Source organism: Sporosarcina sp. SAFN-015 (genome assembly GCF_051966875.1).
Classification (GTDB): Bacteria; Bacillota; Bacilli; order Bacillales_A; family Planococcaceae; genus Sporosarcina.
On sequence record NZ_JBQCKP010000010.1, the window covers coordinates 115343 to 157683 of the forward strand.

The 42341-nt window shown below is 42.9% G+C and carries 45 protein-coding genes (1 of these 45 cut by a window edge); 37 read left to right on the forward strand and 8 right to left on the reverse strand.

Features of this window, described 5'->3' with window-relative positions; all coding sequences use genetic code 11:
- From dnaK to recO, 19 genes are all read left to right on the forward strand, one after another.
- Positions 1-1191 carry the 3' portion of a molecular chaperone DnaK gene (gene dnaK / locus ACTHPA_RS16280; RefSeq protein ID WP_440501700.1) on the forward strand. The gene continues 648 nt to the left of window position 1, outside the view, so the window shows 1191 of its 1839 coding nt (coding positions 649-1839); its start codon lies off the left edge, out of view; its stop codon occupies positions 1189-1191.
- 207 nt (positions 1192-1398) lie between these two features.
- Positions 1399-2529, forward strand: coding sequence for a molecular chaperone DnaJ (dnaJ, locus tag ACTHPA_RS16285; RefSeq protein ID WP_440501701.1), 1131 nt, complete (start codon positions 1399-1401; stop codon positions 2527-2529).
- A gap of 15 nt (positions 2530-2544) precedes the next feature.
- A complete protein-coding gene (gene prmA, locus ACTHPA_RS16290) occupies positions 2545-3489 on the forward strand; it encodes a 50S ribosomal protein L11 methyltransferase (RefSeq protein ID WP_440501703.1) in 945 nt (314 codons plus the stop codon).
- A gap of 3 nt (positions 3490-3492) precedes the next feature.
- Complete coding sequence (locus ACTHPA_RS16295) at positions 3493-4233, forward strand: 16S rRNA (uracil(1498)-N(3))-methyltransferase (RefSeq protein ID WP_440501704.1); 741 nt, start codon at positions 3493-3495, stop codon at positions 4231-4233.
- A gap of 16 nt (positions 4234-4249) precedes the next feature.
- The gene (gene mtaB, locus ACTHPA_RS16300) at positions 4250-5590 is read left to right on the forward strand and encodes a tRNA (N(6)-L-threonylcarbamoyladenosine(37)-C(2))-methylthiotransferase MtaB (RefSeq protein ID WP_440501706.1); all 1341 of its coding nucleotides are present in this window, start codon (positions 4250-4252) and stop codon (positions 5588-5590) included.
- Positions 5591-5700: 110 nt separating this feature from the next.
- Positions 5701-6372 carry a deoxyribose-phosphate aldolase gene (deoC, locus tag ACTHPA_RS16305; protein ID WP_440501708.1) on the forward strand — a complete coding sequence of 224 codons (672 nt, stop codon included), beginning with the start codon at positions 5701-5703 and terminating at the stop codon, positions 6370-6372.
- A gap of 152 nt (positions 6373-6524) precedes the next feature.
- Entirely contained in the window at positions 6525-6698 is a 174-nt protein-coding gene (gene rpsU, locus ACTHPA_RS16310; RefSeq protein WP_009496905.1) for a 30S ribosomal protein S21, read from the forward strand.
- A 158-nt stretch (positions 6699-6856) separates the two neighbouring features.
- Positions 6857-8191: an NfeD family protein gene (locus ACTHPA_RS16315; RefSeq protein WP_440501710.1), complete on the forward strand. Its 1335-nt coding sequence runs from the start codon at positions 6857-6859 to the stop codon at positions 8189-8191.
- 23 nt (positions 8192-8214) lie between these two features.
- On the forward strand, positions 8215-9201 hold the full coding sequence (gene floA / locus ACTHPA_RS16320; RefSeq protein ID WP_440501770.1) for a flotillin-like protein FloA: 987 nt from the start codon (positions 8215-8217) through the stop codon (positions 9199-9201).
- 37 nt (positions 9202-9238) lie between these two features.
- Positions 9239-9745, forward strand: coding sequence for a hypothetical protein (locus ACTHPA_RS16325; RefSeq protein ID WP_440501712.1), 507 nt, complete (start codon positions 9239-9241; stop codon positions 9743-9745).
- 47 nt (positions 9746-9792) lie between these two features.
- Positions 9793-10050, forward strand: a complete 258-nt coding sequence (locus ACTHPA_RS16330) for a hypothetical protein (protein WP_440501714.1) — start codon at positions 9793-9795, stop codon at positions 10048-10050.
- Positions 10025-11128: a sporulation protein YqfD gene (locus ACTHPA_RS16335; protein ID WP_440501715.1), complete on the forward strand. Its 1104-nt coding sequence runs from the start codon at positions 10025-10027 to the stop codon at positions 11126-11128. Before ACTHPA_RS16330 ends, ACTHPA_RS16335 begins: the two co-directional genes overlap by 26 nt.
- Positions 11129-11133: 5 nt before the next feature.
- On the forward strand, positions 11134-12093 hold the full coding sequence (locus ACTHPA_RS16340) for a PhoH family protein (RefSeq protein WP_440501716.1): 960 nt from the start codon (positions 11134-11136) through the stop codon (positions 12091-12093).
- A 119-nt stretch (positions 12094-12212) separates the two neighbouring features.
- Positions 12213-14285: an HD family phosphohydrolase gene (locus ACTHPA_RS16345; protein ID WP_440501771.1), complete on the forward strand. Its 2073-nt coding sequence runs from the start codon at positions 12213-12215 to the stop codon at positions 14283-14285.
- A 19-nt stretch (positions 14286-14304) separates the two neighbouring features.
- Positions 14305-14775 carry an rRNA maturation RNase YbeY gene (gene ybeY, locus ACTHPA_RS16350; RefSeq protein ID WP_440501718.1) on the forward strand — a complete coding sequence of 157 codons (471 nt, stop codon included), beginning with the start codon at positions 14305-14307 and terminating at the stop codon, positions 14773-14775.
- 7 nt (positions 14776-14782) lie between these two features.
- Entirely contained in the window at positions 14783-15130 is a 348-nt protein-coding gene (locus ACTHPA_RS16355) for a diacylglycerol kinase family protein (protein WP_440501720.1), read from the forward strand.
- A 24-nt stretch (positions 15131-15154) separates the two neighbouring features.
- Positions 15155-15568 (forward strand): cytidine deaminase, encoded by a 414-nt coding sequence (locus ACTHPA_RS16360; protein ID WP_440501722.1) that lies wholly within the window; start codon positions 15155-15157, stop codon positions 15566-15568.
- Entirely contained in the window at positions 15549-16463 is a 915-nt protein-coding gene (era, locus tag ACTHPA_RS16365; RefSeq protein ID WP_440501723.1) for a GTPase Era, read from the forward strand. The genes ACTHPA_RS16360 and era overlap by 20 nt, the downstream gene beginning before the upstream one ends.
- Before the next feature lie 24 nt (positions 16464-16487).
- Positions 16488-17273, forward strand: coding sequence for a DNA repair protein RecO (gene recO / locus ACTHPA_RS16370; RefSeq protein ID WP_440501725.1), 786 nt, complete (start codon positions 16488-16490; stop codon positions 17271-17273).
- Between the two features lie 24 nt (positions 17274-17297).
- On the opposite strand, the gene ACTHPA_RS16375 is transcribed toward recO, so the two are convergent.
- Positions 17298-18677 carry a glycine--tRNA ligase gene (locus tag ACTHPA_RS16375; RefSeq protein ID WP_440501727.1) on the reverse strand — a complete coding sequence of 460 codons (1380 nt, stop codon included), beginning with the start codon at positions 18675-18677 and terminating at the stop codon, positions 17298-17300.
- A gap of 373 nt (positions 18678-19050) precedes the next feature.
- Here ACTHPA_RS16375 and ACTHPA_RS16380 point away from each other — a divergent pair, with 373 nt between their 5' ends.
- From ACTHPA_RS16380 to ACTHPA_RS16420, 9 genes are all read left to right on the forward strand, one after another.
- Positions 19051-19680, forward strand: coding sequence for a helix-turn-helix transcriptional regulator (locus ACTHPA_RS16380; protein WP_440501728.1), 630 nt, complete (start codon positions 19051-19053; stop codon positions 19678-19680).
- Between the two features lie 38 nt (positions 19681-19718).
- On the forward strand, positions 19719-20534 hold the full coding sequence (locus ACTHPA_RS16385) for a pyruvate, water dikinase regulatory protein (RefSeq protein WP_440501730.1): 816 nt from the start codon (positions 19719-19721) through the stop codon (positions 20532-20534).
- 190 nt (positions 20535-20724) lie between these two features.
- Positions 20725-22533 (forward strand): DNA primase, encoded by a 1809-nt coding sequence (dnaG, locus tag ACTHPA_RS16390; RefSeq protein WP_440501732.1) that lies wholly within the window; start codon positions 20725-20727, stop codon positions 22531-22533.
- A gap of 35 nt (positions 22534-22568) precedes the next feature.
- Positions 22569-23741 (forward strand): RNA polymerase sigma factor RpoD, encoded by a 1173-nt coding sequence (rpoD, locus tag ACTHPA_RS16395; protein WP_440501734.1) that lies wholly within the window; start codon positions 22569-22571, stop codon positions 23739-23741.
- A 70-nt stretch (positions 23742-23811) separates the two neighbouring features.
- Complete coding sequence (locus ACTHPA_RS16400) at positions 23812-24228, forward strand: hypothetical protein (RefSeq protein ID WP_440501735.1); 417 nt, start codon at positions 23812-23814, stop codon at positions 24226-24228.
- Between the two features lie 85 nt (positions 24229-24313).
- Entirely contained in the window at positions 24314-25456 is a 1143-nt protein-coding gene (locus tag ACTHPA_RS16405) for an acyl-CoA dehydrogenase (RefSeq protein ID WP_440501736.1), read from the forward strand.
- Positions 25457-25592: 136 nt separating this feature from the next.
- Positions 25593-25973: a cytochrome c550 gene (gene cccA / locus ACTHPA_RS16410; protein ID WP_440501738.1), complete on the forward strand. Its 381-nt coding sequence runs from the start codon at positions 25593-25595 to the stop codon at positions 25971-25973.
- 109 nt (positions 25974-26082) lie between these two features.
- Positions 26083-26781: a tRNA (adenine(22)-N(1))-methyltransferase gene (locus ACTHPA_RS16415; protein ID WP_440501739.1), complete on the forward strand. Its 699-nt coding sequence runs from the start codon at positions 26083-26085 to the stop codon at positions 26779-26781.
- Positions 26778-27896 carry a Nif3-like dinuclear metal center hexameric protein gene (locus tag ACTHPA_RS16420; RefSeq protein WP_440501741.1) on the forward strand — a complete coding sequence of 373 codons (1119 nt, stop codon included), beginning with the start codon at positions 26778-26780 and terminating at the stop codon, positions 27894-27896. The genes ACTHPA_RS16415 and ACTHPA_RS16420 overlap by 4 nt, the downstream gene beginning before the upstream one ends.
- A gap of 55 nt (positions 27897-27951) precedes the next feature.
- Here ACTHPA_RS16420 and ACTHPA_RS16425 read toward each other — a convergent pair whose 3' ends face one another.
- Both ACTHPA_RS16425 and vrrA read right to left on the reverse strand, forming a co-directional pair.
- Positions 27952-28932: a 4-hydroxy-3-methylbut-2-enyl diphosphate reductase gene (locus tag ACTHPA_RS16425; protein ID WP_440501743.1), complete on the reverse strand. Its 981-nt coding sequence runs from the start codon at positions 28930-28932 to the stop codon at positions 27952-27954.
- A 64-nt stretch (positions 28933-28996) separates the two neighbouring features.
- A complete protein-coding gene (gene vrrA, locus ACTHPA_RS16430; RefSeq protein WP_440501745.1) occupies positions 28997-29428 on the reverse strand; it encodes a VrrA/YqfQ family protein in 432 nt (143 codons plus the stop codon).
- A 112-nt stretch (positions 29429-29540) separates the two neighbouring features.
- Here vrrA and ACTHPA_RS16435 point away from each other — a divergent pair, with 112 nt between their 5' ends.
- Complete coding sequence (locus ACTHPA_RS16435; RefSeq protein ID WP_440501746.1) at positions 29541-30842, forward strand: DEAD/DEAH box helicase; 1302 nt, start codon at positions 29541-29543, stop codon at positions 30840-30842.
- Positions 30843-30849: 7 nt separating this feature from the next.
- Positions 30850-31737 carry a deoxyribonuclease IV gene (locus tag ACTHPA_RS16440; RefSeq protein WP_440501773.1) on the forward strand — a complete coding sequence of 296 codons (888 nt, stop codon included), beginning with the start codon at positions 30850-30852 and terminating at the stop codon, positions 31735-31737.
- A 55-nt stretch (positions 31738-31792) separates the two neighbouring features.
- Here the strand turns inward: ACTHPA_RS16440 and ACTHPA_RS16445 are convergent, their stop codons facing one another.
- Positions 31793-32038 (reverse strand): hypothetical protein, encoded by a 246-nt coding sequence (locus tag ACTHPA_RS16445; protein ID WP_440501748.1) that lies wholly within the window; start codon positions 32036-32038, stop codon positions 31793-31795.
- 119 nt (positions 32039-32157) lie between these two features.
- On the opposite strand from ACTHPA_RS16445, the gene ACTHPA_RS16450 reads away from it, so the two are divergent.
- Genes ACTHPA_RS16450 through ACTHPA_RS16460 form a run of 3 tightly spaced genes read left to right on the forward strand, consistent with a single transcriptional unit; the run spans position 32158 to position 34204 of the window.
- Positions 32158-32922, forward strand: a complete 765-nt coding sequence (locus tag ACTHPA_RS16450) for a metal ABC transporter ATP-binding protein (RefSeq protein ID WP_440501749.1) — start codon at positions 32158-32160, stop codon at positions 32920-32922.
- Positions 32923-32924: 2 nt separating this feature from the next.
- Positions 32925-33791, forward strand: a complete 867-nt coding sequence (locus ACTHPA_RS16455; RefSeq protein WP_440501751.1) for a metal ABC transporter permease — start codon at positions 32925-32927, stop codon at positions 33789-33791.
- Positions 33788-34204, forward strand: a complete 417-nt coding sequence (locus ACTHPA_RS16460) for a Fur family transcriptional regulator (RefSeq protein WP_440501752.1) — start codon at positions 33788-33790, stop codon at positions 34202-34204. Before ACTHPA_RS16455 ends, ACTHPA_RS16460 begins: the two co-directional genes overlap by 4 nt.
- 28 nt (positions 34205-34232) lie before the next feature.
- Here the strand turns inward: ACTHPA_RS16460 and ACTHPA_RS16465 are convergent, their stop codons facing one another.
- From ACTHPA_RS16465 to ACTHPA_RS16480, 4 genes are all read right to left on the reverse strand, one after another.
- Entirely contained in the window at positions 34233-34817 is a 585-nt protein-coding gene (locus ACTHPA_RS16465) for a 5' nucleotidase, NT5C type (protein ID WP_440501754.1), read from the reverse strand.
- On the reverse strand, positions 34814-35938 hold the full coding sequence (ispG, locus tag ACTHPA_RS16470) for a flavodoxin-dependent (E)-4-hydroxy-3-methylbut-2-enyl-diphosphate synthase (protein ID WP_440501756.1): 1125 nt from the start codon (positions 35936-35938) through the stop codon (positions 34814-34816). The genes ACTHPA_RS16465 and ispG overlap by 4 nt, the downstream gene beginning before the upstream one ends.
- A gap of 89 nt (positions 35939-36027) precedes the next feature.
- On the reverse strand, positions 36028-36354 hold the full coding sequence (locus ACTHPA_RS16475) for a hypothetical protein (RefSeq protein ID WP_440501758.1): 327 nt from the start codon (positions 36352-36354) through the stop codon (positions 36028-36030).
- Positions 36355-36399: 45 nt separating this feature from the next.
- Positions 36400-36903 carry a DUF1189 family protein gene (locus tag ACTHPA_RS16480; RefSeq protein ID WP_440501760.1) on the reverse strand — a complete coding sequence of 168 codons (504 nt, stop codon included), beginning with the start codon at positions 36901-36903 and terminating at the stop codon, positions 36400-36402.
- Positions 36904-37105: 202 nt separating this feature from the next.
- Here ACTHPA_RS16480 and ACTHPA_RS16485 point away from each other — a divergent pair, with 202 nt between their 5' ends.
- The 4 genes from ACTHPA_RS16485 to ACTHPA_RS16500 all read left to right on the forward strand — a co-directional run bounded on the left by ACTHPA_RS16485 (position 37106) and on the right by ACTHPA_RS16500 (position 42247).
- Positions 37106-38737, forward strand: coding sequence for a Na/Pi cotransporter family protein (locus tag ACTHPA_RS16485; RefSeq protein WP_440501761.1), 1632 nt, complete (start codon positions 37106-37108; stop codon positions 38735-38737).
- A 25-nt stretch (positions 38738-38762) separates the two neighbouring features.
- Positions 38763-39248: a DUF456 domain-containing protein gene (locus ACTHPA_RS16490; protein WP_440501763.1), complete on the forward strand. Its 486-nt coding sequence runs from the start codon at positions 38763-38765 to the stop codon at positions 39246-39248.
- Between the two features lie 85 nt (positions 39249-39333).
- Complete coding sequence (gene sodA / locus ACTHPA_RS16495; RefSeq protein ID WP_440501765.1) at positions 39334-39936, forward strand: superoxide dismutase SodA; 603 nt, start codon at positions 39334-39336, stop codon at positions 39934-39936.
- 103 nt (positions 39937-40039) lie between these two features.
- Entirely contained in the window at positions 40040-42247 is a 2208-nt protein-coding gene (locus tag ACTHPA_RS16500; RefSeq protein WP_440501767.1) for a peptidoglycan D,D-transpeptidase FtsI family protein, read from the forward strand.
- The last annotated feature ends 94 nt before the right edge of the window (positions 42248-42341 follow it).

Genomic DNA, 42341 nt, shown 5'->3' on the forward strand with positions numbered 1-42341 from the left:
GAAAATGCTATCGACCTTTCGAAAGACAAAATGGCGATGCAACGCTTGAAAGACGCTGCTGAAAAAGCGAAGAAAGATCTTTCAGGTGTAACGTCAACTCAAATTTCATTGCCGTTCATCACTGCAGGAGAAGCAGGACCGCTTCACCTTGAAATTTCATTGTCTCGCGCTAAATTCGACGAATTGACTGCACATCTTGTTGAGCGCTCCATGGTGCCGACGCGCCAAGCGATGAAAGATGCAGATCTCTCTCCTTCCGATATCGATCGCGTCATCCTAGTTGGAGGATCTACTCGTATTCCTGCCGTACAGGAAGCGATTAAGAAAGAAACTGGCAAAGAGCCTTTCAAAGGAGTAAACCCTGACGAAGTAGTTGCAATGGGTGCGGCTGTTCAAGGTTCAATCCTTCGCGGAGACGTGAAAGATGTTGTTTTGCTTGACGTAACTCCACTTTCTCTTGGTATTGAAACAATGGGAAGCGTATTTACGAAATTAATTGAGAGAAATACAACTATCCCTACTAGCAAGTCCCAAGTGTTCTCAACTGCTGCAGACAACCAGCCTGCTGTTGATATCCATGTGTTGCAAGGTGAGCGTCCAATGGCTGCGGACAATAAAACACTCGGCCGTTTCCAATTAACAGATATCCCACCGGCTCCACGAGGAATTCCACAAATCGAAGTGACATTTGATATCGATAAAAACGGTATTGTTACTGTTAAAGCGAAAGACCTTGGAACTCAAAAAGAACAAAACATTACGATTCAATCAAGCTCTGGCCTTTCTGACGAAGAAATTGATCGAATGGTAAAAGATGCTGAAGCGAATGCGGAAGAAGATAAACGCCGTAAAGAAGAAGCGGACTTGAAAAATGATGCAGATCAGCTCGTATTCATGGCTGAAAAGACATTGAAAGACCTTGAAGGCAAAGTTTCTGAGGACGAAGTGAAAAAAGTCGAAGAAGCTAAAGAGGAATTGAAAAAAGCAGTCGAAGCTGGAAACTTAGACGAAATGCGTACGAAAAAACAATCGTTGGAAGAACTTGTCCAACAATTGTCGGTTAAATTGTATGAGCAGGCAGCTGCGGAAGCCCAAGCACAAGGCGGCTCAGCTGAAGCTGGCGATCAACCGAAAGGTGATGGTGTTGTCGATGCTGACTTCGAAGAAGTGGACGATGACAAGAAAAACTAATTGAACGAACGATTGACGGAAAAGTCAAAGTCCGATATTCCGGCTTTGGCTTTTTCTTTTGTTGAGCAATTGTGTTCTTGCCAACAGTAGTTTTGTCTCTTTTTTCTGAGCGTGTTACAATGAGTCGTAACTTTTAACTAGAACGGTTATAAGCTTGAATATGGTTCGTGAACTGCGAATGTCAAAGATTCATGGGAGAGTGGAATAATGAGTAAGCGAGATTATTACGAAGTGCTTGGCGTATCGAAAACGGCGAGCAAAGAGGAAATTAGAAAAGCCTACCGGAAATTGTCAAAACAATATCATCCCGATTTGAATAAAGAAGCGGGAGCAGAAGAGAAATTCAAGGAAGTAACAGAAGCATTTGAAACATTAAGCGATGAAAATAAACGTGCGAATTATGACCAATTCGGCCATGCCGATCCAAACCAAGGCTTTGGTGGATTTGGCGGCTTTAGTGGCGGTTCTGCTGACGGATTCGGTTTCGAAGACATATTCAGCACATTCTTCGGAGGAGGGTCGAGAAGACGGGACCCAAATGCGCCGAGGAAAGGTGATGACCTCCAGTATTCCATGACAATCGATTTTATGGAAGCTGTATTCGGAAAAGAGACCGAAATCGAGTTGCCTAGGGAAGAAAAGTGCGATACATGTGACGGAACCGGAGCTAAAAAAGGAACACCGGTAAATACATGTTCTCACTGCGGCGGTTCTGGACAAATTTCAGTCACCCAAAACACTCCGCTTGGTCAAATGGTGAATCGCCGAACATGTCCGCATTGTCAAGGGACAGGGAAAATCATTCCTGAAAAATGTGAAACTTGCCATGGCTCAGGCCGTGTGACGAAACGTAAAAAGATCAAAGTGACAATTCCTGCAGGTGTCGACGATGGGCAACAATTACGCGTGTCAGGCCAAGGTGAAGCCGGCATCAACGGCGGCCCGGCTGGAGACTTGTATATCGTCTTTAGAGTGAAGGATCATGACCGCTTTGTTCGTGAAGGCGATGATATTTACTTGGAGTTGCCTCTTACATTCCCGCAATTGGCGCTAGGTGATGAAATCGAAGTACCGACCGTATCCGGGACCGTAAAACTGAAAATACCAGCAGGAACGCAAACGGGAACAAATTTCCGCCTTCGTGGAAAAGGTGTAAAAAATGTTCACGGTCATGGAGTTGGTGATCAACACGTCATCGTCAAAGCAATTACCCCTAAAAAAATGACGGAAAAACAGAAAGAGCTTCTCCGTGAATTCGCTTCAATTGAAGGCAACTCGCCGGATGAGTATTCGAGCTCACTTTTTGATAAAATCAAAAGAACAATAAAAGGCGATTGAAAGGGATGAACGTAGTTGAAATGGTCCGAAATCTCCATCCATACGTCACATGAGGCGACAGAAGCAGTTGCAAACATTTTACATGAAGCAGGTGCGAGCGGAGTTATCATCGAAGATTCCGAAGAGCCTGATCGAATTCATGAAGATCGTTTCGGTGAAATATATGAACTGAAAAAAGAAGATTTCCCTATGGAAGGGGTCATTGTAAAAGCTTATTTGCCAGTCAATAGTTTTTTAATTGAGACGGTAAAGGAAATTGGTGAATCCGTCAATGAACTGGCTGAGTACGGATTGGATGTCGGACTCAATCAAGTGCAGACGAACGAGGTCGATGAAGAGGATTGGGCAACGGCTTGGAAAAAATACTACCATCCTGTCAAGATTTCTGGCAGATTCACGATTGTTCCAACGTGGGAAACATACGAGCCGGTCGATTCTGATGAGTTAATCATTGAACTCGATCCTGGTATGGCCTTCGGCACAGGGACGCACCCAACGACAGTCATGTGTCTCCAAGCGTTGGAGAAATACGTCAAGCGAGGCGACTCTGTCATAGATGTCGGAACAGGCTCGGGCGTTTTGTCGATCGGAGCGGCACTTCTTGGCGCATCCAAAGTGCAAGCTTTAGATCTGGACGAAGTTGCTGTGCAAGCGGCGAAAGAAAATATCGCTTTAAACAAGGTGGAAAATGTCGTTGACGTAACTCATGGCAACTTACTGGATTCCATTAAAGAGCCGGCATCCATCATTGTTGCGAATATCTTGGCAGAAGTAATTATGACGTTTTCTGAAGATGCTTATTCAATTCTGCCTCAAGATGGGTTATTCATCGTTTCAGGAATCATCGCTCAAAAACGTGACCTAGTGAAGGAAGACCTCCAAAGCAAAGGATTTGAAATTATTGAATCCGTCTTAATGGAAGAGTGGGTGGCAATTGTCGCAGTCAAAAGGGGCGTGTGAGGTTTGCAACGTTATTTCTTAGAGACATCATTTGATAACGATGGAAATGCTCATATTTCAGGTGATGACGGGAAGCACATCGTCAAAGTGATGAGGATGGAAGTTGGTGATTGCATCATTGCAGTTGATGAAGGAGAGGCTTTCATTTCTGAAATTACCGATATCCTCAATGACGGTGTAGCCGTAAAGAAAAAGGATGGTCCATTGCCTTCAAATGAGATGCAAGTGAATGTAACAATTGCATGCGGCTTGCCTAAAGGTGATAAATTGGATTTTATCGTCCAAAAAGGAACCGAGCTTGGAATGAGGTCAATTATCCCTTTTGAAGCAGAGCGATCCATCGTCAAATGGGATACGAAAAAAGGGAGTAAAAAGGTGGAGAGGCTTCAAAAGATTGCAAAGGAAGCAGCGGAACAATGTCATCGGACGATTATGCCCGAAGTATTGTCTCCGATGTCCTTCAAGCAGTTGCTGAAGGAGTCCAAAAACTACGATATCCGATTTTTTGCAGATGAAGAAGATGCAAAAGGCACTGATCCGAACAAGATTGCAGATAGATTGAAAAACGTGTATCATAAACAAACGGTGCTCGTTGTTTTCGGTCCTGAAGGCGGATTGTCCAGAAAAGAAGCTGAGGAAATGAGCGCTGCGGACTTCCTATCGGTTTCGTTAGGACCGCGCATACTTAGGACAGAAACCGCTCCACTTTATTTTTTGTCCGCCATGTCATACGAATTTGAATGAAAGAGGTGAGCAGCTAGTGTCTTCTGTCGCATTTCATACATTAGGCTGCAAAGTGAACCATTATGAAACGGAAGCGATCTGGCAGCTTTTCAAGGATGCCGGTTATGAACGCTCCGATTTCGAAAAAAACGCAGACGTTTACGTAATTAATACATGTACGGTCACGAATACTGGCGATAAGAAAAGTCGTCAAGTCATTCGGAGAGCCATTCGGCAAAATCCGGATGCGGTTATTTGTGTTACTGGTTGCTATGCACAGACTTCCCCGGCTGAAATTATGGCTATTCCGGGAGTCGATATTGTCGTCGGTACACAGGACCGTACGAAATTGCTTGGTCTAATAGATGAATACAAAATAGAACGGCAACCGATCAATGCTGTCCGGAACATTATGAAGAATCGTGTATATGAAGAACTCGATGTACCTGCATTCACAGATCGTACAAGAGCTTCTTTAAAAATTCAGGAAGGCTGCAATAACTTCTGCACATTTTGTATCATTCCATGGGCTCGTGGACTTATGCGCTCTAGGGATCCCGAAGAAGTTATCCGTCAAGCTCAGCAGCTCGTCGATGCAGGTTATCTAGAAATCGTTCTTACGGGAATCCATACAGGCGGATATGGCGAGGATTTGAAGGATTATAATCTAGCACGTCTACTGCGAGACCTTGAAACCCGAGTAAAAGGGTTGAAACGACTTCGGATCAGTTCCATTGAAGCTAGCCAATTGACTGACGAAGTGATCGATGTGCTGCGTGAGTCAACTAAAATCGTAAGGCATTTGCATATTCCAATTCAATCTGGATCCAACACGGTTCTCAAACGGATGAGAAGGAAATATACAATGGAATTTTTTGCGGAACGTCTAGATCGTCTGCGCGAAGCATTGCCACATCTTGCAATCACATCTGATGTCATCGTAGGTTTCCCTGGTGAGACGGAAGAAGAATTCATGGAAACGTATAATTTCATTAGAGATCATCGTTTTTCTGAGTTGCATGTCTTCCCTTATTCAAAACGGACGGGAACTCCGGCTGCGCGGATGGATGATCAGATCGATGAAGAAGTTAAGAATGAACGTGTACATCGACTGCTTGAGTTGAATGACCAATTGGCAAAACAATACGCTGCTGAATTTGAAGACGAAGTGCTTGAAGTGATTCCGGAAGAGAAATATAAGTTGGACCCGGAAAGTGGTTTGTATGAAGGTTATACGGACAACTACTTGAAAATCGTATTCCAGGCAGATGAGTCAATGGTCGGCAAAATCGTTAAAGTAAAAATAACGAAGGCTGGATATCCATATAACGAGGGTCAATTCGTCCGTGTTATTGAAGAGGAAGAAGCTTTTGTGTGAACAAATTTAGAAAACGGTTCATCCATTGTTGGGTGAACTGTTTTTTAATGCGAAGAATGTCCTTCTTTGCTATGATGAAAGAGGTACGTACAACTGGAGGAGGAATTATTTTGAATCAACAATACGCAGCATATATCGACCATACATTACTGAAAGCGGATGCGACAAAAGAGGAGATCATTCAACTTTGCGAAGAAGCAAAAACATATTCGTTTGCATCTGTATGTGTGAACCCTGCATGGGTCAAAACGGCAGCAGAGGTACTAAAAGGGTCATCTGTGAAAGTGTGTACAGTGATCGGTTTTCCTTTAGGTGCTTCTACAAGTGAAGTAAAAGCATTTGAAACGAAAGATGCGATTGAAAACGGCGCTGGTGAAATCGATATGGTCATTAATATCGGAGCGCTTCGAAGCGGCGATGATGAACTCGTTAAAAATGATATTGCTGCAGTCGTCGAATCGGCAAAAGGCAAAGCGATTGTGAAAGTGATCATTGAAACTTCATTGCTCACTGAACAAGAGAAAAGAAAAGCTTGTGAACTTTCACGAGCTGTTGGTGCTGATTTTGTCAAAACTTCAACTGGTTTCTCCACTGGAGGAGCTACTGAAGAAGATGTAAAGCTAATGCGCGGAGTCGTCGGTCCCGAAATGGGTGTAAAAGCATCCGGAGGGGTTCGCAGCTTTGATGATATGAAAAAGATGATTGAAGCAGGCGCTACAAGAATCGGTGCAAGTTCAGGCGTGCAAATCATGCAAGGACTAGAGGGGAATTCTGCATATTGATAGGGCATCTACTGTGAAACAGAAAATTTTCCTATTTAGCAAAGATATTTTGAAAGTTTTTTATTGACCACTCACAGATAGTGCGTTATAATTTTTTAGTACAAGGAGTAAAACCTTGTTTCGAAGTGTGCTCGGAGGGAGGGACAAGAGATATGACGAAAACTGTCGTTCGCAAAAATGAATCGCTTGAAGATGCTCTTCGCCGCTTCAAACGTACTGTATCAAAAAGTGGTACAATACAAGAGGTAAGAAAGCGTGAGTTCTATGAGAAGCCAAGTGTCAAACGTAAAAAGAAGTCTGAGGCTGCTCGTAAGCGTAAATTCTAATATCTGTCCATATTAACTAACAAAAATAAGTATGTTATGAATGAAACCGGAAGATCCTATTGGATTTTCCGGTTTTTGTATTGTTTTGAATGAAACTTTTTAACAAGTCCATACGTAAAGAAGGTATAATGGACATAAAGAAAGAGGTGAATGAACGAATGCGTAAAATGATAGGGACGTTTCTCCTGTTCATTTTATTCTTATCCGCGATTTCAATACCTTTTGCGCAAACGGATGCAGCCACCGAAAAAGTATACCACGTGAAATTAAACAAGGAAGTGGAGAAAGGCCTTCATGCTTATTTGAAACGGTCCTTTAAGGAAGCAGAAGAAGCCGGGGCAAAGATGGTCATCCTTGAAATTAATACAAATGGGGGTTTTGTTGACGCAGCAGGTGAAATTGGAAAACTCATGGATGAGACTAAGCCTGAAATCATTGCCTATATCAACTACAAAGCACTTTCCGCAGGAGCATACATCGCACTCCATGCTGAAAAGATCTACATGTCTCCGAATGGAAAGATTGGTGCTGCTCAAGTAATTGAAGGGGCTAGTGGAAATGCCGCGGAAGATAAAGCCCATAGTTTTTGGGTGGCTGAAATGAAAAGCGCTGCAGAATCACATGGCCGAAATCCAGATTATGCAATCGCCATGGCGGAGCCTTCCATCGAAATGCCTCAATATCGAGCGCCTGTAGGCAAGTTGCTTACGCTCACTGCAAGCGAAGCGGAAGAAGTCGGTTATAGTAAAGGCACCGTTTCGTCGATCCAGGAAATTCTGCAATTGAATGGATTGGAAAAAGCCGAAATCGTAGAGACGAATGTGACCTTCACTGAAGGAATTGCACGTTTTATTACACATCCAATCGTCGTACCAATTCTTCTATCCATTGCAGGCTTGGGCCTCGTTGTGGAGCTTTATTCACCAGGCTTCGGTGTTCCGGGGACGATGGCGCTTTCAGCATTGCTGCTCTTCTTTTTCGGACATCTTATTGCGGGGCTTGCCGGATATGAAACGCTCATTCTGTTCATAATCGGCATTGTGCTCATTGTGCTTGAATTTTTCTTGGCAGGTGGGATAGCAGGCCTCCTTGGAGCGGTCGCTATCGTTGTTAGTATCATTTTGGCGGGTGCCAATCCAGTGTTCATGGCGTATTCTGTCCTGATTGCGATTGCAGTAGCCGTCAGCGGGATGGTGATTATTATGAAGTTTTTTGGTAGGAAACTGCACTTGCTGAATAAAGTCATCTTGATGGATTCGACAGATACAGAAAGCGGTTATGTATCGAATGTAAATCGGGTCGAGCTTCTCGGCAAAAAAGCGATGACAATTACGCCTCTTCGTCCATCGGGAACGATTGATATGGAAGGCGAACGAATTGATGTCGTTTCACAAGGAAGCTATATCGATAGAGGAAAACATGTTATCATTGTGAAGGTTGAAGGATCCCGGATCGTTGTTCGGGAATTCGAAGAAAAGGGGGAAAATGAATAATGGGTATAGCAGTTGGAGGAAGTATGATTGTTACTATTGCAGTCATTATCGGAGCAATCATTATTTTGTCGGTATTTTTTACACTAGTTCCTGTAACACTATGGATTTCCGCGCTAGCGGCGGGTGTACGAGTAAGCATTTTCACATTGATCGGTATGCGTCTTCGCCGGGTTATCCCGAGCAGGGTTGTCAATCCGCTCATCAAAGCGCATAAAGCAGGTTTGAATGTTGCTATTAATCAGCTTGAGAGCCACTACTTGGCTGGGGGTAACGTAGACCGGGTCGTAAATGCATTAATTGCCGCGCATCGTGCGAATATCGAATTATCATTTGAACGTGCCGCAGCGATTGACTTGGCAGGTCGTGATGTTCTTGAAGCGGTTCAAATGTCCGTAAACCCTAAAGTTATCGAAACACCATTTATTGCTGGTGTGGCTATGAATGGTATCGAAGTTAAGGCGAAGGCACGAATTACTGTTCGTGCAAACATCGACCGACTAGTCGGTGGTGCAGGTGAAGAAACCGTAGTTGCACGTGTCGGGGAAGGTATCGTTTCGACAATCGGTTCTTCTGTTGACCATGCTAAAGTTTTGGAAAATCCGGATTTGATCTCCCAGACAGTTTTAGCTAAAGGTCTTGACTCTGGAACGGCCTTCGAAATCTTATCCATCGATATTGCAGACGTTGATATCGGTAAAAACATTGGAGCTGAACTTCAAACTGAACAGGCAATGGCTGATAAGAACATTGCGCAGGCGAAAGCGGAAGAGCGTCGTGCAATGGCTGTCGCGAATGAGCAGGAAATGAAAGCGAAAGTCCAAGAGATGCGTGCAAAAGTGGTCGGTGCTGAGGCGGAAGTTCCTTTAGCGATGGCTGAAGCTCTCCGGACAGGCAATATCGGCATTATGGATTATATGAACTATAAAAATATCCAAGCGGATACAGGTATGCGTGATTCCATTAGTAAAATTGGTGGGGAACAGCAAAAACCTGACACAACTAAAGAGTGACATTTGAGCTGAAAATTCCCGGAAAGGGGATGCACAGATGGAAACGTTAATTATAGCAATCGCCATGGGACTTATCAGCATGTTTTTTAAAGGGAAGAAGTCTGATGAGCCCGAGAAGAAGTCACAACCTAAACGACCACCTGCATCACAAGGCCCTTCTGAACAACCGGATCCAATACGGAAGTTGAAGGAAATGTCCCGAGAGATGTACAAGGAAATCCAGCGTGAATTTCAAACGGAAATCGATGAACCTCCAAGCAGGCAGCCATCTGAACGCCAACCCGCTCCGGCTGTTACAACGCCATTTAAAGCGAAAGTAGCTGAAAGCAGGGGACGCCTCATAGAAGCTCCGGTTCACGTGGATATGATACACGACAGGACATCGAAACGGGAACCGCATCGTGGTCGTTTATCGGCTCATCAGGGCACTCTCATCACAAAAGAGCCGGTCAAACATAATGAGATGATACCGAAAAATGAAAATGACTTGATCAAAGGCATAATATTCTCTGAAATTTTAGGGCCTCCTAAGTCAAAACAATAATCATTGACCCCCTATCCAAATCATAGGCTTGGATAGGGGGTTTTATCTTGAAAAAATTATTTAAAATGAACTCAACTGTAACGATTGAAGAATTTGTTTCGGTCAAAATTACAGGTCCTTATTCTTTAATGAAGCTTGGACCGGATTATGCAACGATTCGTTGCGGTGATCATGTTATCGAAGCTGCGGGGGAGGAGCTAATCGTCGAAACGCTGTCGGAAGAAATGGCTGTATTCTCATTTGAAGTATTAACATCCGTGATAGTTAAAGAGATGAAAGATGGACAGGGCGCATATGATTCATAAGCGATTTAACGTCATTCTTATTGGCAAAACTGACCCTTCTAGATTTTTGACATTTCTTGCAACATCTGGTGTGAAGGTTTCTGGAATTATGGAGTCCGGAAAAGGGATACGTTTCCGCACCGATAAAAAAGGTATTCAATTCATAAGGAAACATAGACGACGATATAAAATGAAAGTTTCAATCAAACCTGCAGATGATGGGGCGGTTGAAAAAAGGCTTTTCACATCCTTCCGATTTCTCATTGCTTGTCTTATCCCGCTCGTTGCATCGTTATTCCTTTGGAAAATCGAAATAGAAACGGATGTGCCAGAAGTATCGGAGAGGATCAGCAACAAGCTAGAGGACATTTCGATATCGATGTATCGCCCGCTATCGTTGATTCCCGATGAAGGGGAAATCCGCAGAGCGCTCATGTTGGAGGATCCATCGCTCTCTTGGGTACGTTTTAAGCGGTCAGGAAGTACATTGACCGTCATACCGATGCTCTCCCCGAAATTGAATGACAAAGTCGAAAAGGTGGGACCGCCTTCAGATCTCGTTGCACGAACAGGTGGCGTCATAACAAGTTTTCAGTTGAGCAGAGGCGAAAGGGTTGCTCGATTGCATCAAACGGTTAAAAAAGGTGATTTACTTGCTACCGGAATTTTGGAGCAAGGGAATAAGCGTGCAGTTGTCGGTGCTGAAGGATCTGTATATGCAGATTTTTGGATGGAGTATTCTTTTAAAATTCCGAAAACAGTTGATTATCATCTGCTTGGAGAAGAAAATGTCATTATCCATTGGCAATCTCCTGTTGTCTGGAAAAAGGGTGAAATGCCCGATTTTCGATCTTTTATTAGAACAGAAAGATACCGTGAAGACAGGCTTGATCAATTTGAGCTGACGGAAGGCATGGAGGAAGATGTAATCATTCCGTTACTAAAATATAAAATCATGACAGAAACACAAACCGATCTCATCATAAAAGATGAAAACATTTTACACTTGACGTTCGGAAATGATACAGTTGAGGGGACTATATTGTTTTTAATGAATGAGAATATAGCGATAAAAAGACCGTTATCCCAAGGAGACTGAAACTATTGAGCGAACAACTGATACAACTTCATATCGAGGAACCGAATGAGGCCGTCATGCTTCTCGGCATTTCCGATCAAAATATGAAATTGATTGAAGAATCCATGAATATTTCCATCCTTACCCGCGGAGATACGATTTCACTTGCCGGGGAAGAACAAGATATCATTGCCGGGAAGTATCTACTAGAGCAATTGTTAAAAGTGATCCGTAAAGGGATCAACATCAATTTACGCGATATTTCCACAGCGATAGAAATGGTGAAAAATGGCACGATTGAATATTTTGCCGAGTTATATGATGAAGAAATTGCTCGGACGGCAAAAGGGAAGGCAATCCGTGCGAAGACGATCGGCCAACGGGAGTACATTCATGCAATCCGGAAAAATGACTTAGTATTCTGTATCGGCCCAGCAGGTACCGGTAAGACGTACCTCGCAGTCGTTCTTGCTGTGCAGGCAATGAAGACAGGATCTGTAAAGCGAATTATATTGACAAGGCCGGCAGTAGAAGCCGGTGAAAGCCTAGGATTTCTTCCTGGAGATTTGAAAGAGAAGGTCGATCCTTATTTACGTCCTCTTTACGATGCTCTGCATGACGTTCTAGGGGCTGAACATACGGAAAGGCTCATAGAGCGGGGAGCGATCGAAATCGCGCCCTTGGCGTATATGAGGGGCCGTACGCTAGACGATGCTTTCGTCATTCTCGATGAGGCGCAGAACACGACAAAAGCGCAAATGAAAATGTTTTTGACTCGACTTGGATTTGGCTCCAAAATGGTCATAACAGGCGACAAGACACAAATCGATTTACCTCGAGGCGTTGACTCGGGACTGAATGCTTCTGAATCGATCTTGAAGAAAGTACCTGAAATTCATTTTCAATATCTGGAGCAAGGTGACGTCGTACGACATCCGATCGTCGCAAAAATCATCGAGGCGTATGAAAGTGAGCAGTCATCTTAACATGACTGCTCTTTCATCATTTCAACAACGAACGAAAAGATAAAGAGAGATAGGGGGAATTGTTTGTGTTCACACCCATCATTAAACTTTTCAAGTCCTTGAAATTTAAATATTTATCAATGTTCGTCATAGGATTAGCAGCTATCGCATTATTTTCCCTCATGTATGGAAATGTTAAGCAGGAAACGTATGAGCTTCATGAATTCAAAATCTCTCCAAAGACGATCCGTTCTTTGAAAACGGTTGAAGATACTGTCAAAACGGAGCAGGAAAAGAAAAGAATTGAATCGGAAGTAACACCGTTTTATCAGTTTTCGGAAGATATTGCGAAGAACAGGGCTGCCATCGCCATAAACTTATTCGATTTCATCATAGATGAAAAACAACAGAATGTCCCGGATACCGGAAATCCAGATAAAAAAGTGAAAACACGTTCCGAACAAATTAAAGATATTAGGGATAAATTTTTGAAGCTGGAAGAAGAGGAGCCGGGCCTTCGTTTGACCGATGATGCGATTTCAAGCTTGTTAACAAGAGATGTATCCGTTTTGCGCAAAATGCAAAATGAAATTTCAAGCATTATTACGGAAGAATTGTCCAAGCCTATCCGGAGCGGTGATTTGTCTACGGTCCGCTACGAAGTGGAAAGGAAATTACGATTATCAGAAGCAATTCCTCCTGCGGAATTACAAACGCTTATAACATTAGGGAGATCGCTCGTTGTAGAAACGGAAACAATAAACAAAGAATTGACAGACAAACGAATCGAAGAGGAAAAAAATGCAGTTGAGCCTACTAGGATTTTGCAAGGTCAAGTCATCGTTCGTGAAGGCCAATTCATAGATTCGGAAATTTACAGACAGTTGGAATTGACAGGCCTATTAACAAACCGGTCCTCTACGAAGCCGATGGCTGGACTCATACTGTATGTTGTTTTTGTCTCCTCTATTGTTGCGATGCATTTCACAACATGGCGGGAAGACAATAATAAGAAAAAGAAATCATTGCTGATCGTCTATTCCGTCTTCTTCATTCTAGTAATTATGATGAAGCTTATCAGTTTGATTGATAAAGAGTTTGATGTGCAGATTGCATTCCTGTTTCCGACGGCACTGGCACCTCTTCTTGTAAAGCTGCTAACGAATGAACGGTTAGCTTTCATGTTGACGATTATTACTGCCTCTACCGCTGGCATTATGCTTCAGGAAGGGTTCGCCGCAATCATGCAAATGGAAATTGCACTCTATATTTTGTTCAGTGGACTCATAAGCATCTATGTTTTAGGGAACAACGGACGAAGATCGAATATTTTACGGACGAGCCTCGTCGTGGCTGCGTCTAATATCCTATTTATAGGTTTCTATTTATTGATGACCCAGTCAACGTATGAGTTATCCGAGTTGGTATTTTACTTGATAGCCGCATTAGCTTCAGGAATATTGTCTGGAGCTTTGACGATTGGTCTAATGCCTTTTTTCGAGTCTGCTTTCGGGTTGCTTTCGGATATGAGGCTGATCGAATTATCAAACCCGAATCACCCTCTTTTGAAAAAAGTACTTACCGAAACACCAGGTACATATCATCATAGTGTAATGGTCGCCAACTTGGCAGACGCTGCATGTGAATCGGTCGGGGCGGATGGACTGCTGGCAAGAGTAGGTAGTTATTATCATGATATCGGGAAGACGATACGACCAGGTTTTTTTATCGAGAATCAGCATGGCACCGTCAATCCACATGATGAATTGCCACCAGAAAAAAGCCGTGATATTATTATTGCCCATGCAAATGACGGTGCAGACCTGCTTGCTAAGCATAAAATGCCGATAGAAATCATTAATATCGCAAGGCAGCACCATGGAACAAGCTTTTTGAAGTTTTTCTTTGTAAAGGCGAAGGAATTGGGACAGGATGTAGTAGAGGATGATTTTCGCTATCCAGGACCGAAGCCGCAGACGAAGGAAATCGCCATCATTTCAATTGCGGATAGTGTCGAAGCGGCAGTGCGTTCTTTAAAGGAGCCGACACCGGAAAAAATAGCGAAATTAGTCAAATCGATTATCGCCTCGAAATTGAATGACGGGCAATTCGATGAATGTGATTTATCGATGAAGGAACTAAAAACGATTGAAAATGTTATTTGTGAAACGTTAAACGGCATTTTCCATAGCCGGATTGAATATCCGGACTGATCAGAAGGAAGGCGAAACAATGCTGGATATTTATTTTAATGATGAAACGGAAAAAGTGTCCGAAGACATTACACAACTCGTGGCGGAAGTTTTGAATCATGCAGCAGGAATGGAAGGGCTATCCGGCCAGCCTGAAGTGTCGGTGACTTTCATGACGGATGAAGAAATTCGGAAAATAAATGCTCAATACAGAGGAAAAGATAAGGCGACCGATGTCATTTCATTTGCGCTTGAGGAAATGACAGAAGGAGAAATCGCTGTCATCCAGGAAGAGGACATGCCGATTGTCCTAGGTGACATTCTTATATCAGTTGAGACAGCGTCCAGACAAGCTGCCGAATACGGCCACGATGAGAGGCGCGAAATCGGCTTCCTTGCCTTGCATGGTTTCCTGCATCTTCTTGGATATGACCATATGACGGAAGAAGATGAAAAGAAGATGTTTGGAAGGCAGAAGGAAATTCTTACATCATTCGGCTTAGAAAGGTAGGAAGGAGATGCATCCTTTCTTCAAGTCTTTCCATTATGCTCTAAAAGGAATACGGCATGGCATTTTGAATGAACGTAATTTAAGGTTTCATGCATTTGCTATAGTTGTCGTATCGATTGCAGGTGTATTCACTGGCCTCACTGCAACAGAATGGTGCATCATCTTTATTCTGTTTGGTGGCATGACTGCTTTAGAGTTGATAAATACTGCCATTGAACGAACTGTAGATCTTATTACAAATGAGATTCATCCCCTAGCGGAACAGGCGAAGGACGTAGCAGCTGGAGCTGTTTTGATTTTCGCATTTTTCTCTGCAATTATTGCAATGATCATATTTATTCCGAAATGGTTGTAAATAAAATTACGTAGAGGTGTACTGATGGATAAAATGATATTGATAGAAGAAGCAAAAAAGGCACGTGAAAAAGCATATGTACCTTATTCGAATTTTCAAGTAGGGGCGGCTTTGTTGACAGCTGACGGTCAAGTAATACATGGCTGTAATATTGAGAATTCAGGTTACAGCATGACAAATTGCGCAGAAAGGACAGCTTTTTTCAAAGCTATTTCAGAAGGGATCATGGACTTCAAAGCCTTGGCGGTAACTGGTGATACAGAAGGCCCGATTTCACCATGCGGCGCATGCAGACAAGTAATTGCTGAATTCTGCGATTCCAACATGCCTGTCTATTTAACGAATTTGAACGGAGTCTTAAAAGAGACGACCGTAGGGGAATTGCTGCCAGGTGCTTTCTCCAAGGAGGATCTGGATTATGCAGAAGGAAAACAATAAATTCAAGTCAGGTTTCATATCGATCATTGGCAGGCCAAATGTAGGGAAATCCACATTTTTGAATCGAGTCGTTGGCCAAAAGATTGCTATCATGAGCGATAAGCCACAAACGACGAGAAACAAAGTGCAAGGAGTTGTTACGACGGACAGTTCTCAATTAATTTTTATCGATACTCCAGGAATCCATAAGCCGAAGCATAAGCTTGGGGATTTCATGGTGAAGTCGGCGCGCAATACGTTAAAAGAAGTCGATGTCATCATGTTCATGGTGAATGCCAATGAGCCGATTGGTGGAGGAGATAGGTTCATCATCGATTTGTTGCAAAACACGGAAACGCCTGTATTCCTAGTAATCAACAAAATCGATCTCGTACACCCTGATGATCTTTTGACGACGATCACGAAGTATACAGAGGAATATGATTTTGCGGAAATCGTACCTCTATCTGCACTGAACGGCAATAATGTCGAAAGGTTAATGGAAACGTTGACGAACTATTTGCCGGAAGGTCCGAAGTATTACCCCGACGACCAAGTGACCGATCATCCTGAGCGTTTCATCATTTCCGAATTTATCCGCGAAAAGGTTTTACATTTAACACGCGAGGAAATTCCTCATTCAGTCGCAGTTGTCATTGAAAAGATAGATAGGGATGAAAGCCGCGGACTTATCGATGTAGCTGCCACAATTATCGTTGACCGAGATTCCCAAAAAGGAATCGTCATCGGTAAAAAAGGTGCCCTTTTGAAAGAAATCGGAACGAAAGCAAGACATGATATCGAAATGCTGTTAGGTTCGAAAGTATATCTAGAGCTTTGGGTAAAAGTGCAAAAGGATTGGCGCAATAAACCCGGTCAATTACGAGAATTTGGATTCCGCGAAGACGAGTATTGATTTTTCATTTGAGGAGGGGTGTCCTTGCTGAATAAATGGGAAGGGATCATCCTGAAAAGCATTCCATACGGCGAATCGAACAAAATCGTTACTCTCTATACACGTGAGGCGGGCAAAATGACCGCGATGGCGAGAGGAGCGAAAAAACCGGCTAGCCGTTTAGCTGCTGTGACGCAAACGTTCACGTACGGTTATTATCTTCTAAGGTCCGGGCGAGGAATGGGGACGCTTGAACAGGGCGAGCCGATCGATTCAATGCGACATATCAGAGAGGACCTTGAAGCGACCGCTTATGCTAGCTACATAGTCGAGCTAATCGACCGATTGACAGAGGATCATGGAAATGGACCGAATGTGTTCGGGTTGCTATACGAAGCATTGCATGCGATCAATGAGCAATACGATCCCGAAGCGATTGCTTTGTTCGTCGAATGGAAGATGCTGCCTGTCGCTGGCGTCCATCCTATCCTTCATAAATGCGCGAATTGCGGAGCGACTGAAGGGGAGTTCGCATTCTCATTTCAGGAGATCGGATTCCTTTGTCATCGCTGCTTCCAGATTGATCCTTATTTAGTCAGAATCACCCCGACGCAACTCAGGTTGATCCGCACTTTTTATACTGTGCCCATTGAGCAGGTCGGATCATTGAATTTGAAAAAACCGACCAAACAATTCATGAAAAAAATTGTACGGACAATTTATGACGAACAAGTGGGAGTTCGATTGAAGTCACGCACTTTCTTAGATCAATTGGAACGTACACCTGAGCTGTTGCCACAAAAAGAAAAACCGGAGGAAAAAGGTGAATGACCTTTTCCTCCGGTTTTTTTACACTTAAAATACGAGGTGCTTCGCAATATAATCTACAACATCCGATATCGGCATACGCACTTGTTCCATGGAGTCGCGGTGTCTTACTGTAACTTGGCGATCTTCCTCGGAATCAAAATCGTATGTGATGCAGAATGGAGTTCCAATTTCATCTTGTCTGCGGTAACGTCTTCCGATGGACTGAGAGTCGTCATACTGTGTAGCGAAATGCTTACGAAGCTCAGCAAATACTTCGTCCGCACCTTCAGAAAGCTTTTTAGATAATGGAAGGACAGCAGCTTTAATAGGAGCTAGGGCAGGGTGAAAACGCATCACTGTACGTTTGTCGTCTCCTTCAAGCTCTTCTTCGTCGAATGCATCGCAAAGGAATGCAAGTGTCACACGATCGGCGCCGACTGAAGGTTCGATGCAATACGGGATGTATTTCTCATTCGTTACAGGATCTTGATAATGGAAATCCTCACCCGAATGCTCCATATGGCGGGATAAGTCGAAATCAGTTCGGTTCGCAATTCCCCACAACTCTCCCCAACCAAATGGGAATTTATATTCAATATCCACTGTTCCTTTTGAGTAATGTGAAAGTTCTTCGGCATTATGCTCGCGTAAACGAATATTTTCGACAGTCAAACCGAGGTCTAATAGCCATTTTTCGGAGAAGTCTCTCCAATACTCATACCACTTCATATCTTCGCCAGGCTTGCAGAAGAATTCTAATTCCATTTGTTCGAATTCGCGGGTACGGAACGTGAAGTTTCCAGGTGTAATTTCATTCCGGAAGCTCTTCCCGATTTGCGCAATACCGAATGGCATCTTTTTACGCATAGACCGTTGGACATTTTTAAAGTTTACAAAAATCCCTTGAGCTGTTTCTGGACGTAAAAAGATTTCATTTGCAGAAGAATCAGTGACGCCTTGTGTAGTTTTGAACATTAAATTGAATTGGCGGATACCAGTGTAGTCCATAGCACCACAATCCGGACAAACAATATTATGTTCTCTAATCAGTTCTTCCATCTTTTCAAACGGCATACCATCTACGACAAGCTCAATGCCTTTCTCGTCTAATGCATCTTCAATGAGCTTATCTGCACGATGGCGCGTTTTACATTTCTTGCAGTCAATCATCGGATCATTGAAGTTTCCGATGTGGCCGGAAGCTTCCCATACTTTCGGATTCATAAGGATGGCAGCGTCAAGTCCTTCGTTATAAGGTGACTCTTGTACAAATTTCTGCCACCAAGCTTTTTTTATGTTGTTTTTCAGCGCAATGCCGAGGGGACCGTAATCCCAAGTGTTTGCCAAGCCGCCGTAAATTTCCGATCCAGGAAATACAAAGCCTCTTTGCTTCGATAAATTGACAATTTGATCCATTGAATACATTTGAATATCCCTCCAATTAAAATAAGCACCCATCCAGGGACTAAAAAGTCCGAGGACGAGTGCATGATGACCCGCGGTTCCACCTCGATTGGCTGCGAATGCAACCCTCTTTACGAAATGCTGGCTCCAGGCTGCCGTTTCATGCCAGTACGGGCTTTCACTGTCCCCGTTCGCTCAAGGTGGCATTACTTATAAACCTTTCTCCGCCTATTGAATTCTGTATTAGTGTAGCACGCTTCCACATTCTCTGCAATCCATAATACTGCTTCTAAACTACTTAAGACGGAAATAAAGCCATCGGGTTAGGAATTATGGATGTAAAATGCTATACTAAGCAAGGATATATTATCGAACGATTAGGGCGGTGATTCATATGGAATTGAATAAGCGCCAGACTGAAATCCTTGAAATTGTTAAAATGGATGGTCCTATCACTGGTGAACAGATTGCAGAAAGGTTAAGTCTCGCGAGAGCGACGATAAGACCTGACTTGGCAATTCTGACAATGGCAGGCTATTTGGATGCAAGACCGCGCGTCGGCTATTTTTATTCAGGGAAAAAACCTGTTCAATCGGTTGCTGACGGAATGATTGGAATGAAGGTCGGTGATTTCCAATCTATTCCTGTTGTTGTCAATGAGAATGTAACAGTCTATGATGCTATTTGCCAAATGTTCCTAGATGATGTTGGAACACTGTTTGTCGTAGATAAATCATCCTGTCTGACTGGAGTTCTATCTCGCAAGGATCTGTTGCGAACAAGTCTAGGCAACAGCGAGTTGGATAAAATACCGGTGCACGTCATAATGACTAGAATGCCGAATATTACATATTGCAAAAAACAGGATTCACTCATACAAGCGGCAAAGAAAATGATCGACCAACAAATAGACTCACTCCCTGTCGTTGCAATTAAAGAGGAAGGTTTGGACGTGGTTGGTAGAATTACAAAGACGAATATTACCCGAGCATTTCTTTCGCTAGCTGAAGATCATGAATTATAAGCGTTGCCTTCTGAGCAAAATGAAAGAGGAGTGATACAATGACAAAGTTGACATTGTTCATCGTTTCCGATTCTGTCGGCGAGACAGCGGATTTAGTTGCCAAGGCAGCAGCGAGCCAATTCAGACAGGATCTCGAAACAGTTTCAACAAAACGTTTTTCCCATGTCGAGGATGAATCACAACTGCGTGAAATCGCATACTTGGCAAAGCAGCAAAAAGCAATAATTATATATACGCTCGTAAAGAGCAGTATGCGAAGCAAATTAAAAGAGGAATGCCAGTACAATGGCTTGCAGTGCATTGACCTGCTTGGTCCCATTGTCAAGGAGATTGGCACATCCTTAGATGAAAAGCCATTTGAGGAGCCGGGGCTTGTTCGGCAGCTGGATGATGATTACTTCAAAAAAATCGAAGCAATTGAATTTGCGGTGAAATATGATGACGGTCGTGACCCAAGAGGCGTACTAAAAGCAGACATTGTATTAGTAGGAGTCTCACGTACTTCAAAGACGCCATTGTCCCAGTATCTTGCTCATCGCCGTTATAAAGTGGCAAATGTTCCGCTCGTTCCGGAAGTCGATCCACCTGAAGAGTTATATCAAATTGACCCTAAGAAATGCTTCGGCTTAGTCATTTCTCCAAGCGTCCTAAATTCTATTAGGAAAGAAAGATTAATAGCGCTTGGCTTGAAGGATGATGCAAATTATGCGAGAATCGAACGTATCCAACAGGAATTACAGCATTTTGAGAAGGTTGTTTCGAAAATCGGTTGTACGGTGATTGATGTATCGAATAGAGCGGTAGAAGAAACTGCCAACCTAATTTTAAGCGAAGTAGCCAATCGGAATTCATAAAATACAAAAAGAAGGACCGCCAAGTAAAAATGGTTGGTTCTTCTTTTGCGGATTGTGTACAATAGTATATTGTCGCAATACTATTATCATATTATAAGAAAAGTGAAGGATTATCATTTTATTTTGTCGAATAAGCAGGATTTATGAAAACAGTCTCGAATTCAATACGTGAGAAGAGAATGGTGATAGGATGACTAAAATTCCAGAAGAGACAATCGAAGAGATTCGTTCCAAAACGGATATCGTCGATCTTGTCGGTGAATATGTCCAATTGACGAAGCGAGGCAGGAACTGGTTTGGACTTTGTCCTTTCCATGGTGAAAGCACACCTTCTTTTTCCGTTTCAGAGGAAAAGCAAATATTTCACTGCTTCGGTTGCGGCGCAGGCGGAAACGCCATCACTTTTGTCATGGATATTGAAAATAGTCCTTTTACAGAAGCTATCTCCAAGCTAGCCGAACGAGCGGACATCGAATTGGACATCTCTTATAGCGAATCTTCCAAAGGCGGAAGATCGAATGAATTCCAACATATGATAGATGCCCACACGCTTGCGGCCAACTTTTATAGTCATTTATTACTGAATACGGTGGAGGGTGAAAAAGCATTACAATACTTGGAGCAAAGAGGATTTTCCCGTGAACATATCGAAAAGTATGGTATAGGTTGGTCGCTTGATGATCGGGAAGTACTTACCCAATTGTTAATTCGTAAGAAGTTTGATATGAAGGAGATGGAGCTTGCGGGACTTTGTATTATGAAGAATGATGGAACTGGGTATTTCGATAGGTTCCGTGGACGTATTATGTTTCCGTTACATGACGATAATGGAAACGTAGTCGCTTTCTCAGGAAGGACAATTTCCGATTCAAAAGAGGAAGCAAAATACTTAAACAGCCCTGAAACGCCAATTTTTGAGAAGAGCCGATTGCTCTATAATTTTCACAACGCACGTCTTAATGTTCGTAAAACGGGTAAAGTAATACTGTTCGAAGGTTTTATGGACACAATTGCAGCCGAAAGAGCGGGTATTATGAATAGTGTAGCTGTAATGGGTACATCCTTGTCTGACACCCATCTGACCAAAATGAAACGAATTGCCAATCAGTTGATTATTTGCTGTGACGGCGATAATGCAGGATGGGATGCAGCGAAACGATTTGCTGTCCTTTCCAATCAAAAAGGAATGGATTCAAAAATCGCCTTATTGCCGGGAAAACTGGACCCCGATGAATATATTTCTAAATTCGGTGCCGAATCGTTCGTTGAAAAAGTAATTGGCAATCCACACTCGTATATGTCATTTATTATGGCTTATTATAAAAGGTCTAAAAATTTATCGCATGAAAACGATGTGTTGCAATATATACACGAAGTGCTTGAAGAACTAGCCCCGAGAGTATCACCGGTTGAACGAGATTTGATGATTAGGCAATTGTCAGCTGAAACGGGAGTTTCCCCAAACGCCCTTAATGAGCAATTGCTGAAAAAGGTCGGTAAGTTGGCTAGTCAGGAGAAGGCTGCGCAACCGGAAGGACAAGCAATAACGATAACAGTGTCCAACCGGAGGATGACAAGCATCGAACGAGCTGAAAGGCTTTTGTTATGCCATTTGCTTAACGATGGAAATTTATTCGACAGAATTCGGGACGACAATCCGGAACTATTCTTTCGAGAAGAATATGCTGCGATTTTCATAAAGCTAGCCGGATTTTATGAAAAGCACGGCATGCCCGATTTCCATAGATTCGCGGAGTCTTTGGATGACCGTGAGCTTCGCAAAGTCGTCATGGAAGCCGCAATGCTTGAAAGAGACCCCGAATTTGCTGAACAGGAAATAAAGGATTGCATTCATCATCTTAATAAGCATCGAATTATTCGACGCATTGATGAGATGATACATGAATCGAAAGAAGCAGAAAAGATGAACAATCATACCCGGGCACTGGAGCTGGCCAGGGAAATTATACAGCTCCGGAAATCATTATCGGCAATGTAGGCCGTATTCCGGTGAATTAAGGAGGAACGGGTATTATGACTAAAGAGCAATCAGGAGAAATGGAGCACGAAATGACATTAGATGAAGCAAAAGCAGGTTTATTGGAAGCTGGTAAAAAAGCGGGAGAACTAACGCTGGAAGAAGTGACGGAGAAATTATCCGTCTTTGAAATGGAGCCTGAGCAGTTCGAAGAGTTCCTTGACCAAATCGAAGCCGCAGGCATTGAAATGGAACGTAAAGATGAAGAGGAAACGAACGCTAAGGATGAAGAACAATTTGACTTGAATGACCTAAGCGTTCCGCCAGGTGTGAAAATTAATGACCCTGTACGTATGTATTTGAAAGAAATCGGCCGAGTCGACTTATTGACCGGAGATGAAGAAGTGAAATTGGCCATTGCCATCAAAGAAGGCGTAGAAGCAGAAGAAAAGCTTACTGAAATGAAAAAACCCGATCCTTCCCTTCTAGAGATTGTCGAAAAAGGTGAAAATGCTAAGAAGAAGTTAGCAGAAGCCAATCTACGGCTAGTTGTAAGTATTGCAAAGAGATATGTCGGACGCGGTATGCTCTTCCTTGACTTGATTCAGGAAGGAAATATGGGTCTTATTAAAGCGGTTGAAAAGTTCGATCATACAAAAGGATTCAAATTCAGTACGTATGCAACATGGTGGATTCGTCAAGCAATTACAAGGGCGATAGCAGATCAGGCGCGGACTATCCGAATCCCGGTGCATATGGTCGAGACCATAAATAAGCTGATTCGAGTACAGCGTCAATTACTTCAAGATCTTGGTCGTGAACCATCCCCAGAGGAGATTGGCGAAGAAATGGATCTGACAGCAGAAAAAGTGCGCGAAATTCTAAAAATCGCTCAAGAGCCGGTCTCCCTTGAGACACCAATCGGGGAAGAGGACGACTCACACTTAGGTGATTTCATCGAAGATTCGGAAGCACAATCGCCATCAGACCATGCTGCCTATGAATTACTTAAAGAACAATTGGAAGATGTTTTGGACACGCTGACAGACCGTGAAGAAAACGTGTTGCGATTACGTTTCGGTTTGGATGACGGTAGAACGAGAACGTTGGAGGAAGTAGGGAAAGTATTCGGAGTTACACGTGAGCGAATTCGTCAAATTGAGGCGAAAGCACTTCGAAAACTAAGACACCCATCCCGCAGCAAAAGATTAAAGGACTTTTTAGAATAATCATCCGCATCGGCATAAAACATGCCGGTGCGTTTTAACTTTGTATTTGAATGATGATTAGGGGCGAAATATGATGAATGATCAGCGTAAAAAGATCATTATAGCTGAAATCAATTACTGGAAACAAAATAAATTGCTGCCTGAACATTACTGCGATTTTCTCATTACACTATATTCACAAGGGGATCACGACGAGGAGATCAGTGCAACGCAAGCTATTCTGTCAAAAAAGAAAATGAAGAAGAATGCACGCGCAATCCTCATCCAATCGTTATACATACTCTTTGCATTCGCTGTGCTCGGCATCTCTTTAAAGATATGGACACTCTATTTCGAAGGACAAAATATGCTGTTAGTTGGTTTTTTAATCGTGAACTGTTTATTGTGGCTATTAGCTGGAAGACTACTGAAGCAACTATATTTTACAATTTCAGGAGCTGCAGGGTTAGTTTTGATCGTCGTTTTCATTATAAAGTCGGTAATCTAGCATCCTCCGAAAGAAAGATTGTGATAATGCCGATCATTTCGGTATAATTGAAATGTAAGCGTTCACAACAAAGGGGATGAATAAAATGAATTTCGATTTGACAGATGAGCAACAGATGATCAGGAAGATGATGAGGGAGTTTTCCGATGAAGTCGTTGCACCAGGAGCAATTGAACGAGATCGCACAAAAGAATTTCCAAACGAGATATTCAAACAGCTGTCTGAAATGGGAATGATGGGATTGCCATTCCCTGAGGAGTATGGAGGAGCGGGTGCAGATACGACCAGCTTTGCGATCGTGACGGAAGAGCTGAGCCGTGGGTGTGCTTCCACCGGTATTACATACTCCGCACATATTTCCTTGGGAGGCGCACCGCTTTATCTATTTGGAACGGAAGAGCAAAAGCGTAAATATTTGACGCCGATCTGTACGGGAGAATCATTTGGTGCATTTGGTCTTACCGAACCGAATGCGGGGTCTGACGCCGGGGGGACACAGACAACCGCGATAGAAGATGGCGATGATTTTGTTATTAATGGATCGAAAGTATATATTACAAATGCAAGTTACGCTAAACATTTGGCGCTTACAGCAATAACGGGAAATAAGAATGACAAGAAAGAAATTAGTGCCATTATTGTACCAACAAATGCAGAAGGGTTCACGATTATTGACAACTATGAAAAGATGGGGTTACATGCTTCGAATACTACTGAACTCGTACTCGATAATGTGAGAGTTCCTAAAGAAAACCTTCTTGGGAAGCGCGGTGAAGGCTTCCGGCAATTTCTTGTCACGTTGGACGGTGGCAGAATCGGAATAGGAGCAATGGCTGTTGGTATTGCACAAGCCGCTTTTGATAGGGCGTTAAAGTATTCGAAAGAACGGAAGCAGTTTGGGAAAACCTTATCAGAATTCCAGATTACTCAATTTAAGTTGGCTGATATGGCAATGAAAATTGAATTAGCAAGAAATATGGTTTATAAGGCGGCATGGTTGAAAGACCAAGGAAGACCGTTCACGAAAGAAGCTGCCATGTGTAAACTGTATGCCTCCGAAATTGCGATGGAAGTTGCAGATCAAGCAATCCAAATTCACGGAGGATATGGCTATATGAAGGAGTATGAAGTTGAACGCTATATGAGAGATGCGAAATTGCTCGAAATCGGAGAAGGTACGTCAGAAGTGCAACGTATGGTTATTGCAAGACAAATTGGCTGTCACTAAGAAAAGTATGTCCAAATTGTCACAAAACGTTAAATGTATATGGATAACTCTTTCAGTTTTCATCTGGATACAGTACAATATTAGATGTGCACTGTATATTTTTACAGAATAATTCCTGGTGAAGGAGGGTAATTCGATGAAAAACAATCCTGTAGTGCCTTATATCCTGATTTTTGCGCTAGGATTAGGACTTATTTTCTTCATGTCCTTATACGGTATCGAGCAGAAAAAAGAAATTGCTGGAGCAGATGAGGAAGGTAAAACTGAGGAAACAACTGATGATACAGCAGCATCTGAGGACTTTGATCCTGAGAGCTATGCCCAAGGGCAATGTATCAGCTGTCATGGCGGTGACTTGACTGGCGGGTTCGGACCTAGTCTACATGGTCTATCACAGTCCAAAGATGAAATCCACGATATCATTAAAAACGGTCAAGGTGGAATGCCTGCGTTCGGCGGTAAAATATCGGATGAACAAATTGACCAATTGGCAGAGTATATCTTAACACTTAAATAAGTACGGGAAGCCATCGGTGGTGTTTTTACAGCCTCCGATGGCTTTTTCAATTCTGGCAAAGACAGTGATATTCCCTTACAATAGTGAGTATTAGAAAGGCGGGGATCTATTGAATTCCGAAAAATTATCAAAAAGGCTAGAAGCGGTTGCATCGTTTGTCGAACAAGGGGCAATTCTAGCGGACATTGGAAGCGATCATGCATATTTGCCTTGCAATTTAGTAAAGGCAGGAAAAATCTCTAAAGCAATCGCAGGGGAGGTAGTGAAAGGGCCGTATGAATCAGCGGTAAGAAACGTACGTAAGAAAGGTCTTTCAGATGTAATTACTGTTCGTCTAGCGAATGGATTGGAAGCTATTCAAGAATTTGATGGAGTAGATACAATTTCCATCGCAGGAATGGGTGGACCTTTAATTGCATCTATATTAAAAAGCGGGATGGATAAACTGCAAAACGTTAAACGTATTATCACACAACCAAATATACATTCATTATCAATTCGCGAGTGGGCCGTGCAAAACGGATGGAAAATTATCGACGAACAGATTTTGAAGGAAGATAATAAAATTTACGAAATTGTCGTCCTTGAAAAAGGACAAGCGGAATATGACGAGTTGGAAATGGTCGTTGGCCCTATTTTGCTCAAACAAAAATCAGAAGTTTTCATCGAAAAATGGAAACAGGAATCAGATGAATGGAAAAGAATTCTCGCAGCTTTAGACAATGCGGGAGATACGAATGAAATCGAAGAAAGAAAGAAACAATTACAAAAGAATATCGAGTTAATCGGAGGGGTTTTGAAGCATTGAAAAAAGCGAATGGATATGAAATAATCACCCTTTTTGAACAATGGTCGCCAAAACGATATGCGGAAGATTGGGATCCGGTCGGATTGCATATAGGTCAGTTGAATCGTCAAGTCGAAAAGGTGCTTATCACATTAGATGTCAACGAAGCTGTTGTAGATGAAGCGATTGAAAAAGGAGCTAATCTGATCATTGCGCATCATCCTCCCATATTTCGTCCGATGAAAAATATTTGGACAGACACGCCGCAAGGGAGGCTTGTTGAAAAATGCATTAAACATGATATTTCTGTTTATGCTGCACATACGAATCTAGATGTTGCTCCTGGTGGAGTGAATGATTTGCTCGCTTCCCGTTTAAAACTTAAAAATATAGAAGTGATGGAACCGACTATTTCTGATTCACTTTACAAATTGGCTGTCTTTTGCCCAGTCGAGCATGCGGATGAATTACGGGAAGTGTTAGCGCGGTCAGGAGCAGGCGCTATCGGAGATTATGCCGGATGCAGCTTTTCGTCCACAGGAACTGGACGTTTCACCCCGTCAGCAGGTGCAGATCCATTCATTGGTGAAATCGGGAAAATGGAAGAGGTAACTGAAGAGCGTATCGAGGTTGTCCTTCCAGGACCGCTTCGATCGAAAGTGCTGAAAGCGATGTTGTCGGCACATCCGTATGAAGAGCCTGCTTATGACTTTTTCGTGTTAGATCAGAGGACTGAAGAATTTGGGCTCGGAAGGGTAGGCGCATTGCAAGAGGCTATGGAACTTAAAGAGTTTGCCCAATTCATCAAAGGAGCTCTAGACGTCCCTGCAGTCAGAATTGTAGGCGACGCGTCAAAACTTGTCCGAAAGGTTGCCGTACTTGGCGGTAGCGGCAGTAAATATATAAGAGCGGCAAAACGAAAAGGTGCAGATGTATTCGTTACTGGAGATATGGATTTTCATAGTGCACAGGAGGCGGAACTGATGGACCTAGCCATCGTAGATCCAGGCCATCATGTAGAAAAAGTGATGATTGAAGGAGTGGCCCGCCATATGGAACAGGCATGCACGGAAAAAGGCTACGAAGTTTCTTTCATCAAATCAGAAATCGATACGGAACCATTCCGATTTATATAACAAAAAAAGGCTGTTCCATGTCGATGTACGACGACGGAACAGCCCGTTTACTCTGTTATTCTGTTATTGCATAAGGTTCGATGCGTTTAACCGGTTCTGGATTTTTGATTTTTGGCAAAATCCGCTCCAGTTTAAATTTCCGTTCAGGTACATGAGTCGACGGATCTTCCGGGTCGAAGCTTTCCAAGAAAGCAATCACTTCGCGGACAATTAACGTTGGCGTTGATGCTCCAGCTGTGACTGCGACTGTTTCGATGCCTTCCAGCCAATCGATATTAATCTCGGAAACATCTGAAATTCTGTATGAAGGCGTATTGGCAATTTCCACAGATACTTGTGTCAAACGGTTGGAGTTATTACTTTTAGGATCTCCGACAACGATTAACAAATCCGCTTCTCCTGCCTGCTCCGCTACAGCTTCTTGTCTCACTTGTGTGGCAAGGCAGATTTCCTTGTGCACTTCAATGTGAGGGAATTTCTCTTTCAACGCATCCATAATATGAGCAACGTCCCATTGACTCATCGTCGTCTGATTCGTTACAAGCAGCTTTTCATTATCGAGTAATAGGCTATCGACATCGTCAAGCGTCTCGATCAGATGGACGGCATGAGGCGCGACGCCAATCGCTCCTTCTGGCTCAGGATGATGTTTCTTTCCGATATAAATGATATCGTAGCCTTCTGCAGTCTTTTCTGTGATCAGATCGTGAGTGACCGTAACATCGGGGCAAGTTGCATCAATAGAAACGAGCCCTTTGCGTTTAGCCAATTCTCGAACTTCCGGTGACACGCCGTGCGCAGTGAAAATAACAGTACCCGTTTCCACTTTTTCGAGGATTTCCAACCTGTTTTCACCATCCAACGTGATGATGCCATCTTCCTCAAATGCATCTGTGACATGTTTATTATGAACAATCATGCCTAATATATAAATAGGTCTCGGCAAAGTTTTGTCGAGTGCTGCATTTCTCGCGATTACCATTGCATCGACAACCCCGTAACAATAGCCGCGCGGGGAAATCTTTTTGACTTTCATTCACTCCACACTCCTCTAAAGGGATCTGTATCCATTATAGCGGAGTCAGGCGCACGTTTCAAAATTATAATTTGGGAGGCTGAAAGATCCGTGGATTTGAAACGCCGGGTTGCGGACTTGGTGCGCCGGCGGATGCGGCGTTGGAAGCTGCTCCCGCTGCTCCTCCCGCAGAAGGAAGCGACTGGAAGCCTTTATATAATCTCCACATCGCAGGCAAGTTCTGGAACATGGGAGCAATTTGCTGGACTAGTGGTGCGTATTGTTGTGCGGTATTTAAAAACCGGTTCGCTGTTTGCATGTACATTTCCATTTTGGATGTATTTTGAAACGGAGCCGGTGCGGACGAGCCGAACGGATTTCCCATCGGAGACCCTTGAAAAGGTTGTCTCGGTATTTGGGAGAAGTTCTGCTGTTGCTGTGGGCCGCGGAATGGCTGCCTCATTGCAAACGGCGAATTTTGCGCACGAGCGAATGGATAGAAGGATTCGTACCTCATGGATAACCCCTTTCATTTGGTCATTGTGAACTTTCACTATCTATACTATGCCAAAATCGCATACTGCGGAACGGAATCATGCTACAATAGGAATACGTTAGGAGGCATACGAATGTCTAAATTCACTGATTATCAATTCAAACCTTTCCTTAGGGAGGCAATTGCCCGGTTGGGGTTTGAACACCCTACACCGATACAAAAAGAAATGATCCCTTTAATCCTTAAAGGGTCCAATGCGATCGGACAAGCACATACAGGTACAGGTAAGTCGCACAGCTTCCTTATTCCGATCCTTGAACGTCTGGATGAGGAGAAGGAAGAATTACAAGCTGTCATCACTGCACCGACGAGAGAACTCGCATTGCAGCTATATGAAGAATTGAATAAAATGACAGAAAAAACGAGTATCCGAAGCTCGCTTTTAATTGGAGGAACTGATAAGCAACGTTCCATCGACAAGCTTAAATCGAATCCACACATCATTGTAGGAACGCCTGGCAGAATTCGTGATCTTGCAGATGAAGGGGCTTTAGCAATTCATACAGCAACTATTCTGGTAATCGATGAAGCCGATTTGGCATTTGACATGGGATTCATCGAAGATATTGATAAATTTGCTTCTAAAATGCCGACGGACTTGGAAATGTATGTTTTTTCAGCAACAATTCCTGAAAAATTAAAGCCATTCCTGTCTAAGTATATGGAGAGCCCTGTTCACGTACAGATCGGGAATAAAAAGCCTTTAACCGAAGGTATGAAATATTCACTAGTACCTGTACGGAGCATGAACCGTAAGAAGAAGCTATTGCATGTTTTGGAAGCCATTAATCCATACTTAGCGATCGTCTTTACGAACACGAAGCAAAATGCCGATGAGATCGCTGATTACTTAGCAGAACATGGCATTAAGGCGGGCAGAATCCACGGTGATTTATCCCCACGCGAACGTACAAGGATGATGAAACAGATCAGAGATCTCGAGTATCAATATATCGTAGCAACTGACCTTGCAGCACGTGGGATTGACATCCCTGGGGTGAGCCATGTCGTCAACTATGAATTGCCTGATGACTTGGAGTTCTTTATCCACCGTGTAGGAAGAACAGCCCGGGCAGGCCTTGAAGGTATCGCCATCACAATGTATGAACCTTCGGAAGACGACAAAATTGTACAAATTGAAAAGATGGGCATCCCATTCATCCATGAAGATGTAAAAAAAGGCGAGTGGATTGAAGTCAAGGAACGCCATGCGCGGAAGAAGCGTGTCAAAGAAGTGGATGAACTTGATAAAAAAGCAACTTCATACGTTCGTAAACCATCAAAGGTCAAGCCTGGATATAAAAAGAAAATGGCTAAAGACGTAGAGAAATTCAAGAAGAGGGAAAGGAGATTGAAACGAAGAAATGAAAAATGATCTACCATTGCTATTAGGTTCACATGTTTCGATGAGCGGCAAAAAGATGCTCCTAGGATCTAGTGAAGAGGCGTTGGGCTACGGCGCTACAACATTCATGATTTATACCGGAGCTCCGCAAAATACGCGTAGAAAACCGATTGAAGAATTGAATATTGAAGCGGGATTATTGCATATGAAAGAGAATGGCCTATCGAATATCGTTGTCCACGCTCCATATATCATTAATATTGGTAATACGACTAAGCCTGAGACGTTCAGATTAGGCGTAGACTTTCTGCAGCAGGAGATTCAAAGAACAGCGGCTCTTGGGGCAGATCAAATCGTTCTGCACCCTGGTGCGCATGTCGGTGCAGGGGCAGATCAAGGAATTGCTAAAATTATTGAAGGATTGAATGAAGTTCTTGCTGAAGATTCGACAGTCCGAATTGCGCTTGAGACGATGGCAGGAAAGGGCAGCGAATGCGGAAGAAACTTTGATGAGATTGCAAAAATCATTGACGGTGTTCACAACAATGAACGCCTTTCGGTTTGCTTCGATACTTGTCACGTACATGATGCAGGCTATGACATCGTTCATGATTTCGATGGTGTGTTGCAAGAATTCGATAACATTATTGGGAAAGAAAGAATTTCAGTCATCCACGTCAATGACAGTAAAAACGAACGCGGTGCAATGAAAGATCGTCATGAGAATATCGGGCATGGACATATCGGCTTCGACGCGCTCAGTTACATCGTTCATCACCCAGAGTTCATATCAATTCCTAAAATCCTTGAAACGCCTTTCGTAGGCAATGATGCCAAAAACAAAAAAGCGCCATATCAATATGAAATTGAAATGTTGAAATCGAAAACATTCCAAGCAAACCAACGTGAGCTTTTATTAGTATGAAAATGGTGAAAACCCGCTAATTGGTCATTCCAATGGCGGGTTGCTTTTTGCGTATTTAAATCATATCCAAATATTGTCGGAATAACTCTTCTCCCTTTTTTTCCCCGACAGCACGTTTCACTTTGGCGATGAAGCTTTCCGGAATGCCGGTAAAAATCCAGTGGAATGAAATTTCATCAAGCAAAGGACGCAACGCCCTAATTTCTTTTATTGATAAATTGATGCCATACGCATCTGCCAATAATTTGGCTTCTTCATCACTCTTCCTTTTTATTTCATTCAATATTTGCATATAATCCAAATTGCACCATTCCTTCTTAATTAGTTGTGTCCGGCCGAATCTTCCTATATACTTCTACTAGTGATCGTAATCGTAATCGTTCCTGTTTACATTTTTTCAACAGAAAGGGATTCTACTATATGACAAATACAATAATTGAATGTATCGATGTCAGTTTTCGGTATGAACAGTCTACCGTTCTCGAAGATATATCATTGGAAGTAAAAGAAGGGGAGTTCTGGGCGCTTATCGGGCCGAACGGTTCAGGAAAATCAACTCTAATCAATATCATCTTAGGATTATTGAAGGCGGATCAGGGGACAGTGAAGCTATTTGGCCAAAATGTTGATTCCTTCAAGCAAAGGGAGCGTATTGGATATGTCTCTCAAAAGTCGAATTCATTCAATTCGGGGTTTCCAGCGACAGTTCTCGAAGTGGTGAAAAGCGGTCTTACGCGAAAGGTCGGTTTATTTAAAAGTTTTTCAAAGCACGATGAGCAAAAAGCATTGGAAGCTTTGCGAATCGTGAAAATGGACCAATTCGCATCCCGAAATATCGGAGAGTTATCAGGCGGCCAGCAGCAACGTGTCTTCATCGCTCGTGCATTAGTAGGGGAACCGGATTTGCTGATTATGGATGAACCGACTGTCGGAATCGATCAGAAAAACGTAGCTTCGTTCTATTCTATGCTGAATGAATTGAACCGTGAACATGGTATTGCAATCCTGCTCGTTACCCATGAAATTGACCTTGTAACTGAGCTGGCGACACATGTAGCGTGTCTTAATAGGTCTATCCATTTCCATGGAGTGCAATCTGAATACAAGAAGATGAATGATGTAGACATATCGTTATGGTACGGTCACCCTGTACGGCGCGTCCATCAAGAACAAAGGGAGGTTTGACCGTGATTAGTGCTATACTCACATATGAATTTCTTCAAAATGCATTCTTGTCTGGACTAATCATCGGGGTCATCGCACCGTTGCTTGGGCTATTCATCGTTGTAAGAAGGTTGGCGCTTATCGCAGATGCTTTAAGCCACGTTGCGTTGGCCGGAATAGCGGGGAGCCTTTTTTTAAGTCAGTCAGTCCTTCTTTTTTCCACTTTAAATCCGGTATATTTAGGAATGGTTAGTGCGGTAGGGGGATCATTGTTGATTGAACGGCTGAGGGGTGCATATAAGCATTTCGAAGAGCTGGCAATCCCTATCATCCTTTCCACCGGTATTGGGTTCGGTGCGATTTTCATCTCCTTGGCGAAAGGATTCGGCTCTGACCTTGTCGGTTACTTATTCGGCTCCGTTTCAGCTGTAAGCCGGCAGGATTTATGGATTATCATCATTATCGCCATCGTCGTCCTTGCGTTTATTCGATTTTTCTATAAAGAAATGTTCGCTTTGTCATTTGATAAGGAATATGCAAAGGTCTCAGGTGTCAACGGAAAGATCATTCAAACGGTTTTCATGATTATCGTCGCACTTGTCATCGGTGCATCAATGAGGATTGTCGGAATCTTGCTCGTTTCGTCGTTGATGACAATACCGGTTGCAGCTGCCATACAGCTTGCTAAGAGCTTCAAGGGGGCGCTTATTTACTCCGTCGTCATTGGTGAGCTGTCTGTCATTATAGGGCTGTTTGCAGCATTTCATCTGGATATTGCTCCGGGAGGGACGATTGTCATCACGTCTATCATCATTTTATTGCTTGTGTTAAGTTGGAATAAAGTGAAAGGCAAACAGTCTACCCGGAAAAGGAAGGGGGAATTCGCATGACTCTCGATGAAGCATGGCGCATTTTGCAAGAGCAGCAGTTCAAAAGGACAAAAAATCGCGAGACGATTTTAGAATTCTTTTCTGAGAATGATAGGTATTTGACAGCGATGGAAGTTAGGAATTTCATGGCTTCGGATAATCCTGGCATTAGTTTTGATACGATTTATCGCAATTTGACGACCTTTTCGGAGCTTGGTATTTTGGAAGAGACCGAATTGAATGGGGAGAGGCATTTTAGGATGCAATGCGATCATGGCGTCCATCATCACCATTTTATTTGCACGGCATGCGGCAAAACGCGTAACATAGCGCATTGCCCTATGGAATCGATTACGGTGAATTTACAAGGCTATGAAGTACAAGGCCATAAATTCGAAATCTACGGCAAATGTCCGATTTGTGTGGAACAATAAAAAGGAGTAGGGGAACCCTACTCCTTTTTCAATTCACTTTTTCTTGAATGGGAAACAGCTTTTTGATCCACTGGTCGGCTTCTTGCCAACTTGTCACTCGTATTACACCTTCCGGAATCGGTTCGCGGTTATATGGTGTATCAAAGAGAAGGACAGGAATGTTCAATTCCTCATGAATCGTGACTGCGTTATCATGCTTGTCTTCAAAAAACGCATCGACATTGAACTTTCTCGCCGTCTCAATTTTATGATGGCTGCCAATCAGTTCGATATGGTCATAAGGGATTTCCTCACGTTCAAACCAATCGAGCGTACAATCAGCCACGTTTTGACCGCGGGCGGAAATATAATAAAGCTCGTAATGCTCCCGCCATTGAGACAAGATCATTTTCGCGAATTCCTGTGCTGGAGACGTTTCGTAAATTGTCATTTCCGCTTGACGGTACCAATCATAAAACTCTTTTTCATCGACAGGAAAAGCTTTTGTCAAATCATATTCTTTAATATCGTCTAGAATCAGATTGCATCCAAATTGTGCATTGATATGTGGAAGAAGAGAGGTGGGACATGTTACTGTCCCATCGATATCAATGCCGAAACGGATTTTCCTCATTCAGAGGCACCACTTTGAAGAAGCAGCTCTTCTTGGCGTTTCTTTTCGAAGTATTCTTCAGCAAGCTTGTCGATCTCCATTTTTAGTTCTTCCACCATTGTTTCCTCAGGCACTTTACGGACGGTTTTTCCTTTCATGAAGAGCAATCCTTCTCCACGTGCACCTGCAATCCCAATATCCGCTTCACGCGCTTCTCCAGGGCCGTTTACGGCGCAGCCCAATACTGCTACTTTTAACGGTGCTTTAATCGTAGAAATATATTCCTCTACTTCATTTGCAATGGAGATCAAGTCAATTTCAATACGTCCGCAAGTCGGACAAGAGATTAGCGTGGCGGCATTTGAAGAAAGACCAAATACTTTTAACAGTTCTCGTGCCACTTTTATTTCCTGTACAGGATCTGCGCTCAATGAAACACGCAGCGTATTCCCGATACCTGCTGAAAGCAATGTACCCAGTCCTGCCGCACTTTTGATGGATCCAGCGAACAATGTTCCAGACTCTGTAATCCCGAGGTGCAATGGATAATCGAATGCAGCAGCAGCTTTCTTGTACGCTTCGACTGCCAAATTCACGTCTGATGCTTTCAATGAAACGATAATGTCATGAAAATCGAGATCTTCCAGTATTTTGATATGGTGCAAGGCACTTTCAACCATGCCATCTGCAGTCGGATAACCGTATTTTTTCAAGATGTGCTTTTCAAGTGAACCAGCGTTTACACCGATTCGAATCGGAATACCTTTTTCTTTCGCCGCTTTGACGACTGCTTCCACTTTTTCCTGACGACCGATATTACCCGGATTGATCCGGATTTTATCTGCGCCTTGCTCGATTGCGATCAATGCAAGTTTATAGTCGAAGTGAATATCGACAACGAGCGGGATATTAATCCTTTCTTTGATAGCACCGATAGAATATGCAGCGCGTTCGTCCGGACATGCAACACGAACGATTTGACAGCCGGCTTCTTCCAGACGTAAAATCTCTGCCACCGTTGCCTCAACATCATGTGTTTTAGTTGTTGTCATACTTTGGATGAATAGTTCGTCACTGCCGCCGATCGTCAAATTGCCTACCCGTACAGGACGTGTTTTGGATCTGTGTATTATTTCACTCATGGGTATATTCTCTCCTTACAAACTCATAACTAATATCTATTTTAGCAATCAATCGGATGAAAAAACAAGGGACACCGCTTGAAACATCATTAATTGCAATTATCTTGTCCCGTTTCCGAAAGGGGAAGCTGAACGGAAAGACCGCCAATTAGCTCTTGGTTTCGAAGATGGGGATTCAGGGAATAAAAAGCTGATAATCTTTCTACAAAAGTAGATTCCGGATCTGGGTACATTGCAAAAAGGGATTCAATCGTATCACCTTGGATTGTTGTCACATGTATGCTTTCCATTTTCGTTTCTTCACAAGGCTGTTCATTCCCAAAAAACGATGCTAAAGGGATTGTCCCATCCCCCAAGTCAATTCGGATAATGTGAAAGGTAAGAAATAAAATTACGGCTACGAATAAAGTACGCATGTACATTCCCCCTTCCCACACAATATGCGGGAATTTGGAAAGTATTCATCTAGGTGCTTTTGGATAATACTTGAGAGCGACAATTAGGTAGCCAATATGGATTAAGGACGAGAAAAGAATGCCGAAAGTTTCCCAAGCTGGCAAGAAATCTAGAAATATCGTCAACAGCAATGGTACGGTGATAGCTATGGCGGCAGTCCGCCAAATAAAGCGGTATTCTATACGCCTCTTCATTAACTTGCCGATCCATATACCGATAGCTGCAAATAAGCTGATTCGGACAAATACGTAAAATGTCGAAATGACAAATTGAAAAATAAAGGCCATTGGATAAATAAGCCCGCCGATCGTTTCACTATACTCTGTCAGTTCAGGAGAAGCTTCAAACAATTCGGTATCGCCAATAGAGAAGCGAGTAATTGAAATAAGTGTCATGACGAATATAAAAAAGAAAGCATAACGGATAACGCGCCCGATTGGAAGGAGCCGGAATGCTGCAAGTTTTTTCGGCTCATGGAACGCTGCCAAAAATATTTGATGGAACTTCAAAAGTTGGACCTCCTTTACTTACTGATAGTCTACCATGTATGCAAGTGGGAAGTATGGATATCAAATTCGACAGAAGTATGACTTTTTTTCGCTGGATTGTTAAGGCTATGTAAAGATTTGCTCACTTCTATTTACAATTCGTTAACATAGTCAACATAATGGGAATGCTTAAAGATAATGTATGATGGAGGTATACTAAGTAATGGAAATAAATTGGCAGGAAGTGCTCTTTCAATTTCTAGGGGGTCTTGGGATCTTCCTATTCTCCATAAAGTATATGGGGGATGGCTTACAAAAAGCCGCAGGGGATAGGCTAAGGAGTATTTTGGATAGATTTACGACAAACCCGTTCATGGGTGTCCTCGTCGGAATTATCGTGACCGTACTCATACAGTCGAGCTCGGGTACAACTGTTATTACCGTCGGTTTGGTAAGTGCAGGCTTTATGACGCTTCGCCAGGCAATCGGCGTTATTATGGGCGCAAATATTGGGACGACGATTACAGCATTCATTATAGGTCTTGATGTGGGTGCGTATGCATTGCCAATTATGGCGCTTGGTGCAATTCTAATTTTCTTCTTTAAAAAGAATACTATTAAAAACTTTGGTGAAGTTGTATTTGGATTTGGGGGCCTATTCCTCGGGCTTGAGCTAATGAGTGAAGGAATGAAGCCTCTAAGGTCGCTCTCCGCATTCTCTGACTTTACGGTTTCAATGGCTGATCATCCAATACTTGGAGTTGTTGCGGGAACTATCTTCACACTTATCGTCCAAAGCTCAAGTGCAACTGTCGGGATATTGCAAGGGCTGTACGCAGAGAACCTTGTCTCGCTTCAAGCCGCTTTACCAATTCTTTTTGGAGATAATATCGGAACAACGATCACAGCAGTTCTTGCGTCGATTGGCGCGTCTGTGGCAGCAAGAAGAGCAGCTGCGGCACATGTTCTCTTCAACGTCGTTGGTACAATTGTTTTCATGATTCTATTATATCCGTTTACGCTTTACGTTGAGTGGATTTCAGGTCTACTAGCTCTGGAAAGTAAAATGCAAATCGCATTCGCCCACGGTACTTTCAACGTGTTGAATACCGTTATTCAATTTCCTTTAATTGGTGCTTGGGCATTACTCGTGACGAAAATTATTCCTGGTAAGGATGTGACAATCGAGTACAAACCAAAGCATTTGGATCCGAATTTTATCAATCAATCTCCTTCCGTCGCAATTGGACAAGCGAAGGAAGAAATTATTAGGATGGGTGATTTTGCGGTACAAGGTATGGAAGAAACATATGAGTATTTGAAGACGAGCAACAAACGCCATGCTGAAACAGCTTATCAGATAGAAGACGCGATCAATAATTTAGACCGTAAAATTACTGATTACCTTGTAGATATTTCTGCGGTTAATATCTCTCCGATTGAGTCTGCAAGACATGTCATGCTTATGGATACGGTACGGGATATTGAACGGATTGGAGATCACTTTGAAAATATAATCGAATTGATCGATTTCCGGGAAGTGAACCGTGTCAGATTGACTGAGGATGCGATGAAAGATTTAACAGAAATGTTCACGTTGACAATTGCTACCGTTCAAAAGGCAGTGCGCTCACTCGATATGAATGACGTCGATTTAGCGAAAGAAGTTGCTGAGCAAGAGGCTTTGATCGACAAGATGGAACGTAAATTCAGGAAGAACCATATTGTTCGTTTGAATGAAGGGCATTGTTCTGCGCAATCAGGGATGGTATTTGTCGACATCGTTTCCAACCTTGAACGAATCGGCGACCATGCTGTAAATATTGCAGAAGCCATTTTAGGAAAACGGGTATAAGATTGAAAAACAAGGAGGGAATGCAATGGAAATAGCAGGATGGATCGCAGCCATTGTCATGTTCATCATCGCCTTCATCGGTTTATTCTATCCGATCATTCCTTCCGTATTTTTCATAATCGGTGGATTCTTGTTTTATGGATGGATTGTTTCTTTTGAGGAGATGACTTGGTTGTTTTGGGTAATCCAAGTGTTGTTCGTCATTTTGCTGTTTGGTGCGGATACACTTGCGAACTTTGTTGGTGTCAAGAAATTTGGCGGTTCAAAGGCCGGTATGTGGGGAAGCACAATTGGACTGCTTATTGGTCCTTTCGTGATTCCAGTAGCGGGTATCCTCATCGGTCCATTCCTAGGTGCGTTCCTGTCAGAACTGCTAGTGACGCGTACTGGTGTAAAACAATCATTGAAAACAGGTGTAGGTTCAATTGTTGGCTTCTTCACTTCCATCGCCGCTAAAGGTGCGGTCATGTTGCTTATGATTGGAATTTTCATACTCTATGTTACAACGTAGTTCATTTCAATTGAATGGCCTCCCAAATTTTGATAATGTTTATTGTGTAGGATAAATTATGAATCAATTGAGGAGGAATGGACAAATGGCTTACAAATTACCAGAACTACCATACGCATACGATGCACTCGAGCCGCACATCGACAAAGAAACGATGAACATCCATCACACGAAACATCACAATACTTATGTGACTAACGTGAATAATGCATTGGAAGGGCACGAAGATTTGGCATCTAAATCTGTTGAAGAGCTTATTTCCAATCTGGATGCTGTTCCTGAAAACATCCGTACGGCTGTCCGTAATAACGGCGGCGGTCATGCTAACCACACATTCTTCTGGAATATCCTTTCACCAAACGGTGGCGGAAACCCAACTGGAGAACTTGCTGAAGCGATCGACAAGAAGTTTGGAAGCTTTGATGCATTCAAAGAAGAATTTGCAAAAGCGGCTGCAACTCGTTTCGGTTCAGGATGGGCTTGGCTTGTTTCCAATAACGGCGAACTTGAAATCATGTCTACTCCAAACCAAGACTCTCCATTGATGGAAGGCAAGACGCCGATCCTTGGACTTGACGTTTGGGAACATGCTTACTACTTGAACTACCAAAACAGACGCCCTGATTACGTTTCTGCATTCTGGAACGTAGTAAACTGGGATGAGGTTTCTAAAAACTTCGGTAAATAATGTAATGCAACCAGGCATATATCCTGTTCGTCAGGATATATGCCTTTTTTTATTTTAAAATGCTATAATTGAATAATGGACTAATAACGTAAGGGGAATACATATGAAAAAGCCGATGCGCAAAGTGGATCAAGCGAAAATCCGTCAACGGAAACATATTGCCTTCAGGATGAACCTACTCTTCTTTTCAATCTTCATCCTATTTTCCTTGCTCATTTTTCGACTTGGATACTTGCAGATCGTCAAAGGCGAAGAGTATACGAGAGAATTGGAGAAGAAAGAGGAAATTGCAGTCAATACGAGTGTACCTCGAGGCAGAATTTATGACCGGACAGGGAAGGTGCTTGTCGATAATAAACCTATGAATGCCATAACATATACGAAGACAACTTCCACGACTTCACAGGAAATGCTGGAAATTGCAGAAGGTTTATCCGAATTAATTCACCAAGATACGAAAAGGGTGACTATCGGAGATAAGCGAGACTTCTGGATTTTATTGCATCCCGAGGAAGCCGAGGCGAAAGTGAGTAAAAAGGAACTTAAGGAAATCAGCAAAGATGGAACTGTTTCCAAACAGGACATTCAACGCGAGGTGACTCGTTTGACACGTGAACGGATTACGGATGAAGAGCTGAACTCCTTCACGGATCACGAGCTTGAAGTGCTGGCAATCTATCGTGAAATGATGTCAGGCTATGCTTACTCCCCACAGATCATTAAAAGTGGAAATGTTACCGAAGAGGAGTTCGCAGCAGTGTCGGAACGGTTGAGTGACTTTGAAGGGGTCAATACGACGACGGACTGGGAGAGGGTGAAATTCTCGGACAGTACGATTCTTGGAACGATGACAAGTTCCATCGAAGGGATTCCAAAAAGTCATCTCGATTATTATTTGGCAAGGGATTATTCAAGGAATGACCGGATTGGCAGGAGCTATTTCGAGCAGCAATATGAGGAACTGTTGAAAGGGCAAAAAACGATCGTTAAAAATGTAAAAGATCGAACAGGTCGCGTCATTGAGACGAAAACAGTGAGAGAAGGGGAGCCGGGCAAAGATCTTGTGTTATCGATGGACAGTGATTTGCAGGAATCTTTGGAAAAACTCATATCAGAGAAGCTTCTTGAACTGAAGAAAGACTCGCGATCCGGATTGATGGACAGGGCATTCCTCATAATGATGGACCCGAATAATGGGGAAGTGCTTTCATTGGTCGGTAAACGATTAGTGAAAGATGAGGATTCGGGCAGATGGGAAGTTCGTGATTATGCGTACGGCACATTCACTTCCGCTTATGAAGTCGGATCCACTGTCAAGGTAGCGACAGTTTTGGCAGGTTATAGCGAAGGAGTTCTGTCGGTCGGTGAAGTGAAAATTGACGAACCGATGAATATTGCCGGATTATCCAAAAGATCCCTGTTCAATCAGTACGGACGGGTGGCTGTCGATGATATTACGGCGCTTGGCAGGTCTTCTAACGTTTATATGTTCAAAATCGCCATTTCAATAGGGAATGGAGTTTACAGACCTTTTAAAGCACTTCCAATTGATATTGCCGGTTTCGATAGGCTCCGTAACGCATATGCATCCTTCGGCTTAGGAGTAAAAACGGGAATCGACTTGCCTGGAGAATACACAGGTGTCACAGGTACGGATACACGTTCTGGTAAGTTGCTTGACTTTGCCATCGGACAATTTGACACATATACTCCGTTGCAGCTTGCTCAGTACGTCTCAACTGTTGCGAATGGTGGTTACAGAGTTGCACCGAAAATATTAAAGGAAATTAGAGAACCCTCAATAGATGGAGAAACGTTTGGCGCTTTATTGCAGGAAACGGAAGTGAAAGTGCTTAATCGTATAAACAATACGGAAAAAGAAATTGAACAAGTGAAAAAAGGGATGCACTACACGTACTACGGACCAAACGGGACTGCTCCGAATCTATTCAATGGGGCTTCCTACACGGCTGCTGGGAAAACGGGTACTGCTCAATCTTTCTACTATGGGGATGATAGGAGTAAGTATGGTATGGCTTCGGTGAACTTGACACATGTAGGGTATGCACCTGCTGAAAACCCTGAAGTAGCATATGCAGTTGTCATTCCATACGCTTCGACCGACCGAAGTAATTACATTTCACAAAACATAGCGATGAAAGATATCGTCAGAACGGCCCTAGACTCCTATTTTGATTTAAAAGAGGAGCGGGCGAAGACCAATGTTCCTGAAACGACCGATCAAAAAATAGACCGTCGATTTGAAAAAGAGAAAGAGAAAGAAAAAGAAAAAGAAACGAACGAGAAATGAGAAAAGCTGCCCAACCGTGATGTGACCCCTAAAAGTTAGAGTTTTATATTACGCAGCTAGTTGGCTGGTGTGAAGACGGTATTGAACCGGACTC

Excerpts from the sequence above, each read along its gene's own strand:
- dnaJ (WP_440501701.1), top strand. The coding sequence starts at position 1,399 with ATGAGTAAGCGAGATTATTACGAAGTGCTTGGCGTATCGAAAACGGCG.
- rpsU (WP_009496905.1), top strand. The coding sequence starts at position 6,525 with ATGACGAAAACTGTCGTTCGCAAAAATGAATCGCTTGAAGATGCTCTT.
- ACTHPA_RS16315 (WP_440501710.1), top strand. The coding sequence starts at position 6,857 with ATGCGTAAAATGATAGGGACGTTTCTCCTGTTCATTTTATTCTTATCC.
- floA (WP_440501770.1), top strand. The coding sequence starts at position 8,215 with ATGATTGTTACTATTGCAGTCATTATCGGAGCAATCATTATTTTGTCG.
- ACTHPA_RS16325 (WP_440501712.1), top strand. The coding sequence starts at position 9,239 with ATGGAAACGTTAATTATAGCAATCGCCATGGGACTTATCAGCATGTTT.
- ACTHPA_RS16335 (WP_440501715.1), top strand. The coding sequence starts at position 10,025 with ATGGACAGGGCGCATATGATTCATAAGCGATTTAACGTCATTCTTATT.
- ACTHPA_RS16345 (WP_440501771.1), top strand. The coding sequence starts at position 12,213 with ATGTTCGTCATAGGATTAGCAGCTATCGCATTATTTTCCCTCATGTAT.
- ybeY (WP_440501718.1), top strand. The coding sequence starts at position 14,305 with ATGCTGGATATTTATTTTAATGATGAAACGGAAAAAGTGTCCGAAGAC.
- ACTHPA_RS16355 (WP_440501720.1), top strand. The coding sequence starts at position 14,783 with ATGCATCCTTTCTTCAAGTCTTTCCATTATGCTCTAAAAGGAATACGG.
- ACTHPA_RS16360 (WP_440501722.1), top strand. The coding sequence starts at position 15,155 with ATGGATAAAATGATATTGATAGAAGAAGCAAAAAAGGCACGTGAAAAA.
- era (WP_440501723.1), top strand. The coding sequence starts at position 15,549 with ATGCAGAAGGAAAACAATAAATTCAAGTCAGGTTTCATATCGATCATT.
- ACTHPA_RS16375 (WP_440501727.1), bottom strand. The coding sequence starts at position 18,677 with ATGTATTCAATGGATCAAATTGTCAATTTATCGAAGCAAAGAGGCTTT.
- ACTHPA_RS16380 (WP_440501728.1), top strand. The coding sequence starts at position 19,051 with ATGGAATTGAATAAGCGCCAGACTGAAATCCTTGAAATTGTTAAAATG.
- ACTHPA_RS16385 (WP_440501730.1), top strand. The coding sequence starts at position 19,719 with ATGACAAAGTTGACATTGTTCATCGTTTCCGATTCTGTCGGCGAGACA.
- dnaG (WP_440501732.1), top strand. The coding sequence starts at position 20,725 with ATGACTAAAATTCCAGAAGAGACAATCGAAGAGATTCGTTCCAAAACG.
- rpoD (WP_440501734.1), top strand. The coding sequence starts at position 22,569 with ATGACTAAAGAGCAATCAGGAGAAATGGAGCACGAAATGACATTAGAT.
- ACTHPA_RS16400 (WP_440501735.1), top strand. The coding sequence starts at position 23,812 with ATGATGAATGATCAGCGTAAAAAGATCATTATAGCTGAAATCAATTAC.
- ACTHPA_RS16405 (WP_440501736.1), top strand. The coding sequence starts at position 24,314 with ATGAATTTCGATTTGACAGATGAGCAACAGATGATCAGGAAGATGATG.
- cccA (WP_440501738.1), top strand. The coding sequence starts at position 25,593 with ATGAAAAACAATCCTGTAGTGCCTTATATCCTGATTTTTGCGCTAGGA.
- ACTHPA_RS16425 (WP_440501743.1), bottom strand. The coding sequence starts at position 28,932 with ATGAAAGTCAAAAAGATTTCCCCGCGCGGCTATTGTTACGGGGTTGTC.
- vrrA (WP_440501745.1), bottom strand. The coding sequence starts at position 29,428 with ATGAGGTACGAATCCTTCTATCCATTCGCTCGTGCGCAAAATTCGCCG.
- ACTHPA_RS16435 (WP_440501746.1), top strand. The coding sequence starts at position 29,541 with ATGTCTAAATTCACTGATTATCAATTCAAACCTTTCCTTAGGGAGGCA.
- ACTHPA_RS16450 (WP_440501749.1), top strand. The coding sequence starts at position 32,158 with ATGACAAATACAATAATTGAATGTATCGATGTCAGTTTTCGGTATGAA.
- ACTHPA_RS16460 (WP_440501752.1), top strand. The coding sequence starts at position 33,788 with ATGACTCTCGATGAAGCATGGCGCATTTTGCAAGAGCAGCAGTTCAAA.
- ACTHPA_RS16465 (WP_440501754.1), bottom strand. The coding sequence starts at position 34,817 with ATGAGGAAAATCCGTTTCGGCATTGATATCGATGGGACAGTAACATGT.
- ispG (WP_440501756.1), bottom strand. The coding sequence starts at position 35,938 with ATGAGTGAAATAATACACAGATCCAAAACACGTCCTGTACGGGTAGGC.
- ACTHPA_RS16475 (WP_440501758.1), bottom strand. The coding sequence starts at position 36,354 with ATGCGTACTTTATTCGTAGCCGTAATTTTATTTCTTACCTTTCACATT.
- ACTHPA_RS16485 (WP_440501761.1), top strand. The coding sequence starts at position 37,106 with ATGGAAATAAATTGGCAGGAAGTGCTCTTTCAATTTCTAGGGGGTCTT.
- ACTHPA_RS16490 (WP_440501763.1), top strand. The coding sequence starts at position 38,763 with ATGGAAATAGCAGGATGGATCGCAGCCATTGTCATGTTCATCATCGCC.
- sodA (WP_440501765.1), top strand. The coding sequence starts at position 39,334 with ATGGCTTACAAATTACCAGAACTACCATACGCATACGATGCACTCGAG.
- ACTHPA_RS16500 (WP_440501767.1), top strand. The coding sequence starts at position 40,040 with ATGAAAAAGCCGATGCGCAAAGTGGATCAAGCGAAAATCCGTCAACGG.